The sequence below is a fragment of the Streptococcus ictaluri 707-05 genome, assembly GCF_000188015.2.
GTDB lineage: Bacteria > Bacillota > Bacilli > Lactobacillales > Streptococcaceae > Streptococcus > Streptococcus ictaluri.
On sequence record NZ_AEUX02000005.1, the window covers coordinates 287057 to 339666 of the forward strand.

The 52610-nt window shown below is 38.5% G+C and carries 68 protein-coding genes, 3 pseudogenes and 1 riboswitch (1 of these 72 cut by a window edge); of the genes and pseudogenes, 56 read left to right on the plus strand and 15 right to left on the minus strand.

Features of this window, described 5'->3' with window-relative positions; translation table 11 throughout:
- Both thiT and STRIC_RS04715 read right to left on the minus strand, forming a co-directional pair.
- Nucleotides 1–8: the start of an energy-coupled thiamine transporter ThiT gene (gene thiT / locus STRIC_RS04710; RefSeq protein ID WP_008088234.1), read on the minus strand. Its footprint begins 556 nt before the window's first position; 8 of the gene's 564 nt are visible here — the first part of the coding sequence; it begins with the start codon at nucleotides 6–8; the stop codon falls past the left edge of the window.
- A 44-nt stretch (nucleotides 9–52) separates the two neighbouring features.
- Nucleotides 53–149: riboswitch (TPP riboswitch) on the minus strand.
- A gap of 78 nt (nucleotides 150–227) precedes the next feature.
- Nucleotides 228–1079: a glycoside hydrolase family 25 protein gene (locus STRIC_RS04715; protein WP_008088323.1), complete on the minus strand. Its 852-nt coding sequence runs from the start codon at nucleotides 1077–1079 to the stop codon at nucleotides 228–230.
- Between the two features lie 334 nt (nucleotides 1080–1413).
- Between STRIC_RS04715 and STRIC_RS04720 the strand changes: the two genes are divergently transcribed.
- Together STRIC_RS04720 and STRIC_RS04725 are read left to right on the plus strand one after the other, a co-directional pair.
- Nucleotides 1414–1917: an ECF transporter S component gene (locus tag STRIC_RS04720; RefSeq protein WP_008088450.1), complete on the plus strand. Its 504-nt coding sequence runs from the start codon at nucleotides 1414–1416 to the stop codon at nucleotides 1915–1917.
- The gene (locus STRIC_RS04725; protein WP_008088604.1) at nucleotides 1901–2284 is read left to right on the plus strand and encodes a DUF4430 domain-containing protein; all 384 of its coding nucleotides are present in this window, start codon (nucleotides 1901–1903) and stop codon (nucleotides 2282–2284) included. Before STRIC_RS04720 ends, STRIC_RS04725 begins: the two co-directional genes overlap by 17 nt.
- A 179-nt stretch (nucleotides 2285–2463) precedes the next feature.
- Here the strand turns inward: STRIC_RS04725 and pepF are convergent, their stop codons facing one another.
- Nucleotides 2464–4263, minus strand: coding sequence for an oligoendopeptidase F (gene pepF, locus STRIC_RS04730; protein ID WP_008088106.1), 1800 nt, complete (start codon nucleotides 4261–4263; stop codon nucleotides 2464–2466).
- Between the two features lie 196 nt (nucleotides 4264–4459).
- Between pepF and ppc the strand changes: the two genes are divergently transcribed.
- The 7 genes from ppc (at nucleotide 4460) to STRIC_RS04765 (ending at nucleotide 13935) form a co-directional block, all read left to right on the plus strand.
- Nucleotides 4460–7276, plus strand: coding sequence for a phosphoenolpyruvate carboxylase (gene ppc / locus STRIC_RS04735; protein ID WP_008088132.1), 2817 nt, complete (start codon nucleotides 4460–4462; stop codon nucleotides 7274–7276).
- Nucleotides 7277–7416: 140 nt separating this feature from the next.
- Nucleotides 7417–8691, plus strand: a complete 1275-nt coding sequence (gene ftsW / locus STRIC_RS04740; RefSeq protein WP_040832037.1) for a cell division peptidoglycan polymerase FtsW — start codon at nucleotides 7417–7419, stop codon at nucleotides 8689–8691.
- 137 nt (nucleotides 8692–8828) lie between these two features.
- A complete protein-coding gene (locus STRIC_RS04745; protein WP_040831970.1) occupies nucleotides 8829–9281 on the plus strand; it encodes an RNA polymerase sigma factor in 453 nt (150 codons plus the stop codon).
- Entirely contained in the window at nucleotides 9265–10341 is a 1077-nt protein-coding gene (locus STRIC_RS04750; protein WP_008088648.1) for an anti sigma factor C-terminal domain-containing protein, read from the plus strand. The genes STRIC_RS04745 and STRIC_RS04750 overlap by 17 nt, the downstream gene beginning before the upstream one ends.
- Nucleotides 10342–10466: 125 nt before the next feature.
- Nucleotides 10467–11663, plus strand: a complete 1197-nt coding sequence (tuf, locus tag STRIC_RS04755) for an elongation factor Tu (protein WP_008088239.1) — start codon at nucleotides 10467–10469, stop codon at nucleotides 11661–11663.
- A gap of 240 nt (nucleotides 11664–11903) precedes the next feature.
- Complete coding sequence (tpiA, locus tag STRIC_RS04760) at nucleotides 11904–12662, plus strand: triose-phosphate isomerase (RefSeq protein ID WP_008088253.1); 759 nt, start codon at nucleotides 11904–11906, stop codon at nucleotides 12660–12662.
- An 88-nt stretch (nucleotides 12663–12750) separates the two neighbouring features.
- Nucleotides 12751–13935, plus strand: coding sequence for a peptidoglycan bridge formation glycyltransferase FemA/FemB family protein (locus STRIC_RS04765; protein ID WP_008088602.1), 1185 nt, complete (start codon nucleotides 12751–12753; stop codon nucleotides 13933–13935).
- Nucleotides 13936–14313: 378 nt separating this feature from the next.
- Here the strand turns inward: STRIC_RS04765 and STRIC_RS04770 are convergent, their stop codons facing one another.
- The 9 genes and pseudogenes from STRIC_RS04770 to STRIC_RS04810 form a co-directional block, all read right to left on the minus strand.
- Nucleotides 14314–15492 carry a peptidoglycan bridge formation glycyltransferase FemA/FemB family protein gene (locus STRIC_RS04770; protein WP_008088523.1) on the minus strand — a complete coding sequence of 393 codons (1179 nt, stop codon included), beginning with the start codon at nucleotides 15490–15492 and terminating at the stop codon, nucleotides 14314–14316.
- Nucleotides 15493–15529: 37 nt separating this feature from the next.
- A complete protein-coding gene (locus tag STRIC_RS04775; RefSeq protein WP_008088368.1) occupies nucleotides 15530–16744 on the minus strand; it encodes an aminoacyltransferase in 1215 nt (404 codons plus the stop codon).
- Nucleotides 16744–17553: a sugar-phosphatase gene (gene yidA / locus STRIC_RS04780; RefSeq protein ID WP_008088188.1), complete on the minus strand. Its 810-nt coding sequence runs from the start codon at nucleotides 17551–17553 to the stop codon at nucleotides 16744–16746. The genes STRIC_RS04775 and yidA overlap by 1 nt, the downstream gene beginning before the upstream one ends.
- A gap of 174 nt (nucleotides 17554–17727) precedes the next feature.
- Nucleotides 17728–19041, minus strand: coding sequence for an HD domain-containing protein (locus STRIC_RS04785; RefSeq protein ID WP_008088097.1), 1314 nt, complete (start codon nucleotides 19039–19041; stop codon nucleotides 17728–17730).
- A 146-nt stretch (nucleotides 19042–19187) separates the two neighbouring features.
- On the minus strand, nucleotides 19188–20354 hold the full coding sequence (locus STRIC_RS04790) for a tyrosine-type recombinase/integrase (RefSeq protein WP_008088507.1): 1167 nt from the start codon (nucleotides 20352–20354) through the stop codon (nucleotides 19188–19190).
- Between the two features lie 310 nt (nucleotides 20355–20664).
- On the minus strand, nucleotides 20665–20874 hold the full coding sequence (locus STRIC_RS04795) for a DUF3800 domain-containing protein (protein ID WP_156033584.1): 210 nt from the start codon (nucleotides 20872–20874) through the stop codon (nucleotides 20665–20667).
- Nucleotides 20840–21067 (minus strand): annotated as a pseudogene (locus STRIC_RS04800) (GTP pyrophosphokinase); the annotation flags it as partial. The pseudogene STRIC_RS04800 and the gene STRIC_RS04795, both read right to left, overlap by 35 nt.
- Nucleotides 21068–21145: 78 nt before the next feature.
- Nucleotides 21146–21613, minus strand: a complete 468-nt coding sequence (locus STRIC_RS04805) for a hypothetical protein (RefSeq protein ID WP_008088383.1) — start codon at nucleotides 21611–21613, stop codon at nucleotides 21146–21148.
- A 1-nt stretch (nucleotide 21614) separates the two neighbouring features.
- Nucleotides 21615–22361: a helix-turn-helix domain-containing protein gene (locus STRIC_RS04810; protein ID WP_008088260.1), complete on the minus strand. Its 747-nt coding sequence runs from the start codon at nucleotides 22359–22361 to the stop codon at nucleotides 21615–21617.
- A gap of 162 nt (nucleotides 22362–22523) precedes the next feature.
- Between STRIC_RS04810 and STRIC_RS04815 the strand changes: the two genes are divergently transcribed.
- Together STRIC_RS04815 and STRIC_RS04820 are read left to right on the plus strand one after the other, a co-directional pair.
- Nucleotides 22524–22730 (plus strand): hypothetical protein, encoded by a 207-nt coding sequence (locus tag STRIC_RS04815; RefSeq protein WP_008088634.1) that lies wholly within the window; start codon nucleotides 22524–22526, stop codon nucleotides 22728–22730.
- A gap of 50 nt (nucleotides 22731–22780) precedes the next feature.
- Complete coding sequence (locus tag STRIC_RS04820) at nucleotides 22781–23002, plus strand: hypothetical protein (RefSeq protein ID WP_008088556.1); 222 nt, start codon at nucleotides 22781–22783, stop codon at nucleotides 23000–23002.
- Nucleotides 23003–23070: 68 nt separating this feature from the next.
- On the opposite strand, the gene STRIC_RS04825 is transcribed toward STRIC_RS04820, so the two are convergent.
- Nucleotides 23071–23499: a hypothetical protein gene (locus STRIC_RS04825; protein ID WP_234944195.1), complete on the minus strand. Its 429-nt coding sequence runs from the start codon at nucleotides 23497–23499 to the stop codon at nucleotides 23071–23073.
- Nucleotides 23500–23631: 132 nt separating this feature from the next.
- Here STRIC_RS04825 and STRIC_RS04830 point away from each other — a divergent pair, with 132 nt between their 5' ends.
- Nucleotides 23632–24360, plus strand: coding sequence for a phage antirepressor KilAC domain-containing protein (locus STRIC_RS04830; RefSeq protein WP_008088347.1), 729 nt, complete (start codon nucleotides 23632–23634; stop codon nucleotides 24358–24360).
- Nucleotides 24361–24392: 32 nt separating this feature from the next.
- Nucleotides 24393–24542, plus strand: coding sequence for a hypothetical protein (locus tag STRIC_RS12410; RefSeq protein ID WP_008088554.1), 150 nt, complete (start codon nucleotides 24393–24395; stop codon nucleotides 24540–24542).
- On the opposite strand, the gene STRIC_RS04835 is transcribed toward STRIC_RS12410, so the two are convergent.
- A complete protein-coding gene (locus STRIC_RS04835) occupies nucleotides 24539–24739 on the minus strand; it encodes a KTSC domain-containing protein (RefSeq protein ID WP_040831975.1) in 201 nt (66 codons plus the stop codon). The genes STRIC_RS12410 and STRIC_RS04835 overlap by 4 nt on opposite strands.
- 54 nt (nucleotides 24740–24793) lie before the next feature.
- Here STRIC_RS04835 and STRIC_RS04840 point away from each other — a divergent pair, with 54 nt between their 5' ends.
- Nucleotides 24794–24973 carry a hypothetical protein gene (locus STRIC_RS04840; RefSeq protein WP_008087473.1) on the plus strand — a complete coding sequence of 60 codons (180 nt, stop codon included), beginning with the start codon at nucleotides 24794–24796 and terminating at the stop codon, nucleotides 24971–24973.
- Between the two features lie 32 nt (nucleotides 24974–25005).
- On the opposite strand, the gene STRIC_RS04845 is transcribed toward STRIC_RS04840, so the two are convergent.
- Entirely contained in the window at nucleotides 25006–25347 is a 342-nt protein-coding gene (locus STRIC_RS04845; protein ID WP_008088270.1) for a hypothetical protein, read from the minus strand.
- A gap of 143 nt (nucleotides 25348–25490) precedes the next feature.
- Here STRIC_RS04845 and STRIC_RS04850 point away from each other — a divergent pair, with 143 nt between their 5' ends.
- The 42 genes and pseudogenes from STRIC_RS04850 (at nucleotide 25491) to STRIC_RS05040 (ending at nucleotide 52585) form a co-directional block, all read left to right on the plus strand.
- Nucleotides 25491–25676: a helix-turn-helix domain-containing protein gene (locus STRIC_RS04850; protein ID WP_008087494.1), complete on the plus strand. Its 186-nt coding sequence runs from the start codon at nucleotides 25491–25493 to the stop codon at nucleotides 25674–25676.
- 71 nt (nucleotides 25677–25747) lie between these two features.
- The gene (locus STRIC_RS04855) at nucleotides 25748–26002 is read left to right on the plus strand and encodes a helix-turn-helix transcriptional regulator (protein WP_008088601.1); all 255 of its coding nucleotides are present in this window, start codon (nucleotides 25748–25750) and stop codon (nucleotides 26000–26002) included.
- Nucleotides 26003–26032: 30 nt separating this feature from the next.
- Nucleotides 26033–26227, plus strand: coding sequence for a hypothetical protein (locus STRIC_RS04860; RefSeq protein ID WP_040831977.1), 195 nt, complete (start codon nucleotides 26033–26035; stop codon nucleotides 26225–26227).
- A 140-nt stretch (nucleotides 26228–26367) separates the two neighbouring features.
- Entirely contained in the window at nucleotides 26368–26625 is a 258-nt protein-coding gene (locus STRIC_RS11780) for a transcriptional regulator (RefSeq protein ID WP_083835419.1), read from the plus strand.
- A gap of 121 nt (nucleotides 26626–26746) precedes the next feature.
- Nucleotides 26747–27160, plus strand: coding sequence for a DnaD domain-containing protein (locus STRIC_RS04865; RefSeq protein WP_200857373.1), 414 nt, complete (start codon nucleotides 26747–26749; stop codon nucleotides 27158–27160).
- Complete coding sequence (locus STRIC_RS04870) at nucleotides 27141–27374, plus strand: hypothetical protein (protein ID WP_008088543.1); 234 nt, start codon at nucleotides 27141–27143, stop codon at nucleotides 27372–27374. Before STRIC_RS04865 ends, STRIC_RS04870 begins: the two co-directional genes overlap by 20 nt.
- Entirely contained in the window at nucleotides 27371–27511 is a 141-nt protein-coding gene (locus STRIC_RS12415; protein ID WP_156033585.1) for a hypothetical protein, read from the plus strand. Before STRIC_RS04870 ends, STRIC_RS12415 begins: the two co-directional genes overlap by 4 nt.
- An 11-nt stretch (nucleotides 27512–27522) precedes the next feature.
- Nucleotides 27523–27855, plus strand: a complete 333-nt coding sequence (locus STRIC_RS04875; protein ID WP_040831979.1) for a hypothetical protein — start codon at nucleotides 27523–27525, stop codon at nucleotides 27853–27855.
- An 8-nt stretch (nucleotides 27856–27863) separates the two neighbouring features.
- Nucleotides 27864–28214 carry a hypothetical protein gene (locus STRIC_RS04880; protein WP_008088456.1) on the plus strand — a complete coding sequence of 117 codons (351 nt, stop codon included), beginning with the start codon at nucleotides 27864–27866 and terminating at the stop codon, nucleotides 28212–28214.
- Complete coding sequence (locus tag STRIC_RS04885) at nucleotides 28201–28455, plus strand: hypothetical protein (RefSeq protein ID WP_008088460.1); 255 nt, start codon at nucleotides 28201–28203, stop codon at nucleotides 28453–28455. The genes STRIC_RS04880 and STRIC_RS04885 overlap by 14 nt, the downstream gene beginning before the upstream one ends.
- A 20-nt stretch (nucleotides 28456–28475) precedes the next feature.
- Nucleotides 28476–28958, plus strand: a complete 483-nt coding sequence (locus STRIC_RS04890) for a siphovirus Gp157 family protein (protein ID WP_008088536.1) — start codon at nucleotides 28476–28478, stop codon at nucleotides 28956–28958.
- Entirely contained in the window at nucleotides 28959–29633 is a 675-nt protein-coding gene (locus STRIC_RS04895) for an ERF family protein (RefSeq protein ID WP_008088574.1), read from the plus strand.
- Nucleotides 29626–30045 (plus strand): single-stranded DNA-binding protein, encoded by a 420-nt coding sequence (gene ssb, locus STRIC_RS04900; RefSeq protein WP_008088051.1) that lies wholly within the window; start codon nucleotides 29626–29628, stop codon nucleotides 30043–30045. Before STRIC_RS04895 ends, ssb begins: the two co-directional genes overlap by 8 nt.
- Nucleotides 30046–30051: 6 nt before the next feature.
- Nucleotides 30052–30255, plus strand: coding sequence for a hypothetical protein (locus STRIC_RS13050; RefSeq protein ID WP_040831981.1), 204 nt, complete (start codon nucleotides 30052–30054; stop codon nucleotides 30253–30255).
- Nucleotides 30255–30581, plus strand: a pseudogene (locus tag STRIC_RS04910) (RusA family crossover junction endodeoxyribonuclease); the annotation flags it as partial. The gene STRIC_RS13050 and the pseudogene STRIC_RS04910, both read left to right, overlap by 1 nt.
- A gap of 667 nt (nucleotides 30582–31248) precedes the next feature.
- A complete protein-coding gene (locus tag STRIC_RS04915; RefSeq protein WP_008088071.1) occupies nucleotides 31249–31728 on the plus strand; it encodes a terminase small subunit in 480 nt (159 codons plus the stop codon).
- On the plus strand, nucleotides 31718–33013 hold the full coding sequence (locus tag STRIC_RS04920; protein WP_008088439.1) for a PBSX family phage terminase large subunit: 1296 nt from the start codon (nucleotides 31718–31720) through the stop codon (nucleotides 33011–33013). Before STRIC_RS04915 ends, STRIC_RS04920 begins: the two co-directional genes overlap by 11 nt.
- Before the next feature lie 13 nt (nucleotides 33014–33026).
- Nucleotides 33027–34529, plus strand: a complete 1503-nt coding sequence (locus STRIC_RS04925) for a phage portal protein (protein ID WP_083835420.1) — start codon at nucleotides 33027–33029, stop codon at nucleotides 34527–34529.
- A gap of 4 nt (nucleotides 34530–34533) precedes the next feature.
- Entirely contained in the window at nucleotides 34534–36009 is a 1476-nt protein-coding gene (locus tag STRIC_RS04930; RefSeq protein WP_008088599.1) for a phage minor capsid protein, read from the plus strand.
- Complete coding sequence (locus tag STRIC_RS04935) at nucleotides 35981–36220, plus strand: hypothetical protein (RefSeq protein ID WP_008088216.1); 240 nt, start codon at nucleotides 35981–35983, stop codon at nucleotides 36218–36220. The genes STRIC_RS04930 and STRIC_RS04935 overlap by 29 nt, the downstream gene beginning before the upstream one ends.
- A gap of 61 nt (nucleotides 36221–36281) precedes the next feature.
- Nucleotides 36282–36551: a hypothetical protein gene (locus tag STRIC_RS04940; RefSeq protein WP_008088029.1), complete on the plus strand. Its 270-nt coding sequence runs from the start codon at nucleotides 36282–36284 to the stop codon at nucleotides 36549–36551.
- A 1-nt stretch (nucleotide 36552) separates the two neighbouring features.
- Nucleotides 36553–36687: a hypothetical protein gene (locus STRIC_RS12870; protein ID WP_268741216.1), complete on the plus strand. Its 135-nt coding sequence runs from the start codon at nucleotides 36553–36555 to the stop codon at nucleotides 36685–36687.
- A gap of 79 nt (nucleotides 36688–36766) precedes the next feature.
- Nucleotides 36767–37381 carry a hypothetical protein gene (locus tag STRIC_RS04945; RefSeq protein WP_156033586.1) on the plus strand — a complete coding sequence of 205 codons (615 nt, stop codon included), beginning with the start codon at nucleotides 36767–36769 and terminating at the stop codon, nucleotides 37379–37381.
- Nucleotides 37382–37384: 3 nt separating this feature from the next.
- Nucleotides 37385–38203: a N4-gp56 family major capsid protein gene (locus STRIC_RS04950; protein ID WP_008088287.1), complete on the plus strand. Its 819-nt coding sequence runs from the start codon at nucleotides 37385–37387 to the stop codon at nucleotides 38201–38203.
- A 53-nt stretch (nucleotides 38204–38256) separates the two neighbouring features.
- A complete protein-coding gene (locus STRIC_RS04955) occupies nucleotides 38257–38673 on the plus strand; it encodes a head-tail connector protein (RefSeq protein ID WP_008088495.1) in 417 nt (138 codons plus the stop codon).
- Nucleotides 38663–38995 carry a minor capsid protein gene (locus tag STRIC_RS04960; RefSeq protein ID WP_040831985.1) on the plus strand — a complete coding sequence of 111 codons (333 nt, stop codon included), beginning with the start codon at nucleotides 38663–38665 and terminating at the stop codon, nucleotides 38993–38995. The genes STRIC_RS04955 and STRIC_RS04960 overlap by 11 nt, the downstream gene beginning before the upstream one ends.
- On the plus strand, nucleotides 38995–39351 hold the full coding sequence (locus STRIC_RS04965; protein WP_008088417.1) for a minor capsid protein: 357 nt from the start codon (nucleotides 38995–38997) through the stop codon (nucleotides 39349–39351). The genes STRIC_RS04960 and STRIC_RS04965 overlap by 1 nt, the downstream gene beginning before the upstream one ends.
- Nucleotides 39348–39746, plus strand: a complete 399-nt coding sequence (locus tag STRIC_RS04970) for a minor capsid protein (protein WP_008088576.1) — start codon at nucleotides 39348–39350, stop codon at nucleotides 39744–39746. The genes STRIC_RS04965 and STRIC_RS04970 overlap by 4 nt, the downstream gene beginning before the upstream one ends.
- Nucleotides 39746–40204 carry a phage tail tube protein gene (locus STRIC_RS04975; RefSeq protein WP_008088119.1) on the plus strand — a complete coding sequence of 153 codons (459 nt, stop codon included), beginning with the start codon at nucleotides 39746–39748 and terminating at the stop codon, nucleotides 40202–40204. The genes STRIC_RS04970 and STRIC_RS04975 overlap by 1 nt, the downstream gene beginning before the upstream one ends.
- Before the next feature lie 46 nt (nucleotides 40205–40250).
- Entirely contained in the window at nucleotides 40251–40685 is a 435-nt protein-coding gene (locus STRIC_RS04980) for a hypothetical protein (RefSeq protein ID WP_008088579.1), read from the plus strand.
- Between the two features lie 3 nt (nucleotides 40686–40688).
- Complete coding sequence (locus STRIC_RS04985; protein ID WP_008088184.1) at nucleotides 40689–41270, plus strand: bacteriophage Gp15 family protein; 582 nt, start codon at nucleotides 40689–40691, stop codon at nucleotides 41268–41270.
- Nucleotides 41260–44517, plus strand: a complete 3258-nt coding sequence (locus tag STRIC_RS04990; RefSeq protein WP_008088065.1) for a tape measure protein — start codon at nucleotides 41260–41262, stop codon at nucleotides 44515–44517. Before STRIC_RS04985 ends, STRIC_RS04990 begins: the two co-directional genes overlap by 11 nt.
- The gene (locus tag STRIC_RS04995) at nucleotides 44517–45233 is read left to right on the plus strand and encodes a hypothetical protein (RefSeq protein ID WP_008088589.1); all 717 of its coding nucleotides are present in this window, start codon (nucleotides 44517–44519) and stop codon (nucleotides 45231–45233) included. The genes STRIC_RS04990 and STRIC_RS04995 overlap by 1 nt, the downstream gene beginning before the upstream one ends.
- Complete coding sequence (locus STRIC_RS05000; RefSeq protein ID WP_008088464.1) at nucleotides 45230–47377, plus strand: phage tail spike protein; 2148 nt, start codon at nucleotides 45230–45232, stop codon at nucleotides 47375–47377. The genes STRIC_RS04995 and STRIC_RS05000 overlap by 4 nt, the downstream gene beginning before the upstream one ends.
- Entirely contained in the window at nucleotides 47377–48441 is a 1065-nt protein-coding gene (locus STRIC_RS05005) for a hyaluronate lyase N-terminal domain-containing protein (protein ID WP_008088258.1), read from the plus strand. The genes STRIC_RS05000 and STRIC_RS05005 overlap by 1 nt, the downstream gene beginning before the upstream one ends.
- Nucleotides 48441–49076 (plus strand): hypothetical protein, encoded by a 636-nt coding sequence (locus tag STRIC_RS05010; RefSeq protein WP_008088152.1) that lies wholly within the window; start codon nucleotides 48441–48443, stop codon nucleotides 49074–49076. Before STRIC_RS05005 ends, STRIC_RS05010 begins: the two co-directional genes overlap by 1 nt.
- Nucleotides 49077–49086: 10 nt before the next feature.
- Nucleotides 49087–50856 carry a gp58-like family protein gene (locus STRIC_RS05015; RefSeq protein ID WP_040831987.1) on the plus strand — a complete coding sequence of 590 codons (1770 nt, stop codon included), beginning with the start codon at nucleotides 49087–49089 and terminating at the stop codon, nucleotides 50854–50856.
- A gap of 8 nt (nucleotides 50857–50864) precedes the next feature.
- Nucleotides 50865–51297 (plus strand): annotated as a pseudogene (locus STRIC_RS05020) (DUF1617 family protein).
- Nucleotide 51298: 1 nt separating this feature from the next.
- The gene (locus STRIC_RS05025; RefSeq protein WP_008088225.1) at nucleotides 51299–51703 is read left to right on the plus strand and encodes a DUF1366 domain-containing protein; all 405 of its coding nucleotides are present in this window, start codon (nucleotides 51299–51301) and stop codon (nucleotides 51701–51703) included.
- 62 nt (nucleotides 51704–51765) lie between these two features.
- Nucleotides 51766–51918, plus strand: a complete 153-nt coding sequence (locus tag STRIC_RS12280; RefSeq protein WP_008087460.1) for a hypothetical protein — start codon at nucleotides 51766–51768, stop codon at nucleotides 51916–51918.
- Nucleotides 51919–51927: 9 nt separating this feature from the next.
- On the plus strand, nucleotides 51928–52248 hold the full coding sequence (locus STRIC_RS05035) for a hypothetical protein (RefSeq protein WP_008088498.1): 321 nt from the start codon (nucleotides 51928–51930) through the stop codon (nucleotides 52246–52248).
- 1 nt (nucleotide 52249) lies between these two features.
- Nucleotides 52250–52585: a phage holin gene (locus tag STRIC_RS05040; RefSeq protein ID WP_008088247.1), complete on the plus strand. Its 336-nt coding sequence runs from the start codon at nucleotides 52250–52252 to the stop codon at nucleotides 52583–52585.
- Nucleotides 52586–52610 lie beyond the last annotated feature (25 nt).

Consider the following 52610-nt stretch of genomic DNA (forward strand, 5'->3'; position numbering starts at 1 on the left):
GACGACATAAAAAAACTCCTTTTGTCCACAAAAAGAGCATTGTTATCCAATAGTATTTATTGGTCACAATCCCTCCGCTTGTACTAACAAGATCAGGTCCCTAGGATTTCGCAGTTGCGATCTCAGCCAAAGCACTCCTTTGTGATATGTATTTGTTTCAATTATAATGATTTTGCTTGTGACTTGTCAAGAAAAGCGCTTTAAAAAAGATAAGAGCTAGTTAGCTCTTATCTTTTTTTGATTTTACCAAATAATTTTTCAAAGGTTTCTTTAGGATTTTTATGGACTGCAATTTGATTTAAATCAAGTGGGTTTTTAAAACCATTGATATAGCCTTGAGAGGTGTACTGGTGAAGGTCATAATCTAAATCTGTGTTAGGAGCAGCTTCGTAATAACCAGAGTCACTTCCATAGGTTGGAATCCAGATGGCATCAAAACCTTTGGTTGAAATTTCTTGTTCAACCATAAAGTAGGTGCCAATATAAAGTCCAACATTCTTAGCCCCCAGTTTTTTAAGCTCTTCTCGGAAAGCTTTAACACCTTTGTTCATATTTTTCATGGTTGCTTCTTCCACATCAATCCAATAGTAAGTTGGTTTGTAAGGGGAAGCATTTTTGTAAAAGGTTCTGGCTTCTTCACGCATTTCCTTGCTGCTTCGCCCTAGGGCATAGCTGTAGACCGCGACAGGAACGTCCCTTTTTTGGAATTCCTCAATGTGTTTCTTAAATGACTTATCAATGCCAGTTGTGAAAGCAGCATTGTTATTGGCAGTGATTTGTGAGCCTCCATAGACACGAACAATAGCGCCTGAAATATTCTGTGATAAGGTATCATAATCAATTTCATTTGGGAGCTGCCAACCGGAAACATCAATAATAGGATTTAAGATAAATTCTTCATTTTCAGTTGTGCTTTCTGTCCTTTTGCTTGAACTACTCGTCACAATAGGAACGTTCTCTTTAGCCAGACTAAGTTCTTTTTTCTTAATCGTTTCAGAATGAATCTTTCCAATCATTAATAACAAAGCAATAAAAGCAAAGAAGACAATGACAACAATAGGCTTTATTCTTCTTCTCATTATTGATATTGTACCCTAAATGCTTGAAAAAATCAAAGTATCCTAACTAATTTCTTATATTATCTTGCATTTTAAGTATATTTTGTCTAAGTCTAGTCGGGCACAAGACATGACGCTTATAAAGGCATGTTTCAACCCTAATTTTATATAACATAAAACTATGTCTTGTGACGGTTATTATATAGTTTTTATTTATAAAAGTTGTGGAATATCTAACTTTTTCTTGCTTTATTCTCATTGAACTACTATTTTTAACTTTTTTTGAAGTTGCATCTAACTAGTCAAAGTAGCAAAAATCTGTCATAATAGACAAAAAAAGAAATTGAGAAACCAAATGTCAGCTAAAGTTATTAGTCGAATTGCCGTCATGTCTGCTTTATGTTTTGTCCTACGACTTGCTTTTAGTAGCTTACCAAATGTGCAACCTGTGACAGCCATTTTTCTTGTTTATTTGCTTTGCTATGGTTTGGCAGAAGCAGTCTTGTTAATGGGTCTTTGTATGTTATTAACGTCTTTCATCCTAGGATTTGGGCCATGGGTCTTTTGGCAAATCAGCGCTTTTGCCATCATCTTATTGGTTTGGAAAGTACTCTTGTATCCCTTATCTAAGAAAGTAGTAAGGTACGACTTGCTGATTCAGTCCTTAATGGCCGCTTTTTGTGGTCTTGCCTATGGCTTTTTAATTGATGCTGCTTTTGCTTACCTATACAGTATGCCCTGGTGGACCTATCTTTTAGCAGGAATGCCTTTTAACTTGGCACATGCAGTCTCAACTTTTGTTTTTTACCCATTAATCTTACTATTGTTTAGGAGAATTTCAAATGAAAAAAGGATTTAAAACACTTTTATTAACCGTCTTGTCATTAAGTTTGGTAGCTTGTTCTCAAGGGAATAATGCTTCTCAAGAAAGTAAGAAAACGGTAGCTAATCAGCAAGTTCGCTTGATTGTCAAAGAAGACCAAGATACCATTGATGAGAAGGTTGCCTTTGACAAGGGAGAAACGGTTTTAGAGGTCTTAAAAGAAAATTATAAGGTTCAAGAAAAAGATGGCTTCATCACAGCAATTGACGGTATTGAACAAGATACAAAGGCTCAAAAGTATTGGTTTTTTAAAGTCAACGGGAAAATGGCAGATAAAGGTGCTAACCAGCTTAAAGTCAAAGATGGTGATAAAATCGAGTTCTATCAGGAAGTTGTTAAGTAATAAAAAGCAAACCTCATTTTTTCCACTTGAAAATAAGACGTATTTGCAAAAAAAGCTAAGGGCTACACTAAGCCCTTAGCTTTTTTGATTATTTCTGATATTTTGAGAGAGCCTCCAACAGGCTAAGTAGCTTTTTAAAAATGTTACTATCTCATCACTGAAAAGAATCGTTGTCGATATTATGCATTAGTCATATCTTTAGAGTATTGAATGATTTGATCGACCGTTTGGTCAAGAAAGGCTATGGTATCTCGCAATGGTTTTTCGGTTGCAATATCTGCACCAATCAACAGGGCGGTATCTAATGGTGTACGGCTGCCTCCAGATTTGAGGAAATCTAACCATTCTTTAGCGCCATTTGGGTTATTCTTCAGATTGAGATAACCGGCTGTTGAAATAACTAAACCAGCTGAGTAGGTATAGCTGTATAATCCCATATAATAGTGAGCCTGTCTCATCCAGGTTAGAGCAGCGTCATCGTCAATCTCAATGGCATCTCCCCAAAACTCAGTCAAGACTTCTTTCATGATGCTATTCAGTTGTTCGGCACCAAAGGTGCCACCTTCTTCAATCAAAGTATAAACACGACGTTGAAAGGCTGCTTCTAACAAGTGTGTAATAAAGTTGTGGAAGTAAGTATCGGTTAAACGGTGGGCTAGCGCAAAGCGTTTTTGACGAGGATCATCATATTGATGCTCCAGGTAATCGCTTAGCATCAGCTCATTAAAGGTTGATGGTGCTTCCACATAGTAAGTAGACATATGGGTGTTGAAGTAGCTTTGATGGTTATCTGAGAAAATAAACTGACCAGAATGACCGATTTCATGAATCAAAGTATAAACATCAGACATACGTCCTGTCCAGCTCATCAACACATAAGGGTGTACCTTATAAGGATCTGCGGCATAGCCACCAGAGTCTTTATTAGCATTAGCAGCAAAGTCAACCCAACGTTCGGTTTGGTAGCGTGAAATTTCTTGTGTATATTCTTGGCCAAGCGGAGCAAGAGACTTCTTGACAAGATCATAAGCATCATCGATAGAAACCTCAGGATTAAGCTCGTTATCAATATCCAGTTTCCAATCAGCAAAGGTCATCTTGTCTAAACCATTAACCTGTGCAACATGTTTTAAGAATTTTTGGGCAACTGGTCCAAATTCGGTCATGATAAGGTCGATTTGACGATCAAACATGCTGCGATCCACTTCCTGATCAGCTAATAAATAATCAAAAACAGAGTCGTAGCCCTTCATGTCAGCAATCAGTTTTTCAGATTTTACCTTAGCTAAGTAAGCGGCAGCAGCTGTATTTTGATGTTTACGAAGTCCTTCAGAGAAAGAACGAAAGGCTTTTTCACGGATTTGGGCATTATCATGGTTTTGATAAAAGTTCTCGTAAGCCACAAAACCATTTTGATAGCTTTTACCATCAACGTCAAAGTCCTCCATAGCAAAATCACCGGCACGCATTTTGGTATAAATGTCGTAAGGAGCGTTTAACACTTCTCGAAGATTCGCTAGAGCTTTTTCAACATCTGGACTTAAGAGATGTTCTTTTTGAAGTTTAGCCATGCGAATAGCAGCGCTGAAATAGGGATTTTCTTCTAGTTGATCTAGGACAGCTTTATCAGCATTGGCTAATGCCGTGTCAAAAAAGCTAAGTTCGACGCTAGCCTTAGTCATGAAATCATCACCTGCCTGGGCAATTTGAGCAAAGCTTTCATTTGAAAAATCTGTTGTTTGTGGCATAAAGGCATAGGTACCAATATGACTCATTTGGATGTAGATGTGTTCGATTGTCATCAGAGCTTGTGTAAAATCATCTACTGTGACTAATTTACCCTCGTAATTCTTCTTGAAAAGAACCACATCTTGCAAAGCTTTTTCAATAGCTAGTAAAAAGTCTTCACGATCTTTGTAGAGGGCACTTAGATCCCAAAGTTCATTTTCTGGAAATGCTGAACGTTTTTTTAATTCCATACCATTCTCCTTAGATAGTTATTATCTATTAGTATAACAGAAAATAGCAGAGAAAGATGCTCGAAATTCTTCCAAACGTTTAGTTGAAAAAGACCTTATTTTTTTGGAAAAAACAGACATTCAATGATAATGAGCTTACTTTTTAGGTAAAAAGTGGTATGATAAAAGAGAAACTAGTAGAGGAGGCATCAGTAGTTTGTCAATCAAAAAGTTAGAGAGCAACAATAACCAAGACATTATTGCCGAAGAAGTCAGTCTGTTAAAAGAGATTCTTGAGGACATCACCCGTCAAATGGCTGGTGATCAGGTCTTTGCGACCATTGAAAAGATTATTGATTTATCGGAAAAACAAGACCATGTCTTACTTGAGAAGTTAATTGCCACTATCACCAATGAAGAAATGGTTTTAATCTCAAGGTACTTTACCATTCTTCCCCTCTTAATCAATATTACTGAAGATGTTGATTTGGCTTATGAGATTAACTATCAAAATAATACTAATCGTGATTATTTGGGTAAATTATCCCTGACTATTGATGCAGTTGCTGAAAAAGAAAATGCTGATCATCTCTTAGAACAAGTCAACGTGGTTCCTGTTTTGACAGCGCATCCGACTCAAGTCCAACGCAAAACGGTTTTAGAGCTTACCAATCATATTCATGACTTGCTACGCAAATACCGAGATGTGAAATCTGGCGTTGTCAATCAAGAAAAGTGGTACAAAGAACTTTACCGCTATATTGAAATTATCATGCAGACAGACATTATTCGTGAGAAAAAGCTAAAGGTGAAAAACGAGATCACCAATGTCATGCAATACTATAAAGCCTCTTTGATTCCAGCTATTACCAAGTTAACCAATGAGTACAAAGAACTGGCTAAAGCAAGGGGTCTGATGCTTAACAATCCTAAGCCTATCACCATGGGAATGTGGATTGGTGGTGACCGTGACGGTAATCCTTTTGTAACGGCTGAAACGCTCGAGTTGTCTGCTAAGGTTCAAAGTGAAGTTATTATTAACTTTTACATTGAAAAGCTATCTCTCCTTTATCGAACCTTCTCTTTATCATCTACCCTTACTAATCCTAGTCCAGAGGTAGAGCGCTTAGCTAGTCTATCAAGTGATAAGTCCATTTACCGTGAAAATGAATCTTACCGAAAAGCCTTTCATTATATCCAAAATCGCTTAGTACAGACTTTATTGGATTTAACAGATAGCCCTGAATTATCACAGTTACTTCCAAAAGACTCTCATTTTAAGGCGCACTCCAGGAACCATGCTTCAGTAGTGGCGAAATTTATTCAAAATAAGGCCAAAAAAGCGATTGAGGATATGGAAGACCTACCAATCAAAGCCTATGCAAAAGCAGAAGAGTTTAAAGCAGATCTTAACCTTATTGAAGAGTCATTGCGAACCAGTGGCAATCAAGCTCTTATTGAAGGTGATCTACAAGAAATTCTTCAAGCCATTGATATTTTTGGCTTCTTCCTAGCTAGCATCGACATGAGACAAGATTCCAGTGTTCATGAGGCCTGTGTGGCTGAACTGTTAAAAGGAGCAAATATTGTTGAGGATTACTCCGCTTTATCTGAGGAAGAAAAATGTCAGGTCTTGCTAAAAGAATTAACAGAAGACCCAAGAACACTATCGTCTGCGGCAGTTGCTAAGTCTGACTTATTAGAAAAAGAGCTGGCTATTTATGCTTCAGCCCGCTATTTAAAAGATAAGTTAGGCGAAGAGGTCATCAAGCAGCACATTATTTCTCATACTGAAAGTGTCTCAGATATGTTTGAGTTGGCTTTGATGTTAAAAGAAGTTTGCTTGATTGATAAGGACAAAGCTCGCGTCCAGATTGTTCCCCTCTTTGAAACGATTGAAGATTTAGACAATGCCAAAGCGATTATGTCAGAATTCTTAGATTATGATATTGTTAAATCTTGGGTAGCTAGCAAAGATAACTATCAAGAGATTATGCTTGGTTATTCAGATAGTAATAAAGATGGTGGTTACTTAGCATCAGGCTGGACCCTTTATAAAGCTCAAAATGAATTGACAGAGCTTGGAGATAAAAAAGGCATTAAAATCACTTTCTTCCATGGTCGTGGGGGAACAGTTGGTCGTGGTGGTGGCCCATCTTATGAGGCCATTACCTCTCAACCTTTTGGCTCTATCAAAGATCGTATCCGTTTAACAGAGCAAGGCGAAATCATTGAAAACAAATATGGTAATAAAGACGTTGCTTATTATAATCTGCAGATGCTTATTTCAGCTTCTGTCAATCGTATGGTGACACGTATGCTGACTAATCCCGCTGAAATCGATGGCTTTAGAAGCCTGATGGATGAGATTGTGGAAGATAGTAACGTTATCTATCGTGACTTGGTCTTTAATAATCCCCATTTTTATGATTATTTCTTTGAGGCCAGCCCCATTAAAGAAGTCTCAAGTCTTAACATCGGTTCAAGACCTGCTGCACGAAAAACCATTACTGAAATCAGTGGTTTAAGAGCCATACCGTGGGTATTTTCGTGGTCACAAAATCGGATTATGTTCCCGGGTTGGTACGGTGTAGGTTCAGCCTTTAAACACTTTATCGACAAAGAAGAGGGCAACTTGGCCAAATTACAGCACATGTATAAAACATGGCCATTTTTCCACTCATTATTGTCCAATGTGGATATGGTGCTCTCAAAATCCAATATGAATATTGCCTTCCAATACGCTCAACTAGCTGAGAATCAAGAAGTCAGAGATGTTTTTCACACTATTTTGGATGAGTGGCAACTAACCAAAAATGTGATTCTAGCTATTGAAGAAACAGATCACTTGCTAGAAGAAAACCCATCTTTAAAGCACAGCTTAGACTTCCGCTTGCCATACTTTAATGTTTTGAATTATATTCAGATTGAGTTGATTAAACGTCTTAGACATGATGAGCTAGATGAGGACTACGAAAAATTAATTCATATTACCATCAATGGGATTGCGACAGGACTTCGTAATTCCGGTTAATGCCTAAAGAGGTGAGGACTAGCTATCCTTACCTTTTTACTTTTTAAGATAGGGAAATGAGAGACATGCGCTTTCCCTTTTTTTTGCTTTGGAAAGGTGGTATAATGCTAGATGATTATATCAAGAATATAGGGGAAAAAATGAAAATTGATAAAAGGCATTTGCTCAATTACTCTATTTTAGTGCCTTATCTGATCCTGTCTGTGATAGGATTGATAATGGTTTATTCAACAACAAGTGTTAGCCTGGTTCAGCTACATGCTAATCCCTTTAGATCTGTTATTAGTCAGGGAGTCTTTTGGGTATTAAGTTTAATGGCAATTATGTTTATCTACAAACTAAAATTAAACTTTCTCACCAACACCAAAGTTTTGACGGCAGTTATCTTAAGTGAAATTGTTTTGCTCTTTATTGCTCGTTTTTTTACTAAACCGATAAATGGATCGCATGGTTGGATCTCTATGGGACCAATTACCTTTCAGCCTGCTGAATACCTCAAGTTAATTATTGTTTGGTACTTGGCTCTCACTTTTTCAAAGAGGCAACAAGAGATTGATCGCTATGATTATCAAGCCTTAACTAGACGAAAATGGTGGCCAACCAGTTGGAGCGATTTAAGAGACTGGCGTGTCTATTCCCTCATCATGATTTTTTTGGTAACCATTCAGCCAGACTTGGGCAATGCCTCCATTATTGTCTTAACAGGAATTATTATGTTTTCCATTAGTGGAATTGGTTATCGTTGGTTTTCAGGTATTTTAGTTTTAATCACGAGTTTATCGACTCTTTTTTTTGGAGCTATTGCGGTTATCGGCGTAGAACGGGTGGCCAAGGTACCTGTCTTTGGATATGTGGCTAAGCGTTTTAGTGCATTCTTTAACCCTTTTCATGATTTAGCAGATTCAGGACATCAACTAGCACATTCTTATTACGCTATGAGTAATGGCGGTTGGTTTGGAAAGGGTCTTGGAAATTCGATTGAAAAACGAGGCTACCTTCCAGAAGCTCAAACAGACTTTGTTTTTTCAGTGGTGATTGAAGAATTAGGCTTAATTGGAGCAGGCTTGATCCTAGCCTTAGTCTTCTTTCTCATTTTAAGAATTATGAATGTTGGTATTAAAGCCAAAAATCCATTTAATGCCATGATGGCTTTGGGTGTTGGTGGTATGATGCTCATGCAAGTCTTTGTTAATATTGGTGGTATATCAGGCTTGATTCCTTCAACAGGAGTAACCTTTCCTTTTCTATCTCAAGGAGGAAATAGTCTCTTGATTTTATCTGTTGCGGTGGGATTTGTGCTTAATATTGATGCCCACGAAAAACGAGAAGATATTTATAAAGAAGCTGAATTATCTTACCGCCAAGCTGTCAGAAAAGAAAATAGTAAAGTTGTTAATATCAAACAATTTCAATAATGCTCTAAAAAAATCTCCTTAAAGGAGATTTTTTTGTAACCAAAGTGACTACTCATTCGTTATATTAGTGAAGAAGGGAGGTGATGACAATCAAGCTTGATGACTATGAAAAAGAATTAATCACCTGATTTAACGAAATCCTTGCCTATCTCGTTAAATCAGGTGTGCCCAATGAACAAGCTAAAGATGTGGTTCAAGATGTTTTGATTAGCTTAATGGAAAGTAATCTGGTTTTAGATCTTAGTAAAATACGATCCTGGATGTATCGTGTAGCTACAAGACGATATATTGATTGTTATCGCCGTGACCAACAGTATCAGACCATATTGCAAAGAGACTTTTTTAAAGAGGAGAGGGTAATTGAGTTTGATTATCCAGATTTTGAGCCCTTATATCAGGCTATTCAACTGTTAAAACATAAGGAACGAATGGTCATTGATTTATATTATTTTCAGGAGTTTACTGTCAAGGAAATCAGTACTATTTTGCAATTATCACAGAGCAATATCAAAATTACTTTGATGCGAGGACGACGACATTTGAAACACTTATTAGAGAAAGAAGGTTACCATTATGAAGACTTTATCTGATTTTGAAAGTATAGCAAAACGCAACAAGAAAAAGACATTAATCAAAACTATGCTACTTAGCAGCTTGTTAACCTTGGTTTTATTACCCATTATTTATAGCGGTTTAAATAAACTAACTAGTCGAAATGGTCAAACTATCCAAAATCATTTTGCTCTTGTTTCTGAGATAGCCTATCCTAATATCACTTATAGTAGTTGGGGTTATGATGCAACCTCACAATTTAGTGGCACCTTTGTCTCACATCGTTTTAAAGATATTGATGGTATCTCTGTCCCTTTTGAACCTTATGAGCAAAATTATTCCTTCAGATTAAGGGGATTCCACTTTAATGGCAGCGATTCTTTAATTTCTTCAGATGATAATCGGTCCTTATATACAAGAGGAAGTAGTTACAAAGTTCCCGTTTTTTTTGAATCAAAAAAGAGAGAAAACTTAAAATCTTTAGAAGTCACACAAGATATCCCTCTTATCCGTCAAATGCCAGGGCAAGCAGTAGAAGTAGCCATTACTTTTGATAAAAGTTATACACTCAAAGAAATCTATCAACTAATACCACAAAATTTAAAATTAAATTGGATTTGGAGTGGTGTCAAAGTGTCTGGATTAGATACAATTTATGGATTTACCCCATACTTTGATAAGGGGCTAAGCTATTCAGAACAAAAAAGGATGGAAAAAGAAATTGAGAAAGCTTATGACAAAGATAAAAATGCGGATGTTACTTCAATTTATCAGAAATATGAGTCAAACAGTAAGCTAAAACCCCAAGAAAGCTTAGAAAATACTTACACTATTTTTCAGGGGCACCTTAAAGAATTCTTAGCTAACAAACAAGGTTTTGCAACAATGACTGATGAGGATGGAGTAGAATATTCAACAGAAGATTTGCTAAAAGAATTCTTGGAAAAAAATAAGAATCCCAAAATAGCTAAATTTAAAGGTGTTATCTTAACAGGTCGAGCTGAAAACTTTGCACAACTAGAGAATGCTAAGTGGATTTACGCTTCAAATATCGGCCAATCCGTCATGATTCAACCCTACCACTCTTTAGAAAAATAAAGAAATGACAAAAAGCATAAAATACTTGCATTTTCCTTATAATTTGCTACAATAGTAGGGTAAAGTTAGACTGTATTGCCTACCGTCTATCTATAAAATATATTTTATTGGAGGCTTTTCCCAAAATGGCAAAAGAAAAATACGATCGTAGTAAACCCCACGTTAACATTGGTACAATCGGACACGTTGACCATGGTAAAACTACTTTAACAGCTGCAATCACAACTGTTCTTGCACGTCGTCTACCAAGCTCAGTCAACCAACCAAAAGACTACGCTTCTATCGATGCTGCTCCAGAAGAACGCGAACGCGGAATCACAATCAACACTGCACACGTTGAGTACGAAACTGCAACTCGTCACTATGCGCACATCGACGCGCCAGGACACGCGGACTACGTTAAAAACATGATCACTGGTGCCGCTCAAATGGACGGAGCTATCCTTGTAGTTGCTTCAACAGACGGACCAATGCCACAAACTCGTGAGCACATCCTTCTTTCACGTCAGGTTGGTGTTAAACACCTTATTGTCTTCATGAACAAAGTTGACCTTGTTGACGATGAAGAATTGCTTGAATTGGTTGAAATGGAAATCCGTGACCTTCTTTCAGAATACGATTTCCCAGGTGATGACCTTCCAGTTATCCAAGGTTCAGCTCTTAAAGCTCTTGAAGGTGACTCTAAATTTGAAGATATCATCATGGAATTGATGGACACTGTTGATTCATACATTCCAGAACCAGAACGTGATACAGACAAACCATTGCTTCTTCCAGTCGAGGACGTATTCTCAATCACTGGTCGTGGTACTGTTGCTTCAGGACGTATCGACCGTGGTACTGTTCGTGTCAACGACGAAATCGAAATCGTTGGTATCAAAGAAGAAACTAAAAAAGCAGTTGTTACTGGTGTTGAAATGTTCCGTAAACAACTTGATGAAGGTCTTGCAGGAGACAACGTAGGTATCCTTCTTCGTGGTGTTCAACGTGACGAAATCGAACGTGGTCAAGTTATTGCTAAACCAGGTTCAATCAACCCACACACTAAATTCAAAGGTGAAGTTTACATCCTTTCTAAAGATGAAGGTGGACGTCACACTCCATTCTTCAACAACTACCGTCCACAATTCTACTTCCGTACAACTGACGTAACAGGTTCAATCGAACTTCCAGCAGGTACAGAAATGGTTATGCCTGGTGATAACGTGACAATCAACGTTGAGTTGATCCACCCAATCGCCGTAGAACAAGGTACTACATTCTCTATCCGTGAGGGTGGACGTACTGTTGGTTCAGGTATCGTTTCAGAAATCGAAGCTTAATTTTAATTAAGTTCCCAGAATAGCAATTTAAGTCAGACAACTTAAGTTTGAAGAGGCCCCCAATATGGGGGCTTTTTGCTATCTCAAAAAAGACAAAATGCTGATAAAGAAGGCTGAAAGTCTTTCAGAAAAAGAATTTCTCTTTGTGAAAATATTCCTAAAATATAAGCAATTCCTTTTAATCATTGGTCATTTGTGCTAAAATAGTATCTGTAAATAAAAAAAGAAGAGGTATGTGAAATGTCACGTAAACCAATTATTGCCGGTAACTGGAAAATGAACAAAAACCCTCAAGAAGCAAAAGCTTTTGTTGAGGCTGTGGTAAACAATTTACCTTCAAATGATCTTGTAGACGTTGCAGTTGCAGCGCCAGCGGTTGATTTGGTAACGACAATTAAAGCTGCTAAAGGATCTGTTCTTAAAGTTGCTGCTCAAAACTGTTACTTTGAAAATTCAGGTGCTTATACAGGCGAAACTTCTCCAAAAGTACTTGCTGAAATGGGAACAGACTACGTTGTCATTGGACACTCAGAACGTCGTGACTATTTCCATGAAAGCGATCAAGACATCAATAAGAAAGCAAAAGCTATTTTTGACAATGGTTTAACACCAATCGTTTGTTGTGGTGAATCACTTGAAACTTATGAAGCTGGTAAGGCTGTTGAATTTGTAGGTGCACAAGTCTCAGCTGCTTTAGAAGGTCTTTCAGCAGAACAAGTGGCTTCATTGGTATTAGCTTACGAACCAATCTGGGCTATTGGTACTGGTAAATCAGCTACTCAAGAAGATGCTCAAAAGATGTGTAAAGCTGTACGTGACGTTGTTGCTGCTGACTTTGGTCAAGAAGTAGCAGATAAAGTTCGTGTACAATACGGTGGTTCTGTAAAACCTGAAAATGTTAAGGAATATATGGCTTGTCCAGATGTTGATGGTGCACTTGTAGGTGGTGCATCACTTGAAGCTGAAAGCTTCTTAGCATTACTTGATTTTGTGAAATAAGATAGTTTATAATACAGGAAGAGAAATTTATTTCTCTTCCTGTATTATCTATTTTAAGACAAAAGTAATCTATAAATTGAGGAGTATCATGTCACTCAGAGAAATTAATAAAGAAAATTATGTAAAGGCATTGCAAGACTTTAATAGTGTTCCTTTCATGCAAATGACAGAAATGCTAGAGTTTTTGGAACGTAGAGGTTACAAGATAAGCTATTTAGCCTACATGATTGATGATAAAGTAGAAGTTCTTTCTAGTTTATTAGTAATTAAACAATTTAGTGGATATAAAGCAGAAATAAACATGGGACCTCTATATAATGACGAGAAGTATCTATTACCCTTTTTTTCTGAGTTGAAAACCTATTTAAACAAACACCATTACCTTGAATTTGTTTTAAAGCCAAATCGTATACACAGTTTGTATGATGCTAAAGGAAATTTGCTAGGACAAGAAGATAATAGTTTTATTGATCAACTCTTGTCATTAGGTTTTAAATTTGACGGTTTAGTAACGGATTATATAGATGGTGAACCATTTTGGCATTATATAAAAGATTTAAGTGGTTACGATGATAAAACGATTTTAAGTTCTTTTAACAGCAATAGTAAAAGAAATATCAAAAAAGCCAAAGAGTATGGCATTCTTATCCGAAATGTCTTTGAAAAAGAAGATATTGAAGTATTCAAAACTATTATTGAAGAAACGGGAAGTAGACAAGGCTTTACTGATAAAGATTTGGACTATTATATTACCTTAAAAGAGACGCTAGGCGAGAAGGCTGAGTTACTTTTAGCGGAGTTAAACGTGGCAGATGCTATCGAAAATATCGTATCAAAGATTACAAAAATTGAGTCCAAAAAAGAGATAAATCAAAACCAATTAGAAAAATTGTATGCCGATAAGAAAGAGCTAGAAAAATACCTTGCTTGTGGCAAGGAGATTTTGCAAATTGCAAGTGTCTTACTCATTTATTCTCCAACTGAAGTAACTTATTTATTTGGCGGTTCAAGAAGTGAGTATCAAAAATATTCTGCTCAATTTTTAATCCAATATGAAGCTATGTGTCGAACCATGGAAGCTGGCATAAATCGTTATAATTTCTTAGGGATTAGCGGTAAATTTGATGGTAGTGATGGTGTCTTAAGATTTAAGCAAAACTTTAATGGTTACATTGAAAGGCATTATGGCGCCTTTAGATATTATCCTAACCCAACTAAGATTCAACTTATAAAAACTCTAAAAGCCATAAAAAACAACATTTTTCCTAAATAAGATAAGCTATTTTTCTAAAAAGATCATGTGATTAGGTCAGGCTGATATTTTTGAATACTGAGCTGAGTCAATTTTTTAAGCTGTAGCAACTTATTTTTTGAAGTTTTCTTTATTATGCAGTCTTTTGCATTTCATAATAAATCAGAGTGTTGTACTTGGTTATTATAAGTTTTTCAACCAAATAATAGCAATGAAAAGAGATAATAGTATCACCACTCAGCACCTCAAAAAAGAGAGGATCCATTGGATTCTCTCTTTAGATTATCTAATAACTACTTCTAAACGCATAGTGACAAATAGCCAAAAAGTAGCCAAAAAGCAACTAGGTAATCAGTCGTTGGTAGCCCTTTGTTATTTTTTTATATGAGAAAAGAAGTATTAATGGAAGAGTTTAGCAATTAGTGATAAATCCTTTGTAAAACTGCCAATGTATTGGACAAGCTCTCCGCCAAACTGCTTTTTATATTTGTAATTACCAGTACCACTAGAGGCACTTTCAGTCTCAATGGTACCACCAAAATTAAAATATTTGATATTTTGTGAGATGGCATATTTTAATATCTCATCATTTATTAGTGTAGCACCACCAAAATTCATATATTCTTCAATGTTTCCGCCCACATAACTTGTTATTTCATCACCGTATGCGACAAATAAATAGGATGATAGCGGTAATTGATCCGTTTTAATGTCAAATGCTTCAAATTTTTCTTTACGCAAGATAAAGCTATCCATCTGACTCGTTAAGTCCTTGATTTTGCCTTTACTTCTTTTTGTTTGAGGTTTGGCCTTTAAGTCATCAATTTTTTGAGAATATTGATTGATATGTTCATCTAAATAGTTGATGTAGGTCTTGCAATCGAGGTAGGCGTACATAAATAGGGCATCATTGTTAAAAGAAGAATAGATTTTTTGGAAAAAGTCTAAATCTTGAACAAAAAAATGTTTTCGCTTACTGGTGCTATATAAGATATCATAGAAGTCATTCAATTCATTTAGTTGTAATCTTCTTACCTTGACCCCCATAGATTTAAATTTACTGATATCTCTTTGAACATTTTTGGAATAGGAATCAAATAACTCTTTCTGGTCGTTAATTTCTGACAAATCTTTTATAAAAGCTTGATTGATGCCATTTAGCATGTTATCGCTATCAAACTCATGGTCATAGCCTAGTTGACCGAATTCTTTTATGAGTTGTTCAGTTTTATCATTTGTTTGAACATAAGGGTGAATCAGTAGTGAGAGAGCTTTGTTTTTTTTGACATGCTTTTCAAGTTGTTGAATCATTGTCTTTAACTCAACGGGATTAGAATAATCTAAGACCGGACCTTGTGTAATAATGGCATCAGTAAAAAACTTTTTTCTTTTTCGATAGTTGACAACTGCAAAACCAATCACCTTATTGTTTTCACTGAAAATCAATCTCTCCGTTTTAAAAAAGTTGCCTCTTTTTTCTTGAACTTCTGATATTTGAGATGATTGTAAAAAATTTGCATTTGAAAGTTGAAGTTGTATTGTTTTAAATTCAGTTAGTGAAGCAGTTTTAATATCCATTTTTTTACCCTCCTAGGATCTTTTTTATTGGGTAAATTTAATGTTTACTCCGTATTGCTTTGCGTAGTTTATAGGCCAACATGGCTGGTTTATGTAGGGGACTCACTGGAATATTGAATTCGCCAGCAAACTCTTCGATAGTAGGATTCAATCGTGATTTGAACTGATAAAGTCCGCCATCTAAATGATTTTCAATACCACCAAGGTTATGGTTTTGACAGCCACGGTTAAAGGCTTCTTGAGCAGTATGGTACCAGGTGAAAAGAGCAGCTTGATATTGGCGATAGGTATCATCCATACCAGCATATAAGTTTTCAGAGGTATTTCCAAATTGAAGGGTTAAGGTGGCTGCTAGTGGCACTAGCTTTTTTCCTTTTGTCATTTCTTCTTGCAAGAAATGGATTTCTTTTTGAAGACGCTCAATGGTTTTTTGATTTTCGCTGACCTTGCTTGGCTTACTTTTTTCGGTAAATTGTTGTTGAAGCTCAAGTGCTTTTTCTAATTGATTACGGACAGTCTTTTCTTGTTCTTCAAGATTCAGTCTAGCCATAGTGATGAAAGATTGATCTTGGTAAGTGTCTAACAATTTGCGATAGTAATCAATCCCACGAAGAATAATCCCTTTTCGGTTTTCTGTTTTTTTCATCAGTTGGGCAAATTCTTCGAGCAATTCGGTTTGGCCAAAGCTTATTTCGACACCTTTATTAGTGGCTGTTCTTATGGATTGCTTGGCTTTTTTACTTAATTGGTCAAGACTAAAATCACAGGCAAAAATGTTGGCTTGAAATCTTGGTTGAATGGTTTCTTCCAAATGCTGTGTTCTACCAGACCAGTCAAGGCCAAGGGATTTCAAAAAAGCAATTGTTGAAAGGGTTTGGCCATTTTCGTCACTATCTTGATCGATATGAGCAGATTTGATCAATAGTGAAGGATCAAGCTTGATAGATAGCGCTTTTTTAGTTTTTCCAAAAGCTTTTAGACTACTTATGACAAAACGCAGTAAATCAAAGTCACTGTAATCTAAAATAGGACCACGTGGCACATAAATCATGCTGAAACCTAAAGGCAATGGTCTGATAAGACAAGCTGCTGTGGCGACAAGACTACCATCACGATAAAAGCCAAGCAATTCGTGTTTCCAATTATCTTTTACCTTGGCCCATTGAGAGCTTTGTAAGAGAGTTGCTAAGGGGTGGGAGAGAACAAATTGATCGTGTTCTTCTTCTGAAATTCCAATTTTATATGTGTACATTAGTCTAATACCCATTCATTAATGGCGTGGGCGACACCACTGTCATTATTTGATTTTGTAATATATTTGGCAATTTTTTTCAATTCTGGGACACCATTTGCCATAACAACAGGATTTGCTACCACTTCTAGCATAGTACGGTCATTCTCAGCATCCCCGATAGCCATGGTTTGTGACATATCTAGCCCTAATTTTTCTGCTAAGTGAATAATAGCGCCACCTTTGCTGACAGTTTTAGGCATCAGCTCAAGATAAAAAGGTGTTGATTTAACAATATTATAGTTATCAAAAAAGCTTTGAGGAATGTTTGCAATAGCTTGGTCAAGAATTTCTGGTTCGTCAATCATCATGATTTTAATGATTTCTTTATCAGACATTTCTTCAGGCGTTCGGTAGTGAATTGGCATATTAACCAATGTTGCTTCATGTACAGTGTATTTGCCGATATCTCTGTTGGCTGTAAAAATGCCTTCTTTAGTGATGGCATGCATGTGAACACCTAGTTTTCGGCTTAAAAATTCAATCTCTAAGTAATCATGGTAAGTTAAAAGTTCTTTGATAATCTCTTGACCATTTGCCGCACTTTGGACCAATCCTCCGTTAAAGGTGATCACGTAGTCGTCTTCATCAGTTAAGTGTAAGTCTTGAAGTAGGCTAGTGACACCAGCAATAGGTCTACCAGTAGCAATTACGATATGGATACCTTGAGATTTGGCTTTTTGCACTGCCTGAAAGACTTCAGGGGTAATTTGACGATCATCAGTAAGTAATGTGCCGTCGATGTCGACGGCAACAAGTTTGATAGACATGACATTTTCCTTCTTTCTCTTACGGTAATTCTAAAAAATCTCTATCTTATATCTTACTAAAAATAGCCCTTTTTGTCATGAAAAGGAACGTATAGAGAGCTATCTCTAAAGAGTAAGCGTTTTAAGAAGTGTTTTTAAATGTATTTTGACTGTTATAATGACAAAAGGACCTTTTTAGTTTGGTCCTTTTGAGGAAATATGAAAATGCTCATTTGAGATTGAATTGATAAAAGCTTCTTTATTGGGGGTGAAGAGGTCATCCAAAAGCAGCATTTCTTTAGGAAAATAAAAGCGACGATCTCCATAGCTAGTCCCTGTTAGCGCTTGAACAATGGGTGAGAGCTGAGAGAGCTCTGCTCGGCTACCATCTTTTTGAATCATTTCAATTTGAGTTCTTGGATTTTCCAACTCTGGTCGGTAAATATCATAGGGTAAATCAAAGTTAACATGGATCCCTGTGTAATAATCAGGATCAAAGCTAACGGATTCGACTAACTGGCGTAGATGGTCTAAATCCTTTTGAGATTCTTGATCAAAGGTGACAGATTTTAATATTTTACGATTGATAAATCGACTGGCTAAATCAGCCAAGATAGCATCTTGGCTAGTCATCCAATTTTGAAAATAGGTGTTTAGAACACCATCATCTAAACTAAGGTAATCTTTGAGCTGGTAATTCTCTTCAAAAAAAGGAATGAGACCAGGGGAACTCTTGTGGAAAAAATCAGCTTGTTTAGTATAAAGTTTTTTGGCACGCTTTAATAAATTTTGCAAAATCAATTCAACAGCACGACTAGCTGGATGGAAATAGACTTGCATATACATTTGAAAACGACTGACAATGTAGTCTTCCACAGCATGCATGCCACTTTGTTCAAAAACAATGCCATTTTCGACAGGACGAATCACTCGCAAAATGCGCATCAAATCAAATTGACCGTAATTAGCTGCTGAGAAGTATGAATCTCTTAGCAAATAGTCCATACGATCACAATCAATCTGACTAGAAATCAGCTGCACTACTTGTTTATTAGGGTAAGTATGATTGATGACACTCGCAACCTTATCTGGAAAATCAGGAGCATGTCGTACTAAAATAGCATTGATTTCAGTTTCTGGGTTAGTGATGATGTCTTGCGTAAAGGCTTCGTGATCGGTATGAAATAAGGTCTCAAAAGTATGAGAGTAGGCACCATGACCGATGTCATGTAAGAGTGCAGCAGTCATGGTTAAGAGACTGTCATCTGAGTTCCAAGTTTCAGGGTATTTTTCGTTGAAAATATCTGTTACTCGTCTTGCAATTTCATAGACACCAAGGCAATGTGAAAAGCGGCTATGTTCTGCGCCGTGGAAGGTAAAGGCAGTCGTAGGTACTTGTTTGATGCGACGAAGTCGTTGGAATTCTTTAGTATTAATTAAATCATAAATCAGTTGGTGAGACACATGGATATAGCCATGGACAGGGTCTCGAAATACTTTTTCGTTCATACCTTCATTATACGATATTAAAATTTATATACAAGCATATACTCATAAAACGTTGGTATTACAGTATTTTAGGTCTTTTTGTTTTGACCTAAAAATCAAAAAAATCATAAAAAGTAATTTTTTGTCGGGGAATATATCGGGGAATTTTATTTGATACTGTCCATAAAAGTTGCTGTGACATTTTCCCCGACCTCGTCTTTGATGTGAGTATATTTACTGGTCATGTAATTAGTTGAGTGTCCTAAAGCAGCCGCCATGTGCTCAATTGGAATACCAGCTATCTGTCCTTGCGTAGCAAAGAAATGCCTCATCATGTGTGGTGTGAAATGGACTTTGCATTTTTTATTAATTTTTTGGAAGAGATAGTAGATATAGTGGTGTCTAATCGGCTTCCCGACAAAAGGCATGTGTACTTTTTTGTCGTCTCCTAAAAAAAGAAAATCTGTTTTGTTTAAAATACGATTGTGGCGCAAGGCTATTTTGATAGAGGTATCAATTGCTTTTTTTAGTAGTTGCGATGTTTCTGCATCTAAGTACACATATCGCTCTGAAGATGCTGTCTTTAGAGCACCACCGTTTTGTCTAGTTCTTGTCCTTGATTCGTCTATCTTTACGACTGCACAATCTTTATCATTAAAAGTTATATTCCCTAGTTTTATGCCAGCTACCTCGCTTCTACGCAATCCAAGATATGTTATCCTAACCATCGCATAGTCGTAGTTATCAAGCGTTTGTCTGGCAACTTTATCCCAAATCTTAAACTCTTGCATAGATCTACGCTTATTTATAGGTTTTATCTTGCTTGTACCAATATCAATAAATTCAATAATATTATCGTCTAGCATTTTATTTTTGACAGCATGATTTAACATGATACTAAAAACATCATGTATATGCTTAACTGTGCTTCTGGAATTGGTATTAAGTAGATTGTTAATGTAGTTTTCGTATTCTATGCGATTGACAGCGTTCATTTTTTTGCTACCAAACTTCGGGCCAATGTGATTTTTAAAGATATTAGCGCGCTCAACGTAAGTGTCGGGAGACCACGCTCCCGCCTTTAATCTGTTATCTACATACATACCCCAATATTGGTCAACTGTCAAATTCTTATTGTAGGAAAATTCATCAGCTTCAATCATTCTTTCGATCTCAGCGAGTACAGACCTTGCTTCTTGTAAGTTTTTTAAATTACTCTTGGATATTTCTTTTTTCTTTCCTTCTAGATAGTAACCTCTTCGGACATAGTAACGTTTACCTTTTTTTGTCTCATAGGTATAAATATTTGGGTATTTTGTTTTGTTGTATTTCATTCTTAAATCCTTTCGTTTTTTGACTTCTGGACGAGGTCGTTTGAAAGGATATTGGCATCACCTCCTTTATATGTTATAATTTAGAATATAAGAAAATGAGCTATTTAAAGCTTACTTCTTATTGATTGCATATTGCCTCACGCTCTCCTCGCTAAAATTGAGCGTGGGGCTTTTTTTATTGACTTTTTGAGGAACAAGGTTTACAATTAAGTTAACGGAAGGACAGCGGTCTAGGCACGATTAGCTTGGGTGGTAAGCGTGAAATGGCTTATCAACTTGCAGTTGAAATTACTGCTACCCTGTCCGTTTTTTATTTCCACTTTTCACATACTTGATAACTATAACCGACATACTTGTTATTGCTATCTCTTGGAAACTTAGAGAGAAGCAGTCGCGAGTATGTTTTTTGTTTCTTCTCAACTCCTCTCCAAAGAGCCCCTGCGACCGCATCCGCAATCTGAACGCCTATTGTAAATTCTGAATCAACGAACACGATAAACGTAAGGTATGTCTTTGACATCGGCTTTCATCAAATAATCATTTATGGATTCGTGCAAATTCAAGCGGTAATCTAAAATAGCTTGAACAGGTACTTTTGAAAAGGTATGTTTTAGGTTAATCTTTTCGACTTTCCCAGTCTCGAAATAATCTTTCGAATAAACAAGGTGTATTCTGTTAATTTCCGAGATTAAGCGTTCAACTTTTTCTAGCATATTAAGTCTCCTCTATAACTCCCAACAGTTTCGCTAATCATCCTAAAGTCGGACTGATTAAATTTGGATGTAGACTTTTTATTTATCAACAGTAAGCATGCTATCTTCGCTTTCTGTAACATAAGTTTTATTAGTCTTATCTTTTATTACTAATAAAGGTTTTTTTAGTTCTTTATTTGTTGTTGTGTATGTCTCATGAACGGTGTCTCTAAGCTTTTGGATTTGTTCAGCTAATTGCATCAAAGCCTCTTCGGAAGCGCCTGAAAAATCATTGCTTGTTGTAACTATTAGATTTTTGCCTTTAGCATCTATAACTGATGTCACCCCGACATCTTTAGGATGGTTTAACCACTTTTGTACCGTTTGGGCAAACTCTATCAATACAGGATAATCTTTATCTTTTTTGGGCGAAGCGTTGTCTTTTTTAGTTTTGACTATTGAAGGTTTTACTTCTTTAGGCTTCTGGGTATCTATGTTGTTTTTAGCGCATGAAGCCAAAAATAATGTTGCTAATAAAATAATTCCTGATTTAAGTGTTCTTTTCATGTTAATCCTCTCTATAAATATCCACAACTTCTCCGATAGTTCTGATATTATCATCTTCAGACAAGTATATTTCTTCGTAGTTGTTGTTCAAGCTTTGAAGATACCAAGCGCCATCATAGTCACGCTTGAGTTTTTTTACAAAGTTTTTTCCGTTAATTTGAAAAATACCAATATCGTTAATATCGACCTGTGAAGTGATATTAATAAACAAAAGGTCGTTGTCTTGAATAAGTGGTTCCATTGAATCGCCAGCTACTTTTGCAATAGTATCATACTCATCGGGGACATCATCAGCACGCAGTTTAACTTCCATATGTAGGTTGTCTTCTTGAAAAGTACCATTACCTGCCGCAACAAGACCCTCGACATAATCATTGATATAATCTTCTGTCTCCTCAAGCTTTTTATCGAACATAGAAACAACTTTATTTTGTTCTTCTAATTGTTCGTTAGCGAAGCTGAGGACTTTTTCTTGTCTAGGTTGTTCTAGTTGTTTCGAAGTTGCTACGATTCCTTGCAACGTTTGATTTTGTACAGGTGTCGGAGTATCGCTCCATCCCATAAAATATGCGGGGTTTGTATTAAGTATTTTTGAAATTTTTTCTAAAACCTCTGTTGGTACTTTTAAAATTTCTCCCTTTTCATACCTATAGATGGTGGTTTTGGAGACCCCGAGTTTTTTAGCTAGTTCTTCAACGCTAACGTTTACTTCTAGCCTGCGCTGTTTCAACTTAGCTCCTATGTCCATAATCAGCTCCTTATCATCTTTATGTTTATAGTATATTACAAACTTTGCAAAATTGCAACAAAAAATGTTGCAAAAACGATAAAAAGATGTTGACTTTTGAAACTCTAGGAGATATAATGTGATTACAAAGTTGCAAAGACGCAACTAGAAAGGAGAGGTTTTATGGTTAATATCCAAAAATTAAAAGGCGCAATTGTTGAAAAAGGGACTACTCAACAAGCCGTTGCAGATAGTATCGGGATTGATAGAAGCACATTCTACCGTAAGATGAAGAGCGGTGGAGCTTTTACGTTAGATGAAGCAGGAAATATTGCACGAGCTATCTCGCTTACAAAAGAAGAAGCAATAGAAATTTTTTTAGCAACGTAGTTGCGTAAATGCAACTACGTTGCTAACGGCGATTTAGAAAGGGTTTTACCATGCCAAAACAAAAATACGGACGTCCATCAACGGGACAAAAAGGAAATAACCGCCCTACCGTGGTTATCAGTCGAGAGAACTATGACGAGGTTGATAGCTTGTCACTTGGTACAGGAATGAGCCGCAGTGCCATTGTTAATTATTTCATCAGTGAGGGCTTGAAAAAAGCACGTATTGAAGAAGTTATCATCAAAACTAAGCGCCTTGTTCTTGAGGACTAGAAAGGAGAAAAGAAAAAATGCTACTAACAGCAGCACTTATCTTAATTTTATTAACGAATATCGCTATCTTAACTATTATTGTCAAAATGGGGAAAGAATAACTGATATTTTCGGAATTTATGAATACGCTTATCAGTTGTGATTTTGATTTTAACTGGCTTTTCATCTAAATAGTAAGAGAAATTTTCTCGACTAGATGGATATACTTCAGTATCTGACTTAAATGGCGATGACTCCCATTGGTAATCTAATGGCATATAATAATTCGGCATTGATAATCCATAATAATCATCAGCTTCATTCTGCATGTCAGCTTCGTATTTTTGAAAGGGATTGAAGCCATTATCGCTTATTAGTTTTCCATCTTTGTTGTAAAGTTCAATTTTTTTAATAATGACTGAAACATTCGATAAGTTACTGATACTAAAATCATACATCCAATCGTAACCTTTATCTACTCTTGAAATATAACAATCAGATAATTTTATCTTAACCATGTTGTAGTAGATAGAGTGAACAAGAGCGATCACAGCAATAATTAGCGCAATGACGCCGATAATTGCATTAAATAATTCCATTTTTATTTTTCCAATCGTTTTTATTTTAATTATACCAAAGAAAGGAGTTTTATGAACGAACTAATCAACATTACAGTAAACGACAATCACGAGCCAGTTGTCAGTGGTCGTGATTTGCACAAAGTGCTTGAAATTAAAACACAATATACAAAATGGCTTGAGCGAATGAGCGAATATGGTTTCGTTGAAAACGAAGACTTCATGGCTATTAGTCAAAAAAGACTAACAGCTCAGGGCAATCAAACTGAATATACAGACCACATTCTAAAACTAGATATGGCTAAAGAAATTGCGATGCTTCAACGGAATGAAAAATCTAAGCAAGTCCGCAAATACTTTATTCAAGTTGAGAAAGACTTTAACAGCCCAGAGAAAATTATGGCACGGGCATTGCTGATGGCTGATAAGAAAGTGCATAAGCTAGAGGCTCAGATTGAGGCTGACCGTCCAAAGGTACTATTTGCTGATGCTGTAAGTGCTAGCCATACCTCTATCTTAGTCGGAGAACTTGCAAAGTTACTCAAGCAGAATGGGGTAAATATTGGAGCAACTCGTCTCTTTACTTGGCTTCGTAAACACGGCTATCTTATCAAGCGCAATGGTCGTGATTGGAACATGCCTACTCAGAAAAGCGTAGAGCTTGGACTTATCAGGGTCAAGGAAACTAGTATCACCCATTCTGATGGCCATATTACAGTAAGCAAGACACCTCTGGTAACCGGAAAAGGTCAGCAATATTTCATCAACAAATTTCTTAATCAAGAATATCTACCAGTTTAGAAACGGAACAAAACTAACGAAGGGAGAAAAATATGCCAGAAGATTTAATCAAACAACTAGAAGTTGGATCGGAATTTCTAGCAAAGACGTGTTTACATAGCAAGATTATTATCACAGTGGATGGTATTCAGCTGGTGGAAACAAAAGAGTTCCACCCTGTGAGCGGAACTCTGCTAGATTAGGCAATACGTGTATAAGTGTGTATTTTAGCTAATCTATGAATATTTGAACCAACAGACCCAACTAGAACGGAACGGTATTCCGTTTGGTTTACATTGTGATAATGGTAAATAGAACCATTATTAAACTCAGCTTCCAAAGTGTTGTTTTCCCAACCGACACTTCGGACGTTACTAGATGAAACGTATTGACGTTGCATAACCTATCCTCCTTCCTAATAGGATAACTAAATTATACAACAGAAAGGAGACACATGAGACCAAAGCGATATCCGTATCAAAAAAATAAATTAATTATCCATTCTAAAAACGCAAAGACAAAAATTGAGCTAGATAGCAGAAAAATAACTATCAATGTTGAAGAAATCGATATTGAGAATTTAGCAAACGAAATTTCAAAAGTGCAACTAGCCAAAGAAAAAGGAGTCTATTGATTGAACAATAGACTCAAAGATAATTAACAAATCTAATCATTATTTTTAGAGAGAGTTCCCATTGAGACGCCTAGAATTTGATCGATAAATAAGCAGACGAAAGGTAAATTAGAAGTTACATTTCCTGAAGAAATATGCGTGACATCAACAAGCCAAATCGCTTTGGGATTACTTTCATCTTTGATAGATTTACGATTTTCTTCGAAACCATCGAAGAAAGCGTCTAAAAACATACCTGTATCACTGTCTTCCTCTGTAAACATTCTACCACAGTAGCGCCCCCAAGAAGTTTCGATAATTAGTTCATTGTTAGTTTTTGTTGCCGCAAAATCTAAAAGATTGATTATTTCATATTTGAACAAGCTATCAGACATTAGTCCTCCTCCTTTCCATAATTTTTGAATACAACATTGAGAGGTCATATTCAAATAAATTATATCAAAATAGAAAGGAAAGCACAACTTATAGTTGTGGATAACTTATTAACAACTATATATTGTGTTTTGGTGAGTGAATAATGTGGGGTAAATTATCAAAAATCTTATCAGAAAGAGGTATGACTATGTATCAACTAGCGAAACTTTCTGGAGTTAACAAAAGTCATTTTAGTGACTTAAAAAGCGGAAAAATAAAAAATTTATCATGGCCCAACATGGTCAAAATTTCTGATGCTTTAGGTGTCAGCCTAGACGAATTTAAATAACAAAAAAAGTCCGACGGGAATCGGACTCAAATCAAAAATCATTTATTTAATTATAACATAAGGAGATAACTATGGACAATATCTTATTGAGTTTGTCCGACTGGATAAAAGAAATTATCGAAAAAACAGTTGATAGGTTAGTCCAAATGAAATTAGACGAACTCAACGCTGAATTATGGACTAGAGAAAAAGTAGCAGATAGGCTTAACATGAGCCCCGGTACTTTTGACAAATACTACAGATACGACAAAAATTTTCCAAAGGAATTGCCAGCTGTCCGTTGGAAAAAAGCTGAAATCATAGCTTGGCTAAATAACAAATATTAAGACTTTTGGACGAGGTCGAGGAGAAACAACGTGAACAAATTAGAACTGTTTTTATTAACAACAACCGTCATCTTAGCGGTCATTGCTAGGGTGCAACACAAAGTCATCAAAAAACACAATTCGTCAGAGAATAAACGCAGAATTTTTAGGGAAGTAGCTATGGAAAACAGTAAAAGGTGGAACGAGAAGCGCTCTAGAGGAGAGGTAGAGAAATGCCTTTTGTAAAACGGTTTACTAAAAAAGAACTTGACAGAGGAAAGGTGGTCAGCTGATGCAGTACATTTTTCAAGACATTAACAGGTAGTTACACAGCTGTTAGCAATGAGTTTATTGATGATAAAGAACTATCTTATAAATCCGTTGGATTGCTATTGACCATCCTAAGAAATAAAGATGAGTGGCGAGTATACCCAGAAGAGCTTGCTAGAAGACATTCTGATGGTTTAGCTTCTGTAAGAGCAGGCCTTAGAGAGCTTGAGAAGGCAGGATATGTTAGAACTTACAAAAAGATAACTAGGCGTTCTGAGGGACTGCAACATTACCGTTTCTGTTCGGATTGTAAGATTAGTGATGAAGTTTTTCAGCAATTAGTTGAGCAATTAGAAAATGAACTCTCCGACTAAAATGCGATTTTCTAAAGTTAGAAAATCTAAAGTTAGAAAATCTAAAGTTAGAAAATCGCACACTAATAAGTACTAACACTAAATAAATACTAAATAATAATAAATACTAACAGACAATAAGATGATGAAGAAGAAAGGAGAAGCATTGGACAAAAAAGAACTGTTTGATAATTTCCAAAATAATTGGATGCGTCTCTTATCCCCGTTTGAGATTGAAGACATTAACAAGTGGATTGACGAAGAGAAGATGCCTGTTGAAGTTGTTAACGAGGCACTAAAATCGACAATTCTATATAACGCACCTAACCTCAGATATCTAAACAGAGTGCTAAATAACTGGAAACGACAAGGGATTGATACAGTCGAGAAAGTAGAATTTGCTAGATTGCAATTTGAGAATAAAAAGCTAAGTCAAGGTAAAGGTCAACTTTCCAACGTCCCAAGCTGGTCGAATCCAGACTACAAAGAACCAGATTTAAAAGAATTTGCTCTAGGAAGCATAGACGGTATAGAAGATGGATCAGGAGATTTTTAATTTTTTTAACAAACAAATCAAAAAAGATTTTGGTAAAACGGCAAGTAAAGAGACTTTTACTAAGTTTGCTAGTTACTGCGCCGAAGGAATCGAAAAAAATGGAGTTAAGCCAATTTTTAATTGGATAAACCTATACGCTTTTGGAACCGGTATGACAACGGCAGAAGCAGACCGGTTGAGAATAGAGCGATATAAACAGGAGAATGCGTTATGACAAAACAACATAGAGAAACGCTTATCTGGTACCGAGCAAGTCACAAAGAGCGTGAGAAGTTGCTTGATTTCGGGCTAGTTGATAAAACACAGTACGTGACACTATTGCGGCAATTGCGCAAGAAATATGCGATTTAGGGGGAAAGAGTATGAATGAAGAAATAAAAGGTGTAGGCATTCCATGTGGGTATAACCCAGTGATTTTGGGAAGTGTAGTAGATGGAGATAAGAAGTTACTCGTAGATGTTGCTAATTTAATGTATGGGGATATTATGATGGGTAATCTCGTTCAACTGGAAACATTCCATAATTGCGAAACACCAGCATTTTCAGATATGTATGATAGATACAAGGAGAAAATAGATTGGGCGAATCACATGTATCTTGTCGAGACCGATGCGCTATCAGGCACCATCTATGCTTGCGGACATAGTAAGCGTGGGGAGTGGACTGTTTTTGCAAAGACAGCAGGCTATGCGTAGGAGGGAGTATGGGGTTACTAAATAATCTAACAGACTTAGAAAAGCGAGTGTTTTGCTTTATCCCCATGGGAGCAGAGCGAAAAGTGTCTAATCAAGACATTCAGACAGCTTTTGGGTTAACTGATAGAGAGGTTAGACAAATTGTTTATGACTTAATCCAAAAAGGTGTACCTGTTGTCGCTAGCAAGCAAAAAGATGGCGGCTATTATCTGCCTACTACAAAAATTGAGCGTCAAGAAGGCCTTAGAGCTAATAAAAGTCAGGTTAGATCAGAGATTAAGCGAATAAAAGCTGTTGAATCTATCGATTTAAACGAGTTTGCTAAAACTGCTAGAGAGGTGCGAAATGGTCGAAATTAGAATAAACGGTGAATTAGTCACCTTTGACAGCAATTTTAGAGATGCGCTTATCTTTACGATTGATGGTCTAAAAGGCAGCGAAGAGCCAACACTAAAGCGGACATACCAAGAATTTAAAGACTATACGGATGAGGACTTGATGGACTATATCGAAACAGAATTTGATGTACGTCCAGAACTAATCGTTAATCGCAGGATTGACAGCAAGTGGTACACTAAGCAGCACATTTTGGATGATTAAAACACGGAAAGAGGAAATAAATGGCCTACTTATATGAACTTGAGGGAATCGCCGCTTATCTGGACAGTTTAGATTTAGACGGCGAAACCTTCCAAAATACGCTTGACAGCATTGACTTTCAGTCAGACTTGGAAAACAACATTGAATATTTTGTCAAAATGTTAAAAAATGTGCAGGCTGATGCTGAAATGTATAAATCCGAAAAAGAAGCTTTTTATAAAAAGCAAAAACAAGCGGAAGCCAAAGCGAAAAAATACAAAGAAACAATCAGGCTTGCAATGGAATTGAGCCAAAAGAAAAAAGTTGACGCTGGAATGTTTAAGGTGTCTTTGCGAAAAAGCAAAAAAGTAGAGATTTTGGACGAAACAAAAATCCCTCTTGATTACATGCAAGAGAAAACGGAATACAAACCAATGAAATCTGAAATTTCTAAAGCTTTGAAAGCAGGAATTGATATTTCTGGAGTTGAACTAATCGAAACAGAAAGCTTGCAGGTAAAGTAAATGACTATGACTTTTGCAGAATTGCAGACAAAAATGCAAATAACAAAAACAACAAAACAAGGTGTTAAATATACGTTTCGCAACGCAGAAGATATTTTTACACACTTTAAAACACTAAATAGTGGGTGGGAGTTAACGGTATCTGACGAATTGGTGGAATTGATCGGCAGAATTTTTATCAAAGCAACAGCAACTGCTAGAATCGACGATGAACAACACCAAGCGACAAGATATGCTGAATTAGACAGCGTTCCTGTTTTAAATACTAAAGACTACAAAACAGGAGAACCTAAACAGATACAACAAATGCAAGTCCCACAATGGACTGGTGCAGTGAGTTCGTACGCAGGCAAGTATGCTTTGCAAGGGCTGTTTGGAATTGGTGAGGAAGATGTAGATGCGATTGTTACAGAAGATACGCAACGCAAAGAACAAAAAAACTCCCAACGGATAACCTTTAAAACTCCTAAAATAAGCAATATCCAAGTCGAGACTTACAAGTCTGATTTAAATGATATTGCGAAAGCCACAAATCAAAATGTTGAAGAGTTAACAAAATGGCTAACCGATACGTTGAAAGTGAAGGCGCTAGAAGATTTGCACACCGAACACATTGTTTCGGCAGACGAATTAATTAATAAACTCAAAAAGAAAGCAGGACTAAAAAATGATTAATAATATTGTGCTTGTAGGTCGCATGACCAAAGATGCAGAGCTTCGTTATACAGCGAGTCAAGTAGCTGTTGCTACCTTCACACTTGCAGTTAACCGCAGATTTAAAGAGCAAAACGGAGAACGAGAAGCTGATTTTATTAACTGCGTTATCTGGCGGCAGTCTGCTGAAAATTTAGCAAACTGGGCTAAAAAAGGTGCCTTAATTGGTATCACAGGTCGTATCCAGACACGCAACTACGAAAACCAACAAGGTCAACGTGTCTACGTGACGGAAGTTATTGCAGAGAACTTCCAAATGTTGGAAAGTCGCAATCAACAATCTGGTCAAGGTAACTCTTCGCAAAACGATAACAGTCAACCGTTTGGCAATCCAAACCAGATGGACATCAGTGATGACGATTTACCATTTTAAAAACATATGGCGAAAGAGCGTAGACAAAGAGTATATGCTGTTTACGACAACGACACTTTTGTAGATGTCGGAACAAAACATGAGTTAGCGGAGAGGCTAGGTATAGCGGCTAATTCCGTTACGTTTATAGCGTCACCGGCATATAAAAAAAGAAGACCCAACGTCAGGCATGCCGTGTTTATTGGATACGAAGACGAATTGGAGGAGTAGTGGTTAAGTTTATAATACCGATTGAGCCAAAACCGCAAAAACGCCCACGCTTTAGCAGATGGAGTGGGGCTTACGAGGATGGAGATATGATGGTATGGCGGAAGCAGGTCACAGACTATGTTAAAAACAATTACGAAGGGCCTTATTTTGACGACGGTTTAAAAGTTGATGTTACTTTTTATCTAAAAGCACCAGAATTGGTGTCTAAAAAGCCGTCAGAGCGTGCCAGAGATAAGACTAAACAAAAGTATCAGGATTATATAAATGAGCTCTTATATGTGCCGAAAAAACCNGATTTAGACAACCTTGAAAAAGCAGTCTATGACTAGACATATACAAACGTATAACTTCGTATAGCATACATTATAAGATAGTAGCATAGCAAAATAACAAGAAGAGATAACCTTTTAACCACTGACTATTTATTTAGTCGCCAACTTTAACTACCGTCGAACTTGTTATTTTGCAGCCAAAAGGCAAGTGGAAAGGCTGAGACGATTTAAATGGTTTTGCAGGTTCGACTCCTGCCGTCTCAATTACCCAGAGATTACACACTGTGACATTGCGGGATGTAATCAAAGTAAAAAGAATCACGGAACTTTGCAATGTCCGCCGTGAGTTAACACCCTTATTCGACATTGGCGTGCCCTTGAGGAAAATACGCAATCTGGGTTCGGTGTTAATAATTAAGACTTAGCAATGCCTCTTGACAATGCGTACCAGCGCTAAGTCGATGTCAAGGTTGGACAAGACAGTGCCAACCGACATATTAACCGCAAGTTCAAAAACAAGGGTCGCAACCTTGCTTGTGGTTAGTGGGAACGCTGGCAGCTATGTGTCGGTTCGATTCCGACTGTTCCTGTTCGATAAATAGAAGTGTCCCAGAATGGGGTAGGCAATAGGCTTAGAATTCATTCGCTATTTATCTATGGTTAACCAATTAGTCATCACATTGTGGTGGCTTTTTATTATTGATTGGAGGTGGTTCAGTGAGTGGATAAATTGACCCCGAAACAAGAAATGTTTGTCCAAGGTATTATCACTGGACTGTCTCAAAGACAAGCATACAGAAAAGCATATAAAGCCGAAAAAATGAGTGATGAAACGGTTGATTCTAGAGCAAGCGAGCTCTTAAAAAACGGTAAGGTTACGGTAAGGTATCGTGAGTTGCTCAAACAGTTCTCAAACATGTCTCTTTGGTCACGAGAACAAGCATTTAACGAGTACGAATGGCTGAAAAACAAAGCAAGACAAGACATTGAAAACGAAGGTGTTAGACAAGCAAACTCTAACGCTTTTTTGTCTGCTCTTGATGGGATGAACAACATAGCATTTAAAGAGCTTGAACTAGAAGACAAGAAACTCGCTAAAGAAATCGAGCTGTTACAAATTAAGCTTGATGCTGAAAAAGGCGCTAAGCCTGATACCCATTTGATGGAAAAACTGCTGGAGGTAATCGAGGATGGCGGTTAGGATAAAAAAGTTATCCACAAAACAAAAAGACATCATTAGACGCCCTTTTAACTACGAATTAGAGGTCAATGAGGGAACGCCTCGTAGTGGAAAGACCACAGCTGGGCACTTTCGTTATGCTAGGTATCTGATTGAGTCAGAAGATGAAAATCACCTTGTGACGGCTTACAATCAAGAACAAGCTTATCGTTTGTTTATCGACGGCGACGGTACAGGTCTGATGTATATATTTGATGGTAACTGTGAAATCAAACACGATGAACGAGGAGATCACTTACTAATCATGACACCAAAAGGCAATAAACGCGTCTATTACAAAGGTGGGGGTAAAGTTAATAGCGTTGGTGCTATTACAGGTATGTCTCTAGGCTCAGTGGTCTTTTGTGAGATTAATCTACTGCATATGGATTTTATCCAAGAGTGTTTTAGACGGACTTGGGCGGCTAAGCTACGTTATCATCTAGCAGATTTAAACCCGCCTGCACCACAGCACCCAGTAATAAAAGACGTTTTTGATGTGCAAAATACACGATGGACTCATTGGACCATGGACGATAATCCAATATTAACTGCGGAGCGTAAACAATCCATTATCAATAACCTGCGCAAGAATCCATACCTGTACAAACGAGATGTGCTCGGACAGCGGGTCATGCCTCAAGGGGTTATTTATGGCCTTTTTGACATGGAAAAAAATGTTCTAGACACTTTGATTGGCGAGCCAGTGGAGATGTATTTCTGTGCAGATGGTGGGCAATCTGATGCCACCTCTATGTCTTGTAACATCATAACAAGGGTTAGAGATAATGGCAAAATAAGCTTTAGACTTAACCGAGTGGCTCACTACTATCATAGTGGAGCAGATACTGGTCAAGTAAAAGCTATGTCAACCTACGCAATAGAGTTAAAAGTTTTTATGGACTGGTGCATTAAAAAGTATCAGATGCGCTATACAGAGGTGTTTGTAGACCCCGCCTGTAAATCTTTAAGGGAGGAGCTGCATAAGTTGGGTGTCTTTACTTTAGGAGCACCAAACAACTCTAAAGATGTATCTAGCAAAGCCAAAGGTATCGAGGTAGGTATTGAGCGTGGCCAAAATATAATCTCAGATGGCGCTTTTTATCTCGTTAATCATAGCGAGGAAGAGTATGACCACTACCACTTTTTAAAAGAGATAGGGCTATATAGTCGTGATGACAATGGCAAACCTATCGATAAAGATAACCATGCCATGGACGAGTTTAGGTACAGCGTCAACGTGTTTGTGCATCGGTATTACAACTAAAGGAGTTGCTTAAATGGGAGTAATCCAAAAAATAAAAAATCTTTTTACAAGGAGTAAATACGTGATGACAACGCAGAGTCTTACAAATATAACTGATCATCCTAAAATAGCTATCAGTCAGCTAGAGTACGACCGTATAACAACCAATCTAAAGTACTACAAGAGCGATTGGGATAGTGTCTTATATCTAAACACCGATGGCGAGACTAAAAAAAGGGACCTTAATCACCTGCCAATTGCTCGTACAGCTGCCAAAAAGATTGCCAGTCTTGTCTTTAATGAGCAGGCAGAGATTAAGGTTGATGATGATGCGGCTAATAAATTTATTAGTGAGACACTAAAAAACGACCGCTTTAATAAAAACTTCGAGCGATATCTCGAGAGCTGTCTAGCCTTGGGTGGCTTAGCCATGAGGCCCTACGTTGATGGCGACAAAGTTAGAGTAGCGTTTGTCCAAGCGCCTGTTTTTTTGCCACTACAGAGCAACACGCAGGATGTTTCAAGCGCTGCTATTGTTATTAAGTCCATTAAGACAATTAATGGCAAAGAGGTCTATTATACCTTGATAGAATTCCATGAGTGGCACAGCTCTGATGATTATGTTATCTCAAATGAGCTATATCGCTCGGATGATAAAACTAAGGTAGGTAGCCGAGTGCCGTTATCTGAGGTATACGAGTACTTAAAAGACGAGGCTAAAGTTACAGATGTGACTAGGCCTATCTTTACTTATCTCAAGACCCCTGGAATGAATAACAAGGATATTAATAGCCCTCTAGGCTTGTCAATCTTTGATAATGCTAAGACAACGATTGACTTTATCAATACGACCTATGACGAATTTATGTGGGAAGTTAAGATGGGTCAACGTCGAGTTGCTGTGCCAGAGAGCTTGACTGCTTTAACTGTTCGTACCGCTGATGGCGATGTTGTTCCAAGGCCTCGCTTCGAGTCTGATCAAAATGTCTATATTCGTATGGGCGGCAGGGATTTAGACTCAAGCGCAATACAGGACCTAACAACACCTATTAGAGCTGATGACTATATCAAGGCCATCAACGAGGGGCTGTCGTTATTTGAGATGCAAATAGGTGTATCTGCTGGATTATTTAGTTTTGATGGCAATAGCATGAAGACTGCGACAGAAATCGTCTCTGAAAACTCAGACACGTATCAAATGAGAAATAGCATTGTCGCTTTAGTAGAGCAATCACTAAAAGAGTTAGTTATTTCTATCTTTGAGATTGCAAGAGCTTATGATTTGTACCAAGGCGAAGCTCCCGGCATGGATAACATCAGCATAAGTCTTGATGATGGTGTTTTTACAGATCGAGACGCTGAGTTAGACTACTGGATAAAAGTTGTTAATGCTGGCTTTGGCACTCGTGAGATGGCAATCCAAAAAGTGCTAAACGTGACAGAGGAAAAAGCTCAAGAAATAGCTGCAGAAATTAATACTGGAATCGTTGACGACATCAACCAACAGCGAACGGACACACATTTATACGGAGAGTGATTAGATGAAAAAGAAGCCTATTAAGTTAAATGACGAACAGCTTCTTTTGGAGGCTAGTCAAGTATCTGATACCTATCATCGGTTGACTCTAGAGTTATTTGATCAAGTAATTGAGAGGATAAAAGCCAGAGGCCCAGCGAGCTTAGCGGATAACCCTTATCTTTGGCAAGCTAATAAGTTACACGAAGCTGGTCTGCTTAATGCAGATAATATTAAGCTCATTGCAAAGTATTCTGGCATTGCGGAAGCTCAACTTCGCTATATCATTGAGAATGAAGGATTAAAAATTTATAAAAATACATCCGAACAGCTAGAAGAGGCTTTGGGTAGAGAGTCACAAGTTAGCAGTAATATCCAAGATGACTTATCTAACTATGCCAGACAGGCTGTTGATGATGTGCATAATTTGATTAACACCACCTTACCAATTAGTGTCATAGGAGCTTATCAAGGGATAATCCAAGACGCTGTTGCTGGTGTGGTGACAGGCTTAAAAACACCTGACCAAGCTATCAATCAAACTGTGATGAAGTGGTTTAAAAAGGGTTTTTACGGCTTTACAGATAAAGCTGGGAGAAAGTGGAGAGCGAACTCTTATGCTCGTACCGTTATCAATACTACGACTTGGCGAGTCTTTAACGAAGCCAAAGAAGCCCCTGCTAGGGAGTTTGGCATTGATACCTTCTATTACTCAAAAAAAGCTACAGCTAGAGAGATGTGTGCACCTTTGCAACATCAAATTGTCACCACTGGCGAAGCGAGAGAAGAAGGAGGAATAAAAATCTTAGCTTTATCTGATTACGGGCATGGTGATCCTGATGGATGCTTGGGAATCAACTGCAAGCACACTAAAACGCCATTTGTCGTCGGTGTGAATAGTAAGCCAGAATTGCCAGAGCATCTAAAAAATATCACTCCTGCACAAGCTAAAGCTAATGCGAATGCGCAAGCTAAGCAGAGGGCAATTGAGAGATCAATCCGTAAAAGCAAAGAGCTACTGCATGTTGCAAAGCAATTGGGTGATAAAGAGTTGATTAGGCAATATCAATCGGATGTTAGAAGTAAACAAGATGCACTTAATCATCTTGTCAATAGTGACTTTTTGATAGAAAGTAAGTCTAGGTCTAAAATGTTTGTTACAGACCTGATGAAGCGTGAAATTGTGATGAAAAAAGGGCTAATCAATGATATAATAGGCTTACAGACAAGTGACGGAATCACTATAAAAGAAATTAGCGGACACCTCCTGGAAAGAATTTATGAGAGGGGTGTCTCTGAGAGTCACATCGCTACTGCATTAGCTAACCCTATTTACATTAGACCTGATGCAGTAGATGGCGGTGGGAAAGTTTCAAGGCGCTATGTAGGCACCCATGTTACCGTAAATATTAACCCACATACAGGTAAGATTATAACTACTTGGAAGACTGGTGAAAGGACAAGGAGGAAGTATGACAATCAGAGAAATGTTGATAAGTAATCAAATATTAAATAATGATGATATTGATTTTATGTTATCTGTCAATCAAGATGTCTCTCCTTTGTTTGAGCTTGAAGATAATGACGATAACTGGGATGTATTAGTGGATAAGTTACAGCAGACATCTAGCCATTTAATGGAAGATGGTGAAAGCGTCTCAGATAGACCCAAGAAGTTTGATGATCTAGTTGATAAAATATCAGCAATTTAATCTTATAAGCATTTAGCTAAAAGCTAGGTGCTTTTCTTATGCTTAAAAACAGGAGAAAACAATGAATAAACGAATCAAAAAGAAACGTAAACTAGAAACAGCAATTTTGATGCTGGTTGCGGAAAATGCTATGCAAGCAGAAGCTATTAAGAACCAAAACAAACAAATTGCAGAGCTGAGAGCGATTATACAACAAAACGTCCAAGCAACAAATAGAGAGTTTGCAGCAGTTAAATCAGCGACACTAGACAATCAAGCTGCCATCAAGTCAATCGGTGATGAGGTTGCCTACATCAAGAAAAATTATAAGCGTAAGTGGGGTAAGAAATAATATGGTGTTAGAGCAAATTGAACCAGATAGCATTAGAAATCAACGTCTGGTTGTGAATAGCCCTGAAATGGTAACAATCACAAAAGCAGAATATGATCTTTTGATTGAAATTAAAAACAAATTTTTAAAGTCGTAGCAATACGGCTTTTTATTGTGCCTTTATCCGCAGGCGTTAAAGAACGGAAATCAGCGACCTATCGCTTTTATAGGAGGAAATGCACATGGAAAATGTGACAAACGAAAACGTCGACCAAGAGACTACTGGCTTGGAAAATAATCAACAAGAAGATAAAGCATTTACACAAGATGATCTGAATCGAGTGGGAACTAAAGAGCATTCTAAAGGCTATAACAAAGCGGTTAAAGACTTAGGTTTTGATGACGTGGAATCAGCCAAGGATGCACTAAAAGCCTTCAAAGAGTGGCAAGAGTCACAAAAAAGCGAGTCAGAAAAACAGACAGAAATCTTGAATGCTAAAGACAAAGAGCTTGAGGAAGCTCGGGCAAACAATAAGGCTCTTAACGCAAAGCTAGCAGCAATGTCTTTAGGTGTGAACGCTGAATCTATTGATGATGTGATTGCACTATCTGAGCGTCTTGTCACTGACGAGACAAGCATAGAGGATGCAATCAAAACGGTTTTGGGTAAGTATCCTCACTTTGGCCAAACAAAGGATAAAGCTCCCAAAATCACAGTGGCAGGCAACCCGTCTGCTGATAACGGACAAGGTTCGGTGTCTAAGGAAGACTTTGCAAAGATGTCTTACCAAGAAAAACTGGACCTAAAACTAAAAAATAAGAATCTTTATGACCAATTGAAAGGAAATTAAAAAATGGCAGTAGGAACAACTAAAATGGCACAAATGCTAGACCCTGAGGTTCTAGCGGATATGATTGACGCAGAGGTAGGGAAAGCGATTCGCTTTGCTCCTCTCGCTGAAGTAGACACAACTTTAGAAGGACAACCAGGTACAACTTTAACAGTGCCTAAATGGGATTACATCGGTGACGCAGAAGATGTTGCTGAGGGTGAAGCTATCCCAATGACTCAACTTGGCTTCAAAAAGACTACTATGACCATTAAAAAAGCCGGAAAAGGTGTCGAAATCACTGATGAAGCTATCTTATCTGGATATGGGGATCCTGTAGGTCAGGCTGCTAAACAAATCGTTGAGGCTATTGACCACAAAGTCGATGCAGACGTGCTTGACGCGTTAAGTAAATCGACTCAAACTGTGGAAGCTACTGCTACGGTTGATGGTGTATCTAAAGCGCTTGATATTTTTAATGACGAAGATGACGCAGAGACAGTCATTGTCATGAATCCGGCGGATGCCTCTACCCTACGTTTAGATGCCGCGAAGGAGTGGTTAGGTGCTACCGAGGTCGGAGCAAATCGTGTTGTCTCTGGTGTTTATGGTGAAGTTTTAGGGGTACAAATTGTGCGTTCTCGCAAATGCCCTAAAGGCACTGCTTATATGGTCCGCAAAGGTGCACTACGTATCATGCTTAAACGTAACACAATGGTTGAAACAGGCCGAGATATCACAAAAGCGATCAATCAAATCGTAGCTAATAAGCATTATGGTGTTTATCTTTATAAAGCAGAAAAAGCCGTTAAGATTACACTGAAAGATGTCGCAAAAAAGTAGCTAAGGCTAAGGCTGCCAAGAGAGAGGAAGATGACGCTCTCGAGTCTTAGCCGATGGAGGTGGTTATTATCGCTTTTTTAACGCAAAAAGAATTTGAAGATTTGGGTTTTGACGATGTAGAAGATTTTGAAAAAATGGAAAAACGTGCTAGCCACGCTGTCAATCTTTACTGTCGTAATCGCTATGATTACAAAGATTTTAAAAAAGAAATAGCCCTAGTGCAAAAGGCTGTAAAGCGGGCAATCGCTTATCAGATAGCATATTTAAATGACTCAGGAGTAATGACAGCAGAGGATAAACAATCCTTTGCTGGAATATCTCTAGGACGGACAAGTATTAGCTATACTGTCGGGCATGGTCAAGGCAGCCAACAAAAAACTCTGGCAGACAGGTTTAATCTCTGTCTAGATGCAGAGAATGAGTTACTAGCTGTTGGTTTAGGATATACGGGTATTAGCTATGATCGATAAAAGACTGCTTATTGACAAACTGCAGGTAAAACTTGTCAAAGATAAAGGTGATTATGGAGGGTTTGTCTATGACGAACCTTTTACACTCTCTCCCGTTAGGTTTGACCGTAATCTTGCAACCGCAGGTAAAGATAATGCAAGGCAAGAGACTAAGCCGTCGGTTATCTTTATTTATCCTAAATACTGTAAGACAGTAGCCGATAAGTCATGGGTTGATGCTGTTGTCACTGATGGTGATACTGAGTACACCGTTGATAAAGTGATACCAGTCTACCACCCACTAACAAACAAAATTTTTTGTTTTGAAGTGGAGGTTATCTAATGGCTAAGGTAGTGGTAGAGTTGGGAGGCATCAAGCGTAAAGTATCTCCGCAAGCTTTAGCTAAAGGAAAGCTCATCATGAACAACCAAGTCATGATGTCCATGAACCCTTATGTTCCTTACAGAGACGGAGCTTTGAGAGGAAGCTCGAGAGCTAACAGTGTAGGTGTAACGTGGAGCGGACCACACGCCAGAGCCCAGTTTTATGGTGGTGCTTACAACAAGTACAAGTCTTTTAAATTTAAAAAGTACACAACGCCTGGAACTGGTAAGCGATGGGATAAGCGCGCACTAGCTAATGCTACAATTGTCAAAAGCTGGGAACGGGCGCTACTGAGAGGAATGGGTTTTAAATGACAAATGATTTTGCAACTGTTTTGAGGCAATTTGTCGAAGGATTAGACTTAGGTATAAAGCCTAGACTTGACTATCTAACAAGACAAGAAGATCTAGCCATTTATCCAATGCCAGGCGGGAAGGTAAATAACGAGTACATGGACGGTACTCGTGAGATAAGCCTGCCTTTTGAGATTGCAATCAAAACTAAAAATCAGGAGTTAGCAAGCACTGTGATGTGGACTATTAACAGTGCTTTGTCTAACTTTGACTTAAAATTACCAAGTCTTAATCATTCGTACACATTTACTAGCCTTGATGTCGAAAAGCCGTTTTTAAATGACTTAAGCGATCAAGGTTTTTATATTTATGTGCTGGATATTACAGCACACTTAGAAATAGAAGGGAATAACTAATGAGACAAAAGAACGCCCTACGTGGGCATTTTATTGCACCTTACAAAACAGGTGCCAAGGAAACGGATGTCACAAAAGAAAATCTTTTGGAGCTAGCTAAGTGGATTAAAGATGTATCTGATGATACCGACGAAAAAACAGAAGATGAAGCGTATTATGACGGTGACGGAACCGAAGAAACCACGGTAGTTGGTGTAAAAGGTGCCTATACTTTTGAGGGTACCTACGATCCTGATGATAAAGCGCAAGCTCATATCGCAAGTTTAAAATACAAGCTCGGTGATGATCGTAAAGTTTGGCATCGGGTAGTTTCGTCAGATGGTAAGAAGCAGTGGACTGGGGTTGCAACAGTGACAGAAATTATTGCTGGTTCTGGTGCTGCTGCCGATTTTGAAGCCTTTGGCTGTAAGATTACTTACAATTCATTGCCAAAAGAAAGCGTCCCAAGCGAGGTTTAGTAAGGTTGGGCTAACTGCTCAACCTTTTATTTTTTAAGGAGGAATTATGTCTGGAATTGTAGTTGACCTAAAGCGCACAGGGTTTCCGGTCAAAATTGGTCAGGTAGAGCTTTGGTTTGATACAAGCCAAGAGCGATTGATTGAGTTTTTTGATATAGAGGCCGAGGTTTCACGTCGTTTGAACGAGTACGAAAAACAGGTTATCGAAGCCAACTTAGACAACGAAATTGAAGATAAAGGGGTTACGAAAGATGTTGCCCAAAGTGCTTTAGATTTGGAAGCTAAATACTTAGAAATCAATTATGATCTACTATTCGGAGAAGGTACATTTGCACAGCTCTACGCGGAGTATCCCGACAAAGAAGCACTCGAGAATACTCTGGAAATTGTTTGCAGGGAAATCGAGGTCAAACTCAAAGAGTTAGCTATCGAAAGAGAAAAAATCGTTAAGCAGAAAACGAAAAAGTACAAAAAGGAGTAGCCTATGAAACTAAACGATCCATTAGTAGAGTCGTTTGAGTTTAGAGGTGAAACCTATCCTATTGATTTGAGCTTTAACAAGGTTTTAGATGTCTTTGATGTTATTGATGATGATTTTTTAAACGAGGCGGAAAAGTGTTTCTTGTGTCTTGATATTTTATTAGATAGAACGGATTTGCCTTTTACTTACGCTGTGGATCTTTGGATTTATATCAAAAAAAATTATATTGATACGGAAAGGCCTGAGAAACCTCAGCTCGACATCAAAGGGAATCCAATGCCTGTAGTAAAAGAAAAAGAGGATAACAAAAAAGTCATTGATTTGAGTTTAGACGCTGAGTTTATCTATGCGAGCTTTAGGCAAGCCTACCAAATCAATCTTTTAAAAGAGCAAAACAGATTGTCTTGGGTTGAATTCAAGGCTCTTTTAAATGCTCTTCCAGACGATACTATCATGCAACGTATCATAGCTATTAGGCAGTGGAAAGATGATGGCAAAGGCGATAAGGACTATAGAGATAACATGCGTAAGTTAAAGGCTAAGTACAGTTTAGATGACGGAGAGGAGGAAGACGATGGCAGCTGATGGTAAGGTAACGATACTTGTTGACGTTGATGGTAAGCAGGTAAAGGTACTCAATAGTGAGTTAGATAAAGTTGCCAAGCACGGTGACAAAGGCAGCTCCTCTCTTAAAAAATTTGCGGTTGGTGCAGGAGTCTTTAAATTAGCTTCGGCTGCAGTTGATTTGGTTACCCAATCTCTTGGTAAGGCTATCACAAGATTTGACACTCTGGAAAAATATCCAAGGGTGATGAAAGCAATGGGGCATAGTGCTGAGGATGTTGCAAGGTCAACAGATAAGCTGGCTAATGGGATTGATGGTTTACCGACTACCCTTGATGAGGTCGTTGGAACAGCTCAACGGTTGACCTCTATTACGAAAGATATCAACAAATCAACAAATCTCACACTGGCTTTAAACAATGCCTTTTTAGCTTCAGGGGCATCCTCTGAGGCTGCCAGTCGAGGGCTGGAGCAATATGCCCAAATGCTATCAGCCGGTAAGGTTGACATGCAAGCTTGGAAAACTCTCCAAGAAACAATGCCTTATGCCTTGCAACAAACTGCGGAAGCTTTTGGCTTTGCAGGAGCATCTGCTCAAAAGGATTTTTATGAGGCGTTAAAAAATGGCCAAATAACATTCGATCAATTTTCTAATAAGTTGATTGAGTTGAATAACGGTGTCGGCGGTTTTGCAGAGCTTGCCAAAGAAAATAGCAAAGGGATTGAAACCTCTTTTAACAACATCAAGAATGCTATCGCAAAAGGCGTGGCCAATAGCATTAAGGCTTTGGATGATTTGTCTAAGGCTGCAACAGGCAAGAGCATAGCTGACCATTTTGATAGTTTGAAAGTTGTTATCAATGCTTCTTTTAGTGCGATCAATGCAAGCATTAAAGCTAGTACACCGCTATTTAAACTTTTGTTTAGTGTTATTGGTGCTGGAATATCAGTCGTTAAAGCTCTGTCGCCCGCCTTAGTTGGTGTAGCATCTGGTCTAGCTGCCATGAGGGCAGTTAATGAGACCATAACAATGATTAAAGCGCTAAATAGAGCTTGGGTTATGGCATCTGCATCAATGAGTATTGGAGCAACAATCATTAAGACTGTGACTGCGGTACAAGCGGTAAGTACCACGATGACTAAAGCTGATATGGTCGCAAGGCTGTCTCAGTTAGGTGTCTTAAAAGCCAGTACAGTTATTTATGGTGTTATGACAGGAGCTATCAGTTTATCTACTGCTGCAACCATAGCCAGTACCGCTGCGGTAACTGCTCTTAAAGCGGCACTTGTAGCCTTAACAGGTCCCGTTGGTTGGGTAGTAGGTGCGATTGGTGCGTTAGTTGCTGTTGGAGTAAGTTTGTGGTCATGGCTAACTAAAGAGTCAGGTGAGACTAAAAAGCTGAAAAAAGAACAAGAAGGGCTAGTTGAAAGCAATAAACAGCTAAGAGATTCTGTCCGTGAGGGCGTGCAAGAGCGTAAGAAGGGCCTTGAGTCCGTCAAAGAAAGCACTGCTGCTCATCAAAAATTAGCTAATGAAATCATTAAGTTAGCAGCCAAAGAAAACAAAACTGCAGGCGAAAAACGAAATCTGAAGAATAAGATTGACGAGCTTAATGGATCTATTGATGGCTTAAACTTGGCCTACGATAAAAACTCAAACTCTCTTTCGCACAACGCAGATCAAATTAAGTCACGCATTAGCGCTATGGAAGCAGAAAGCACATGGCAAACAGCGCAACAAAACCTGTTAAATATTGAACAGAAACGTAGTGAGATTAGCAAAAAACTAGCTGAAAATGCGGAGTTGCGCAAAAAATGGAATGAAGAAGCCAATGTCTCAGACTCCGTCCGAAAAGAAAAGATTGCCGAGCTTACAGAAGAAGAGGGCAAGCTTAAAAACATGCAGACTCAACTGCAAGAGGAATATAACAAGACATCAGCTACTCAACAAGCTGCTGCAGACGCAATGGCCGCTGCTGAAGAATCAGGATCAGCAAGACAGGTTTTGGCCTACGAAAATATGTCAGAAGCTCAACGAACTGCCATAGACAATATGCGCACTAAGTACTCTGAACTTTTAGAGACAACGACATCTATTTTTGATGCTATCGAGCAAAAGACAGCTCTGTCAATTGAGCAAATGAATGCCAACCTTGAGCAGAACAGGTTAGCTACTGAACAGTGGGCTACTAATTTGGAGATTTTGGCTCAGCGTGGTGTGGATCAAGGTATCTTGGAGCAACTAAGGCGCATGGGCCCTGAAGGAGCCACACAGACGCAAGTTTTTGTGGATGCAACAGACGCAGAATTAGCACCTTTGCAGGAAAACTTTAGAGCAGCCACAGAAACTGCTAAAAATGCAATGGGGAGCGTCTTAGACTCAGCAGGTGTGGAAATGCCAGAAAAAGTCAAGGGCATGGTTACAAATGTTTCTACGGGGTTACAGACCGAACTGCAAGCTGCTAACTTTGCTCAACTTGGCCAAGAAATCCCTAATGGAGTTTCTCAAGGTATAAGTCAAGGAGCGGGTAAAGCAAGTGACGCAAGTATCAAAATGGGTCAAGAAGTTAAACGCTCTTTCCAAGGAGAGTTGGGCATTCACTCGCCATCTAGAGTATTTACTGAGTACGGTGGCCATATCACTGATGGTTTGAGTAATGGTGTAACAAACGGAACATCAAAAGTTATGCAAACCATGCAGAGCATGGCTCAACAGATGTCTCAAAAAGGGCAGCAGATTGTCAATGATATGCGTAGCAAATCAAACCAAATCACAGATGCTTTTAGCACGATGAGCGGTCCAATGCACTCTCACGGTGTTAATGCCATGCAAGGGCTGGCGAACGGTATCTATGCAGGATCAGGCTCGGCTTTAGCTGCAGCTCAAAATATAGCGGCACGTATCACGGCAACAATTCAAAGCGCCCTAGATATCCACTCACCATCTCGGGTTATGAGAGATGAGGTTGGACGTTTTATCCCTCAAGGTATCGCTGTAGGTATTGATGCAGATAGAAAAGTCATTGACTCATCTATGCAAAAGCTAAAAGAGTCAATGACGATTAATGCAACCCCAGAAATAGCTTCTGGATTTAGCGGAGGAGTTGCGGGGATTGCTAATCAGACCACAAATAACTCAAATAACAGTTTTACCCTTAATGTCAATGTTGACGAATCTGACGGTAATAGTCGTGAGAAATATCAACGATTATTTAGAGAGTTTTATTGGTATATGCAACAACAACAAGGAAGGTTAGGTGATATTTGATGACAGCTTTTATCAAATTTGATGGTAAAAAATCTTCAGATTTTGATTTGAGAATTATTAATGATGTTGAGCATGACTCGACCTTTTATGATGTTGGCCAAATTAAAGTACCTGGTCGTGATGGAGTGGTTTTAAAGGACAACCAAAGGCTCGAAGCTGTCGAACGCTCTTATCCTTTGCGCTTGTATAGTAAAAGGCGATTGACAGAAGTAGAGACCGACATAAGCAATTGGCTTAATGTAACAGGCTGGAAAGATTTAGAGTTATCTTGGGAACCTGACTATATCTACAAAGCAACACATATCACTCCATTTAGTATAAAAGAGGTCTTACGTAACTTCGGAAGTTTAAGAGCTAACTTTTTAATCCACCCTATTAAATATTTAAAAACAGGTAAGCAAGAGGTGTCTCTCGTTAATGGTGGTACTCTGCAAAATCCCGGCAACGTTCAGGCTAAACCTATCTTAAAAATCAAAGGCACAGGCGATGGTATTTTAACCATTAATGGCTTTGAGACAGGACTCGAAAATGTCCAAGGAGAACTCGTCATAGATATGGAAAGACATCTCGTCTATAAAGATGTCTTATCAGCTTGGGATAATATTGTCAGGACAGAACATCACCGCATGCCTTTGTTTGATGTGGGGCAAAATAATATCTCGTGGACTGGTAACTTTACCATCACTGCAACACCTAATTGGGGGGTTAAAGTATGATACCAGTTTTATACGAGGCCAAAGAGACCAAGTTTAGGACTTTTGGTCTTGGGGAAATTGCAGACGCTTACGAGGTTAAAGCTACTCGTGAGCGTAATGGCAATTACTCGCTATATATCAAATATCCACTAGATGGTGTCTTTGCCTCTACTTTTAAAGAGGAGATGAAAATCAAGTCTGATGCTGGTCGTAGGACTAAGTGGCAGACTTTTGAGATTAATCGGGTACTACGAAACAGTAAAGATCACATAGAGATTTTTGCACGTCACATCTCAATGCGCACGCAAGATATTGCTCTAAAGCCAATCGTAACAGGATCAAGTGTCAGTGCTGAGACTGCCCTTGAAATTTGGCAGGAGAATCTTGTCGGAGATGATAAGTTTGATGTTAAAAGTGATATCTTAACACTTGGTAGCTTTAACTGGCAGATTGATAAAGTCGGCAATGCTAGAGCTGCTCTAGGGGGTGTCGCTGGCTCAATCTTGGATGTTTATGGCGGGGAGTACGAGTTTGATAATCGCACCATCATCTTACACAAACAAATGGGTCGTAAAGCCCCTACAGTGTTAGAGTATGGCCGCAATATCGTAAGTGTTGAAGAGGAAAGGTTGTTAGATGGCAGCTACACATCTATCTATCCGTTTGTTAGATATACGCCACAACCAAAACCGCAAGAGGAAGCCTCTGGTAAGCCGCATGTAGGCGAGCATGAACAACCCGAAGAACAATTGGTGACACTGCCTGAGTTTATCATGGACGGTCAGTATCTTGACTTATACGCCCAACGCAGAATTCAAATGGTCGATTTATCTAGTCATTTTAATGATGACAAGGGTAAAAAAGAGCCAACGATCGAAGAAATCCGAAAGCTAGCCCAGAAGTACCTTAAAGACAATGATGTTGGTGCACCAAAAGTCAGTATAGAGGTTGATTATATTGACTTGTCACAAACACTTGACTACCAAGATTTTAGGGTCATGGAAGAGGTTGAGCTTTGCGATGTTGTACCGCTCTATTATCCAAAATTTGGCATCACAACCGAGTCCGAAAAAGTCGTTGAGATTGTCTATGACGTCTATACCGATAGCAATCATACTATCAAGTTAGGCACGATTGGTCAGTCTATCTCTAAGAGCCTGACTGGCGGGGTTTCAGAGCGTATCAATGCGTTGGAAAACAACCAAAAAGTGATTGTCAATAACCAGAAGCAGTTTGAGCTTAACTTGCCGAAATATCTCCTAGACATCAATGGCAATCGTGTTTGGCGCGAAAAACCAGATGACAATATTGAGCACAAGATAGGCGACTACTGGTTCGAAAAAAACGGTAAGTATCAGCGGACATGGCTATGGGATGGTAATCAGTGGGTCAAAATTATTGACACAGAGGACTTAGACTTTGGTCAAAGAGCCTATGATGGCGCAATAGCGGAGCTCGAAAAAGCCAAAAAAGCGCAAGAAGAAATCAACCAACGCACCGATAAAGAGCTTGAAGAGTTTAGAGAAACGCTCAAAAATCTAGCTTTGCCCGAAGAAGCTATTAAGAAAATCACTGAATCTATCAAAGTTGATGACATCCCGTCACTTAAGCAAAACTTTGATGACCTAAAAAACAAGGTCAGCGAGACAAGCGAGACAGCCCGATTAAACGCTGAAATCATAGGCACAGATGGTAAGACCCGCTACAACAAAAATTTGCTGGTTGGCGACCCTAATCGTACTAAGTCTTATGATGAGGACTTTATCGAGATTGAGGCCAACGACGGCGGCTTTAAGCGTGGCGAGACCTACACAATTAGCTTTAGTCAGACTTGTGAGCTGCTCCAAAAAGTGGCTATCACGCTGACGCAGGCTAATAACAAGGGACTTAAGCTAGTGCTGACACCAACGAAGGCCAAGATGGAACCGCAGACCTTTAATCTCACCAAGGACACAGAGGTCATCAGCGTTTATCCTTTGAGCTACTCAGCCACTTTAAGTGGTGATTGGTACAAATCTAAGCAAATAGCTTTAAATGCGTCAGACACGCAAGAATTAGCTCTGGGGATGGCTTATAAAGAGGTTGTGGATGGTAATAACGCAAAACTTGCTTTAGATTGGGCGGAAAACCCAGATATTATTTTTGACGGAAATGGAGGTATTTAATGTCAAAAGAAGTTGCATCAGCAAGGATACAGCATAGAGGCATGTCCACGCAAGAGTGGGAATCAAGTTCCGATATTTTGCGAGAGAGAGAAATTGGGATTGACATGACTACAGGTTACCCAAAAGTTGGCGATGGTAAAAGCCGATTTAGTGAGCTAAACGACTTGCGTGGTCCTATGGGACCTCAAGGTCCTACAGGAGAAAGAGGCCCAATTGGCCCAATGGGTCCGATTGGCAAGACTGGTCCCAAAGGGGATAGCATTACTATCACAAATCATAAGCGTGTTTCAAGCGGAACGCAGGTATCTTTTAGCGATGGGACACAAATTGTTGTCCCAAAAGGTGATACTGGTGATGCTAGAGGAATTAACTTAGATGACTATGTTACAAAGTCAGAGCTAAAAACCGTGGGTGCGCCAGATGTTAAAGCCATTAATGACTTTTTAGGACTATCTCAAAAGATGTTTACGAGCAACTATAGTTACTCTGATAGTCTTTTAAAAAGCTATAGTAGCCCTAGTTACTCTGCTAGCTGGTATGTCAACGAATCAACCAAAGACGTCAATGTCAAAGACAAAGTATTGATTACCATAAGTAACACGACAACCCGAGTGGATAACTACTTGGAGGTATCGGTTACTTATGTTGGCTCTAACTACGTGACTGCTACCTCAACAGGGAAGTTATTAACTACTCCTGGCGAAGTTAATGTCCTAACGAAAGAACAAATCGCAGCTGCTTATGCTAAAAAAGAGCACAAACACGAGATTGACGATATCAAGGGCTTACAGAATTCTTTAAACCACAAAGCCAATGCCCAACATAGTCATAGCGAGTACTTACCACAACCGGTTGCGGACAAGCTTTACCTTTCCAAGAGTGAGCTTCAAGGATATTTGTCTGGTTATCTCAGACAAGGCGACATCCAATATCAACTTAACAATATTGGCAAGCTAAAAGATGAGGTCACGGGTCAGTACCTATCTGTCCAAGTGGTTGATAAGGGTCAAGTGCCAAGTGATACCAGCGGCATGATTGTTTTTGAGCGATCTGGAGGCAAATGATGACGTTACAAGATATACCAGATAACATTTTTTATCAGTTAGTAGAGCAAGCAGTAGATACAAAGCTGGTTTGGGGCAAGAGCGTGCAAATAGATAGCTATTACATATCTAACCGCGACAAGTACCGTTTTAGAGCTGGCAGAGATGTTAATATCTATCACATTGTGTCTAGCACACAAGCTGATGTCTATGCGGCAAATAAGTATAACTATCAGTCATCATCAAAACCAGATACTAGCGTCCCAAAGCCTCCTACCGCAATGGGTTTGTATCAATCAATTACGATTGATGGACGGGCTATAGCTCGCGTTATCTGTAACAATCAGGTCATTTGGTCTCAATCAGTAGAGCCGCAAGAAGTCTACAACATTACAGCGTATGTAGACGCTAACGTATCTAAGTTAAATGATTATGCTGTTATTGATTACAATCAGGATTTTGCAATCTACGGTGTAAACTGGTATCGAGTTGATAAAGTCGCTGTTGAGGTTGACGGCAAAATCGTCGCAAAGCTACAAAAACCAGTTAGGGTACTTAGTGGCGGAGGCACAATGCTGTCTATCGAGTCGTGGAATTATCCGTTTGATGGGATAGACAAGTATAAAAACCCAACATTTAAAATTTTGCAAGATTAAGAGGTGACAAATGAGCAGAGATCCAACATTAACATTAGACGAGTCAAATCTCGTCATAGGACCAGGCGGCCGTGTGCATTATACATTTACTGCTAGTCAAGACAACCAAACAGTTAGACTAGCCAGCAACTGTCTAGGGACAGCGCATTTTAACCAACTCATGATTGAGCGAGGGGATAAAGCGACTGGCTATGTAGCACCAGTAGTGGTTGAGGGTAGCGGTGAGTCAACGGGTGTCTTTAAGAGTCTCGAGGAGATGCTTAGTGGCCTACAGTCTATTAATTTAGAGCTGACAGACACCGAAAACTCTGACCTTTGGTCAAAAATCAAGCTTACGACAAATGGCATGTTACGTGAGTATCATCGTGATAACATCACAACGGAAATCGTCGAAAAAGCTGATGGTATCGCTACACGCATAACTGATGATACTGGCCAAAAACTAGCGCTTATTAATGAGACCATCAAAGGTATTAAGCGTGAGTATCAAGACGCTGATAGGCGCTTATCCGCAAGCTATCAAGCTGGTATCGAAGGGCTAAAAGCCACCATACGTGATGATAAGTTAGGCTTGCAAGCTGAGATTAAGGCTTCCGCCAGTGGCATAGTCAGACAGTTTGAAAATCAGATAACTGGGCTACAATCATCAGTCGCTCAAACCTCAGACAAAATTGCTCAAGAGATACGGGATCGCACTGGTGCAGTTAGTCAAATCCAATCAACGGTTGAGAGCTATGCCAGACGATTACGTGACGCTGAAGGCAATTACAATAGTCTGGCAGAAACAGTGGCAGGCTATGAGCGCAGGATATCTAGTCACGATGAGACTATCTCCTCTAACTTTACACAGCTTAAAAGCTTAATTAATGCCAGCGTATCCCTGGAAAAAATCCAATCTATGCTGCAACTATCTGGTGACAGTATCATGTTTGCGATTAAAGACAAAATCCCGCAAAGTAAAATGTCTGGTAGTGAGATAATCTCAGCGATTAACCTCAACGCTTATGGCGCAGTCATTGCAGGTAAAAACATCGCTCTTGATGGCAATACCACTGTTAATGGCACCTTTACCACAAAGATTGCCGAAGCTATCAAGATACGAGCTGACCAGATTATCGCAGGTACTTTAGATGCCTCTAAGGCTCGTATTATTAATCTAAACGTTAGCAGTATCGTTGGTTTAGACGCTAACTTTATCAAGGCAAAGATTGGCTATGCGATTGTTGACATGCTTGAGGGCAAGGTTATTAAGGCTCGTAATAGTGCGATGCTTATCGACCTCAACTCCGCCAAGATGGATTTTAACAGTAATGCCACCATCAACTTTAACAGCAGGGATAACGCTCTGGTACGTAAAGACGGTACACACACTGCCTTTGTCCACTTTAGTAATGCGACGCCAAAAGGCTATACTGGTTCGGCACTATATGCCTCTATTGGTATCACCTCATCTGGTGATGGTGTTAATTCGGCCTCGTCTGGTCGTTTTGCGGGTTTGAGGTCGTTTAGGTATGCTACAGGCTATGACCATACTGCTGCAGTCGACCAAACCGAGCTATACGGTGATAATGTCTTGATTACAGATGACTTTAACATCAATAGAGGATTTAAATTTAGACCAGACAAAATGAAAAAAGTGCTTGATATGAATGATTTGTATGCATCAGTTGAGGCCTTGTGGAGGTGTTGGTTACATGCCAATAACACAGCGTGGAGTTTTAACTCCGATACCACCAGCGCAATTATCAGAGAGTATAACGCCCATGGAAACGGGCTATAGGAGAAAACATGGATTTAACACTAAAAAACAAAGAATTAAACACACTTTATAGTGTACTAGACAAAATCAAGGTCACTAATATGCGTGCCAATCGTGGACGTGCTAAATTATTGGCAAAAGTGGTCGATAAAATCAAAGAGTATGCCAAGGATGAGGGTGACCTTATTAATCTGTATGCGGCCAAAGACAAAGATGGCAAGTTTGTCATCGATGAGCGCAAAAACATCAAGCTAGCAGACCCGACAAAAATTGACGAGCTTAACGACCTGCTCACAGAGCTTGGGGAAGAGCTTATCACTATTAAAGGCCATGAGTACTCTAAGCGATTTATTGATTTTTTAGTAGTATCTAGCAGAGTCAGAAGATGAGTTTACAGCTAGCGAAATTGTCTTAATTGACAACGTTTTAGAACAATTTGAAGAAAGTAAAAAAGGAGAATAAGATGAAAACATTACAACTATCAGGAAAACCATATCCTATCTATGAAGAGGGCAAAATTACTAAAACAGAAGTGCGACTAGTTGGTGATGGTGGCCTATTTATCCCTGTTGAATTAATTGGTGACCAGACAGCTAAGGAAGCAGATGACTTAATGGATATGGCTTTGAAAGCTTTTGTGCGTGAGTATGTGACTGAGTACGCTGTGGCAGAATCGGTGCAAAAAGTTGAAATCCTTAACGAAAAAGTCAAGGAATACGATAAGCAAATGGCAGCCATGCAAGCAAAAGGGGAACAGGCTATTAAGGATAATCAAGCTAAGGTTGATAAAGCTGTCGTCGAATTGACTGAGTTGGTAACGTCAAGCTTAGCTGGACTAACGATGCCTGAAGTTGCTGGTAAAGAGTGATGGAACGCACCTTAAACACTATTGTGACCCTATTTGAACTGTTAAAACAAGGAGAAATGACTATGACATTTACAACAGACTATTTAATCGTTGACGTATGGTATCGTCGTGTTCGTGACGGCATCTGTGAGTTTGAACAAGTGCCGAAGCTATTTAATTTACGTGATTGTGTGATGGAGCTGCTTAGCCAAAAAGTTGACAAAAAGGCAGAGTGAGGTGACTAGATGCACGACTTTTTAGTACAACTAAAAGAGCTTGGGACGGCTATTAGTGCCCTTGCCCTCATTGGTGGTGCTATGATTTGGATTTACGAAAAGCTTGTCATCGAGCCAGACAGCCGATTGGCTGAGCGGTTACAAGCAGAAAATAACAAATTATTGACAGATACAGTAAATCCTCTAACTGATGCCATCAAAGACCTAAACTACAATCTCAACACCGCTACAAAAGAGCGTGCTGAGATGCGAAAAGACATTGAGGTGCACGAGGGGAGACTCGATGCACACGACATCCGCTTAACTGTATTAGAGACAAAGGAGAAATAAAATGCAAGAAATCACTAATATTATCACAGGGTCATCTCTATCAATCTTGACTATCTTTGCAGGTATTGTAGTCAAGTTGGTCAAAGATTATCTGCTTAAAAAAGGTGGCGAAAAAGCTGTTAAAATCGCTGAAATCGTCGCAATAAACGCTGTTGAAGCAGTTGAACAGATTGCTTATGATAAAGACATCAAAGGCATTGAAAAACTCACAGAAGCAAAAATAAGCATGCAAAGCGAGTTGTCTAAGCACAGCGTCACCCTATCCAATGAAGATTTAGAAATGTACATTGAAGCGGCGGTTAAACGCATGCACGCTGAATGGCGAAAGGAGCAATAATATGGCAACTTTAGATGAAGTCTTA

Bases quoted from the DNA above. Each gene is read 5' to 3' on its own strand.
- STRIC_RS04715 (WP_008088323.1), bottom strand. From the start codon at position 1,079: ATGAGAAGAAGAATAAAGCCTATTGTTGTCATTGTCTTCTTTGCTTTT.
- STRIC_RS04720 (WP_008088450.1), top strand. From the start codon at position 1,414: ATGTCAGCTAAAGTTATTAGTCGAATTGCCGTCATGTCTGCTTTATGT.
- STRIC_RS04725 (WP_008088604.1), top strand. From the start codon at position 1,901: ATGAAAAAAGGATTTAAAACACTTTTATTAACCGTCTTGTCATTAAGT.
- pepF (WP_008088106.1), bottom strand. From the start codon at position 4,263: ATGGAATTAAAAAAACGTTCAGCATTTCCAGAAAATGAACTTTGGGAT.
- ftsW (WP_040832037.1), top strand. From the start codon at position 7,417: ATGAAAATTGATAAAAGGCATTTGCTCAATTACTCTATTTTAGTGCCT.
- STRIC_RS04750 (WP_008088648.1), top strand. From the start codon at position 9,265: ATGAAGACTTTATCTGATTTTGAAAGTATAGCAAAACGCAACAAGAAA.
- tuf (WP_008088239.1), top strand. From the start codon at position 10,467: ATGGCAAAAGAAAAATACGATCGTAGTAAACCCCACGTTAACATTGGT.
- tpiA (WP_008088253.1), top strand. From the start codon at position 11,904: ATGTCACGTAAACCAATTATTGCCGGTAACTGGAAAATGAACAAAAAC.
- STRIC_RS04765 (WP_008088602.1), top strand. From the start codon at position 12,751: ATGTCACTCAGAGAAATTAATAAAGAAAATTATGTAAAGGCATTGCAA.
- STRIC_RS04770 (WP_008088523.1), bottom strand. From the start codon at position 15,492: ATGGATATTAAAACTGCTTCACTAACTGAATTTAAAACAATACAACTT.
- STRIC_RS04775 (WP_008088368.1), bottom strand. From the start codon at position 16,744: ATGTACACATATAAAATTGGAATTTCAGAAGAAGAACACGATCAATTT.
- yidA (WP_008088188.1), bottom strand. From the start codon at position 17,553: ATGTCTATCAAACTTGTTGCCGTCGACATCGACGGCACATTACTTACT.
- STRIC_RS04785 (WP_008088097.1), bottom strand. From the start codon at position 19,041: ATGAACGAAAAAGTATTTCGAGACCCTGTCCATGGCTATATCCATGTG.
- STRIC_RS04790 (WP_008088507.1), bottom strand. From the start codon at position 20,354: ATGAAATACAACAAAACAAAATACCCAAATATTTATACCTATGAGACA.
- STRIC_RS04795 (WP_156033584.1), bottom strand. From the start codon at position 20,874: ATGTCAAAGACATACCTTACGTTTATCGTGTTCGTTGATTCAGAATTT.
- STRIC_RS04805 (WP_008088383.1), bottom strand. From the start codon at position 21,613: ATGAAAAGAACACTTAAATCAGGAATTATTTTATTAGCAACATTATTT.
- STRIC_RS04810 (WP_008088260.1), bottom strand. From the start codon at position 22,361: ATGGACATAGGAGCTAAGTTGAAACAGCGCAGGCTAGAAGTAAACGTT.
- STRIC_RS04815 (WP_008088634.1), top strand. From the start codon at position 22,524: ATGGTTAATATCCAAAAATTAAAAGGCGCAATTGTTGAAAAAGGGACT.
- STRIC_RS04820 (WP_008088556.1), top strand. From the start codon at position 22,781: ATGCCAAAACAAAAATACGGACGTCCATCAACGGGACAAAAAGGAAAT.
- STRIC_RS04825 (WP_234944195.1), bottom strand. From the start codon at position 23,499: ATGGTTAAGATAAAATTATCTGATTGTTATATTTCAAGAGTAGATAAA.
- STRIC_RS04830 (WP_008088347.1), top strand. From the start codon at position 23,632: ATGAACGAACTAATCAACATTACAGTAAACGACAATCACGAGCCAGTT.
- STRIC_RS12410 (WP_008088554.1), top strand. From the start codon at position 24,393: ATGCCAGAAGATTTAATCAAACAACTAGAAGTTGGATCGGAATTTCTA.
- STRIC_RS04835 (WP_040831975.1), bottom strand. From the start codon at position 24,739: ATGCAACGTCAATACGTTTCATCTAGTAACGTCCGAAGTGTCGGTTGG.
- STRIC_RS04840 (WP_008087473.1), top strand. From the start codon at position 24,794: ATGAGACCAAAGCGATATCCGTATCAAAAAAATAAATTAATTATCCAT.
- STRIC_RS04845 (WP_008088270.1), bottom strand. From the start codon at position 25,347: ATGTCTGATAGCTTGTTCAAATATGAAATAATCAATCTTTTAGATTTT.
- STRIC_RS04850 (WP_008087494.1), top strand. From the start codon at position 25,491: ATGTGGGGTAAATTATCAAAAATCTTATCAGAAAGAGGTATGACTATG.
- STRIC_RS04855 (WP_008088601.1), top strand. From the start codon at position 25,748: ATGGACAATATCTTATTGAGTTTGTCCGACTGGATAAAAGAAATTATC.
- STRIC_RS04865 (WP_200857373.1), top strand. From the start codon at position 26,747: ATGATGAAGAAGAAAGGAGAAGCATTGGACAAAAAAGAACTGTTTGAT.
- STRIC_RS04870 (WP_008088543.1), top strand. From the start codon at position 27,141: ATGGATCAGGAGATTTTTAATTTTTTTAACAAACAAATCAAAAAAGAT.
- STRIC_RS12415 (WP_156033585.1), top strand. From the start codon at position 27,371: ATGACAAAACAACATAGAGAAACGCTTATCTGGTACCGAGCAAGTCAC.
- STRIC_RS04875 (WP_040831979.1), top strand. From the start codon at position 27,523: ATGAATGAAGAAATAAAAGGTGTAGGCATTCCATGTGGGTATAACCCA.
- STRIC_RS04880 (WP_008088456.1), top strand. From the start codon at position 27,864: ATGGGGTTACTAAATAATCTAACAGACTTAGAAAAGCGAGTGTTTTGC.
- STRIC_RS04885 (WP_008088460.1), top strand. From the start codon at position 28,201: ATGGTCGAAATTAGAATAAACGGTGAATTAGTCACCTTTGACAGCAAT.
- STRIC_RS04890 (WP_008088536.1), top strand. From the start codon at position 28,476: ATGGCCTACTTATATGAACTTGAGGGAATCGCCGCTTATCTGGACAGT.
- STRIC_RS04895 (WP_008088574.1), top strand. From the start codon at position 28,959: ATGACTATGACTTTTGCAGAATTGCAGACAAAAATGCAAATAACAAAA.
- ssb (WP_008088051.1), top strand. From the start codon at position 29,626: ATGATTAATAATATTGTGCTTGTAGGTCGCATGACCAAAGATGCAGAG.
- STRIC_RS13050 (WP_040831981.1), top strand. From the start codon at position 30,052: ATGGCGAAAGAGCGTAGACAAAGAGTATATGCTGTTTACGACAACGAC.
- STRIC_RS04920 (WP_008088439.1), top strand. From the start codon at position 31,718: ATGGCGGTTAGGATAAAAAAGTTATCCACAAAACAAAAAGACATCATT.
- STRIC_RS04925 (WP_083835420.1), top strand. From the start codon at position 33,027: ATGGGAGTAATCCAAAAAATAAAAAATCTTTTTACAAGGAGTAAATAC.
- STRIC_RS04930 (WP_008088599.1), top strand. From the start codon at position 34,534: ATGAAAAAGAAGCCTATTAAGTTAAATGACGAACAGCTTCTTTTGGAG.
- STRIC_RS04935 (WP_008088216.1), top strand. From the start codon at position 35,981: ATGACAATCAGAGAAATGTTGATAAGTAATCAAATATTAAATAATGAT.
- STRIC_RS04940 (WP_008088029.1), top strand. From the start codon at position 36,282: ATGAATAAACGAATCAAAAAGAAACGTAAACTAGAAACAGCAATTTTG.
- STRIC_RS12870 (WP_268741216.1), top strand. From the start codon at position 36,553: ATGGTGTTAGAGCAAATTGAACCAGATAGCATTAGAAATCAACGTCTG.
- STRIC_RS04945 (WP_156033586.1), top strand. From the start codon at position 36,767: ATGCACATGGAAAATGTGACAAACGAAAACGTCGACCAAGAGACTACT.
- STRIC_RS04950 (WP_008088287.1), top strand. From the start codon at position 37,385: ATGGCAGTAGGAACAACTAAAATGGCACAAATGCTAGACCCTGAGGTT.
- STRIC_RS04955 (WP_008088495.1), top strand. From the start codon at position 38,257: ATGGAGGTGGTTATTATCGCTTTTTTAACGCAAAAAGAATTTGAAGAT.
- STRIC_RS04960 (WP_040831985.1), top strand. From the start codon at position 38,663: ATGATCGATAAAAGACTGCTTATTGACAAACTGCAGGTAAAACTTGTC.
- STRIC_RS04965 (WP_008088417.1), top strand. From the start codon at position 38,995: ATGGCTAAGGTAGTGGTAGAGTTGGGAGGCATCAAGCGTAAAGTATCT.
- STRIC_RS04970 (WP_008088576.1), top strand. From the start codon at position 39,348: ATGACAAATGATTTTGCAACTGTTTTGAGGCAATTTGTCGAAGGATTA.
- STRIC_RS04975 (WP_008088119.1), top strand. From the start codon at position 39,746: ATGAGACAAAAGAACGCCCTACGTGGGCATTTTATTGCACCTTACAAA.
- STRIC_RS04980 (WP_008088579.1), top strand. From the start codon at position 40,251: ATGTCTGGAATTGTAGTTGACCTAAAGCGCACAGGGTTTCCGGTCAAA.
- STRIC_RS04985 (WP_008088184.1), top strand. From the start codon at position 40,689: ATGAAACTAAACGATCCATTAGTAGAGTCGTTTGAGTTTAGAGGTGAA.
- STRIC_RS04990 (WP_008088065.1), top strand. From the start codon at position 41,260: ATGGCAGCTGATGGTAAGGTAACGATACTTGTTGACGTTGATGGTAAG.
- STRIC_RS04995 (WP_008088589.1), top strand. From the start codon at position 44,517: ATGACAGCTTTTATCAAATTTGATGGTAAAAAATCTTCAGATTTTGAT.
- STRIC_RS05000 (WP_008088464.1), top strand. From the start codon at position 45,230: ATGATACCAGTTTTATACGAGGCCAAAGAGACCAAGTTTAGGACTTTT.
- STRIC_RS05005 (WP_008088258.1), top strand. From the start codon at position 47,377: ATGTCAAAAGAAGTTGCATCAGCAAGGATACAGCATAGAGGCATGTCC.
- STRIC_RS05010 (WP_008088152.1), top strand. From the start codon at position 48,441: ATGACGTTACAAGATATACCAGATAACATTTTTTATCAGTTAGTAGAG.
- STRIC_RS05015 (WP_040831987.1), top strand. From the start codon at position 49,087: ATGAGCAGAGATCCAACATTAACATTAGACGAGTCAAATCTCGTCATA.
- STRIC_RS05025 (WP_008088225.1), top strand. From the start codon at position 51,299: ATGAAAACATTACAACTATCAGGAAAACCATATCCTATCTATGAAGAG.
- STRIC_RS12280 (WP_008087460.1), top strand. From the start codon at position 51,766: ATGACATTTACAACAGACTATTTAATCGTTGACGTATGGTATCGTCGT.
- STRIC_RS05035 (WP_008088498.1), top strand. From the start codon at position 51,928: ATGCACGACTTTTTAGTACAACTAAAAGAGCTTGGGACGGCTATTAGT.
- STRIC_RS05040 (WP_008088247.1), top strand. From the start codon at position 52,250: ATGCAAGAAATCACTAATATTATCACAGGGTCATCTCTATCAATCTTG.